This is a genomic window from Flavobacterium sp. WV_118_3, assembly GCF_039778605.1.
Lineage (GTDB): Bacteria > Bacteroidota > Bacteroidia > Flavobacteriales > Flavobacteriaceae > Flavobacterium.
In genome coordinates this window covers 1,542,510-1,597,466 of the sequence record NZ_CP156060.1, presented here as the reverse complement: position 1 = coordinate 1,597,466, position 54,957 = coordinate 1,542,510, and the positions used below count along the sequence as shown (strand labels likewise).

The 54,957-nt window shown below is 37.4% G+C and carries 66 protein-coding genes and 1 tRNA gene (1 of these 67 cut by a window edge); 16 read left to right on the top strand and 51 right to left on the bottom strand.

Features of this window, described 5'->3' with window-relative positions:
• Positions 1-45: 45 nt before the first annotated feature.
• From ABFU83_RS07445 to ABFU83_RS07435, 3 genes are read right to left on the bottom strand one after another with little or no spacing between them, the layout of a single operon-like run.
• On the bottom strand, positions 46-738 hold the full coding sequence (locus ABFU83_RS07445) for an aspartyl/asparaginyl beta-hydroxylase domain-containing protein (RefSeq protein WP_347069902.1): 693 nt from the start codon (positions 736-738) through the stop codon (positions 46-48).
• A gap of 3 nt (positions 739-741) precedes the next feature.
• On the bottom strand, positions 742-1,257 hold the full coding sequence (locus ABFU83_RS07440; protein ID WP_347069901.1) for a hypothetical protein: 516 nt from the start codon (positions 1,255-1,257) through the stop codon (positions 742-744).
• A gap of 32 nt (positions 1,258-1,289) precedes the next feature.
• The gene (locus tag ABFU83_RS07435) at positions 1,290-2,036 is read right to left on the bottom strand and encodes a diphthine--ammonia ligase (protein ID WP_347069900.1); all 747 of its coding nucleotides are present in this window, start codon (positions 2,034-2,036) and stop codon (positions 1,290-1,292) included.
• A gap of 90 nt (positions 2,037-2,126) precedes the next feature.
• Between ABFU83_RS07435 and ABFU83_RS07430 the strand changes: the two genes are divergently transcribed.
• Positions 2,127-4,196 (top strand): M1 family metallopeptidase, encoded by a 2,070-nt coding sequence (locus ABFU83_RS07430; protein ID WP_347069899.1) that lies wholly within the window; start codon positions 2,127-2,129, stop codon positions 4,194-4,196.
• Positions 4,197-4,348: 152 nt separating this feature from the next.
• Positions 4,349-6,103, top strand: a complete 1,755-nt coding sequence (locus tag ABFU83_RS07425) for a carboxypeptidase-like regulatory domain-containing protein (RefSeq protein WP_347069898.1) — start codon at positions 4,349-4,351, stop codon at positions 6,101-6,103.
• A gap of 81 nt (positions 6,104-6,184) precedes the next feature.
• Here the strand turns inward: ABFU83_RS07425 and ABFU83_RS07420 are convergent, their stop codons facing one another.
• Positions 6,185-6,700, bottom strand: coding sequence for a hypothetical protein (locus ABFU83_RS07420; protein WP_347069897.1), 516 nt, complete (start codon positions 6,698-6,700; stop codon positions 6,185-6,187).
• 155 nt (positions 6,701-6,855) lie between these two features.
• Here ABFU83_RS07420 and ABFU83_RS07415 point away from each other — a divergent pair, with 155 nt between their 5' ends.
• Positions 6,856-9,195: a UvrD-helicase domain-containing protein gene (locus tag ABFU83_RS07415; protein WP_347069896.1), complete on the top strand. Its 2,340-nt coding sequence runs from the start codon at positions 6,856-6,858 to the stop codon at positions 9,193-9,195.
• Positions 9,196-9,225: 30 nt separating this feature from the next.
• A complete protein-coding gene (locus ABFU83_RS07410) occupies positions 9,226-9,846 on the top strand; it encodes an L-threonylcarbamoyladenylate synthase (protein ID WP_347069895.1) in 621 nt (206 codons plus the stop codon).
• Positions 9,847-10,044: 198 nt separating this feature from the next.
• Here the strand turns inward: ABFU83_RS07410 and ABFU83_RS07405 are convergent, their stop codons facing one another.
• The 3 genes from ABFU83_RS07405 to ABFU83_RS07395 form a co-directional block, all read right to left on the bottom strand.
• A complete protein-coding gene (locus ABFU83_RS07405; protein ID WP_347069894.1) occupies positions 10,045-10,884 on the bottom strand; it encodes an OmpA family protein in 840 nt (279 codons plus the stop codon).
• 77 nt (positions 10,885-10,961) lie between these two features.
• Positions 10,962-11,957, bottom strand: a complete 996-nt coding sequence (locus tag ABFU83_RS07400; RefSeq protein WP_347069893.1) for a glycosyltransferase family 2 protein — start codon at positions 11,955-11,957, stop codon at positions 10,962-10,964.
• Positions 11,958-11,971: 14 nt separating this feature from the next.
• Positions 11,972-12,421: a type I restriction enzyme HsdR N-terminal domain-containing protein gene (locus ABFU83_RS07395; protein ID WP_347069892.1), complete on the bottom strand. Its 450-nt coding sequence runs from the start codon at positions 12,419-12,421 to the stop codon at positions 11,972-11,974.
• A gap of 55 nt (positions 12,422-12,476) precedes the next feature.
• Between ABFU83_RS07395 and holA the strand changes: the two genes are divergently transcribed.
• Together holA and ABFU83_RS07385 are read left to right on the top strand one after the other, a co-directional pair.
• Positions 12,477-13,481: a DNA polymerase III subunit delta gene (gene holA, locus ABFU83_RS07390; RefSeq protein WP_347069891.1), complete on the top strand. Its 1,005-nt coding sequence runs from the start codon at positions 12,477-12,479 to the stop codon at positions 13,479-13,481.
• 61 nt (positions 13,482-13,542) lie between these two features.
• Positions 13,543-13,725 carry a CAL67264 family membrane protein gene (locus ABFU83_RS07385; RefSeq protein ID WP_136401298.1) on the top strand — a complete coding sequence of 61 codons (183 nt, stop codon included), beginning with the start codon at positions 13,543-13,545 and terminating at the stop codon, positions 13,723-13,725.
• A 177-nt stretch (positions 13,726-13,902) separates the two neighbouring features.
• Here ABFU83_RS07385 and ABFU83_RS07380 read toward each other — a convergent pair whose 3' ends face one another.
• From ABFU83_RS07380 to ABFU83_RS07225, 32 genes are all read right to left on the bottom strand, one after another.
• Positions 13,903-14,322, bottom strand: coding sequence for a hypothetical protein (locus ABFU83_RS07380; RefSeq protein WP_347069890.1), 420 nt, complete (start codon positions 14,320-14,322; stop codon positions 13,903-13,905).
• Between the two features lie 23 nt (positions 14,323-14,345).
• A complete protein-coding gene (locus ABFU83_RS07375; protein WP_347069889.1) occupies positions 14,346-15,059 on the bottom strand; it encodes a hypothetical protein in 714 nt (237 codons plus the stop codon).
• A 107-nt stretch (positions 15,060-15,166) separates the two neighbouring features.
• Positions 15,167-15,574, bottom strand: a complete 408-nt coding sequence (locus tag ABFU83_RS07370; protein WP_347069888.1) for a hypothetical protein — start codon at positions 15,572-15,574, stop codon at positions 15,167-15,169.
• Positions 15,575-15,584: 10 nt separating this feature from the next.
• Positions 15,585-16,331, bottom strand: coding sequence for a hypothetical protein (locus tag ABFU83_RS07365; protein ID WP_347069887.1), 747 nt, complete (start codon positions 16,329-16,331; stop codon positions 15,585-15,587).
• Between the two features lie 65 nt (positions 16,332-16,396).
• Complete coding sequence (locus ABFU83_RS07360; RefSeq protein WP_347069886.1) at positions 16,397-16,906, bottom strand: hypothetical protein; 510 nt, start codon at positions 16,904-16,906, stop codon at positions 16,397-16,399.
• 1 nt (position 16,907) lies between these two features.
• On the bottom strand, positions 16,908-17,672 hold the full coding sequence (locus ABFU83_RS07355; RefSeq protein ID WP_347069885.1) for a hypothetical protein: 765 nt from the start codon (positions 17,670-17,672) through the stop codon (positions 16,908-16,910).
• 78 nt (positions 17,673-17,750) lie between these two features.
• The gene (locus ABFU83_RS07350; RefSeq protein WP_347069884.1) at positions 17,751-18,185 is read right to left on the bottom strand and encodes a hypothetical protein; all 435 of its coding nucleotides are present in this window, start codon (positions 18,183-18,185) and stop codon (positions 17,751-17,753) included.
• A 25-nt stretch (positions 18,186-18,210) separates the two neighbouring features.
• Positions 18,211-18,930, bottom strand: a complete 720-nt coding sequence (locus tag ABFU83_RS07345) for a hypothetical protein (RefSeq protein ID WP_347069883.1) — start codon at positions 18,928-18,930, stop codon at positions 18,211-18,213.
• 107 nt (positions 18,931-19,037) lie between these two features.
• The gene (locus tag ABFU83_RS07340) at positions 19,038-19,445 is read right to left on the bottom strand and encodes a hypothetical protein (protein WP_347069882.1); all 408 of its coding nucleotides are present in this window, start codon (positions 19,443-19,445) and stop codon (positions 19,038-19,040) included.
• Entirely contained in the window at positions 19,423-19,839 is a 417-nt protein-coding gene (locus tag ABFU83_RS07335) for a hypothetical protein (RefSeq protein ID WP_347069881.1), read from the bottom strand. The genes ABFU83_RS07340 and ABFU83_RS07335 overlap by 23 nt, the downstream gene beginning before the upstream one ends.
• A gap of 8 nt (positions 19,840-19,847) precedes the next feature.
• Positions 19,848-20,258: a hypothetical protein gene (locus tag ABFU83_RS07330; RefSeq protein WP_347069880.1), complete on the bottom strand. Its 411-nt coding sequence runs from the start codon at positions 20,256-20,258 to the stop codon at positions 19,848-19,850.
• Positions 20,259-20,268: 10 nt separating this feature from the next.
• Positions 20,269-21,018: a hypothetical protein gene (locus tag ABFU83_RS07325; RefSeq protein WP_347069879.1), complete on the bottom strand. Its 750-nt coding sequence runs from the start codon at positions 21,016-21,018 to the stop codon at positions 20,269-20,271.
• Positions 21,019-21,125: 107 nt separating this feature from the next.
• Entirely contained in the window at positions 21,126-21,539 is a 414-nt protein-coding gene (locus ABFU83_RS07320; RefSeq protein ID WP_347069875.1) for a hypothetical protein, read from the bottom strand.
• A complete protein-coding gene (locus ABFU83_RS07315; protein WP_347069874.1) occupies positions 21,517-21,933 on the bottom strand; it encodes a hypothetical protein in 417 nt (138 codons plus the stop codon). The genes ABFU83_RS07320 and ABFU83_RS07315 overlap by 23 nt, the downstream gene beginning before the upstream one ends.
• Before the next feature lie 10 nt (positions 21,934-21,943).
• The gene (locus tag ABFU83_RS07310; protein ID WP_347069873.1) at positions 21,944-22,357 is read right to left on the bottom strand and encodes a hypothetical protein; all 414 of its coding nucleotides are present in this window, start codon (positions 22,355-22,357) and stop codon (positions 21,944-21,946) included.
• A gap of 64 nt (positions 22,358-22,421) precedes the next feature.
• Entirely contained in the window at positions 22,422-22,835 is a 414-nt protein-coding gene (locus tag ABFU83_RS07305) for a hypothetical protein (RefSeq protein WP_347069878.1), read from the bottom strand.
• Between the two features lie 130 nt (positions 22,836-22,965).
• Positions 22,966-23,385: a hypothetical protein gene (locus ABFU83_RS07300; protein ID WP_347069877.1), complete on the bottom strand. Its 420-nt coding sequence runs from the start codon at positions 23,383-23,385 to the stop codon at positions 22,966-22,968.
• 2 nt (positions 23,386-23,387) lie between these two features.
• Positions 23,388-24,110 carry a hypothetical protein gene (locus ABFU83_RS07295; RefSeq protein WP_347069876.1) on the bottom strand — a complete coding sequence of 241 codons (723 nt, stop codon included), beginning with the start codon at positions 24,108-24,110 and terminating at the stop codon, positions 23,388-23,390.
• A 106-nt stretch (positions 24,111-24,216) separates the two neighbouring features.
• On the bottom strand, positions 24,217-24,630 hold the full coding sequence (locus ABFU83_RS07290; protein WP_347069875.1) for a hypothetical protein: 414 nt from the start codon (positions 24,628-24,630) through the stop codon (positions 24,217-24,219).
• Positions 24,608-25,024 carry a hypothetical protein gene (locus ABFU83_RS07285; RefSeq protein WP_347069874.1) on the bottom strand — a complete coding sequence of 139 codons (417 nt, stop codon included), beginning with the start codon at positions 25,022-25,024 and terminating at the stop codon, positions 24,608-24,610. Before ABFU83_RS07285 ends, ABFU83_RS07290 begins: the two co-directional genes overlap by 23 nt.
• A 10-nt stretch (positions 25,025-25,034) precedes the next feature.
• Entirely contained in the window at positions 25,035-25,448 is a 414-nt protein-coding gene (locus ABFU83_RS07280; RefSeq protein WP_347069873.1) for a hypothetical protein, read from the bottom strand.
• Between the two features lie 64 nt (positions 25,449-25,512).
• Positions 25,513-25,932 carry a hypothetical protein gene (locus ABFU83_RS07275; protein ID WP_347069872.1) on the bottom strand — a complete coding sequence of 140 codons (420 nt, stop codon included), beginning with the start codon at positions 25,930-25,932 and terminating at the stop codon, positions 25,513-25,515.
• Positions 25,933-25,940: 8 nt separating this feature from the next.
• Positions 25,941-26,348 carry a hypothetical protein gene (locus ABFU83_RS07270; RefSeq protein WP_136401304.1) on the bottom strand — a complete coding sequence of 136 codons (408 nt, stop codon included), beginning with the start codon at positions 26,346-26,348 and terminating at the stop codon, positions 25,941-25,943.
• A gap of 13 nt (positions 26,349-26,361) precedes the next feature.
• Positions 26,362-27,111, bottom strand: a complete 750-nt coding sequence (locus ABFU83_RS07265) for a hypothetical protein (protein WP_347069871.1) — start codon at positions 27,109-27,111, stop codon at positions 26,362-26,364.
• Between the two features lie 79 nt (positions 27,112-27,190).
• Positions 27,191-27,607 carry a hypothetical protein gene (locus tag ABFU83_RS07260; protein ID WP_347069870.1) on the bottom strand — a complete coding sequence of 139 codons (417 nt, stop codon included), beginning with the start codon at positions 27,605-27,607 and terminating at the stop codon, positions 27,191-27,193.
• Between the two features lie 2 nt (positions 27,608-27,609).
• Positions 27,610-28,335 (bottom strand): hypothetical protein, encoded by a 726-nt coding sequence (locus ABFU83_RS07255; protein WP_347069869.1) that lies wholly within the window; start codon positions 28,333-28,335, stop codon positions 27,610-27,612.
• Between the two features lie 79 nt (positions 28,336-28,414).
• The gene (locus ABFU83_RS07250) at positions 28,415-28,831 is read right to left on the bottom strand and encodes a hypothetical protein (RefSeq protein WP_136401306.1); all 417 of its coding nucleotides are present in this window, start codon (positions 28,829-28,831) and stop codon (positions 28,415-28,417) included.
• 8 nt (positions 28,832-28,839) lie between these two features.
• Positions 28,840-29,250: a hypothetical protein gene (locus tag ABFU83_RS07245; protein WP_136401307.1), complete on the bottom strand. Its 411-nt coding sequence runs from the start codon at positions 29,248-29,250 to the stop codon at positions 28,840-28,842.
• Positions 29,251-29,260: 10 nt separating this feature from the next.
• Entirely contained in the window at positions 29,261-30,010 is a 750-nt protein-coding gene (locus ABFU83_RS07240) for a hypothetical protein (protein ID WP_347069868.1), read from the bottom strand.
• A 208-nt stretch (positions 30,011-30,218) separates the two neighbouring features.
• Positions 30,219-30,599, bottom strand: a complete 381-nt coding sequence (locus ABFU83_RS07235) for a VOC family protein (protein ID WP_347069867.1) — start codon at positions 30,597-30,599, stop codon at positions 30,219-30,221.
• 49 nt (positions 30,600-30,648) lie between these two features.
• Complete coding sequence (locus tag ABFU83_RS07230; protein WP_347069866.1) at positions 30,649-31,815, bottom strand: hypothetical protein; 1,167 nt, start codon at positions 31,813-31,815, stop codon at positions 30,649-30,651.
• A 7-nt stretch (positions 31,816-31,822) separates the two neighbouring features.
• Entirely contained in the window at positions 31,823-32,503 is a 681-nt protein-coding gene (locus ABFU83_RS07225) for a GNAT family N-acetyltransferase (RefSeq protein WP_347069865.1), read from the bottom strand.
• 257 nt (positions 32,504-32,760) lie between these two features.
• On the opposite strand from ABFU83_RS07225, the gene ABFU83_RS07220 reads away from it, so the two are divergent.
• On the top strand, positions 32,761-33,417 hold the full coding sequence (locus tag ABFU83_RS07220) for a DUF2278 family protein (protein ID WP_347069864.1): 657 nt from the start codon (positions 32,761-32,763) through the stop codon (positions 33,415-33,417).
• 34 nt (positions 33,418-33,451) lie between these two features.
• Here the strand turns inward: ABFU83_RS07220 and ABFU83_RS07215 are convergent, their stop codons facing one another.
• The gene (locus ABFU83_RS07215) at positions 33,452-34,900 is read right to left on the bottom strand and encodes a PLP-dependent aminotransferase family protein (RefSeq protein WP_347069863.1); all 1,449 of its coding nucleotides are present in this window, start codon (positions 34,898-34,900) and stop codon (positions 33,452-33,454) included.
• A 90-nt stretch (positions 34,901-34,990) separates the two neighbouring features.
• Between ABFU83_RS07215 and ABFU83_RS07210 the strand changes: the two genes are divergently transcribed.
• The 3 genes from ABFU83_RS07210 (at position 34,991) to ABFU83_RS07200 (ending at position 36,318) form a co-directional block, all read left to right on the top strand.
• Positions 34,991-35,437 carry a GNAT family N-acetyltransferase gene (locus ABFU83_RS07210; RefSeq protein ID WP_347069862.1) on the top strand — a complete coding sequence of 149 codons (447 nt, stop codon included), beginning with the start codon at positions 34,991-34,993 and terminating at the stop codon, positions 35,435-35,437.
• 49 nt (positions 35,438-35,486) lie between these two features.
• Positions 35,487-35,557, top strand: a tRNA-Cys gene (locus tag ABFU83_RS07205).
• 29 nt (positions 35,558-35,586) lie between these two features.
• Positions 35,587-36,318: a YggS family pyridoxal phosphate-dependent enzyme gene (locus tag ABFU83_RS07200; protein ID WP_347069861.1), complete on the top strand. Its 732-nt coding sequence runs from the start codon at positions 35,587-35,589 to the stop codon at positions 36,316-36,318.
• A gap of 51 nt (positions 36,319-36,369) precedes the next feature.
• On the opposite strand, the gene ABFU83_RS07195 is transcribed toward ABFU83_RS07200, so the two are convergent.
• Positions 36,370-36,843 (bottom strand): cupin domain-containing protein, encoded by a 474-nt coding sequence (locus tag ABFU83_RS07195; RefSeq protein WP_347069860.1) that lies wholly within the window; start codon positions 36,841-36,843, stop codon positions 36,370-36,372.
• 87 nt (positions 36,844-36,930) lie between these two features.
• Here ABFU83_RS07195 and ABFU83_RS07190 point away from each other — a divergent pair, with 87 nt between their 5' ends.
• The 4 genes from ABFU83_RS07190 to ABFU83_RS07175 all read left to right on the top strand — a co-directional run bounded on the left by ABFU83_RS07190 (position 36,931) and on the right by ABFU83_RS07175 (position 39,285).
• Positions 36,931-37,305 (top strand): helix-turn-helix domain-containing protein, encoded by a 375-nt coding sequence (locus ABFU83_RS07190; RefSeq protein ID WP_136401319.1) that lies wholly within the window; start codon positions 36,931-36,933, stop codon positions 37,303-37,305.
• Positions 37,306-37,438: 133 nt separating this feature from the next.
• Complete coding sequence (locus ABFU83_RS07185; protein WP_347069859.1) at positions 37,439-37,936, top strand: GNAT family N-acetyltransferase; 498 nt, start codon at positions 37,439-37,441, stop codon at positions 37,934-37,936.
• Complete coding sequence (locus ABFU83_RS07180; RefSeq protein WP_347069858.1) at positions 37,933-38,433, top strand: MarR family transcriptional regulator; 501 nt, start codon at positions 37,933-37,935, stop codon at positions 38,431-38,433. The genes ABFU83_RS07185 and ABFU83_RS07180 overlap by 4 nt, the downstream gene beginning before the upstream one ends.
• Positions 38,434-38,532: 99 nt before the next feature.
• Complete coding sequence (locus ABFU83_RS07175; RefSeq protein WP_347069857.1) at positions 38,533-39,285, top strand: SDR family oxidoreductase; 753 nt, start codon at positions 38,533-38,535, stop codon at positions 39,283-39,285.
• Positions 39,286-39,338: 53 nt separating this feature from the next.
• On the opposite strand, the gene ABFU83_RS07170 is transcribed toward ABFU83_RS07175, so the two are convergent.
• The 4 genes from ABFU83_RS07170 to ABFU83_RS07155 form a co-directional block, all read right to left on the bottom strand.
• A complete protein-coding gene (locus ABFU83_RS07170; protein ID WP_347069856.1) occupies positions 39,339-40,448 on the bottom strand; it encodes a hypothetical protein in 1,110 nt (369 codons plus the stop codon).
• 211 nt (positions 40,449-40,659) lie between these two features.
• Positions 40,660-42,573, bottom strand: a complete 1,914-nt coding sequence (locus tag ABFU83_RS07165; RefSeq protein ID WP_347069855.1) for an ATP-binding protein — start codon at positions 42,571-42,573, stop codon at positions 40,660-40,662.
• The gene (locus ABFU83_RS07160) at positions 42,570-44,066 is read right to left on the bottom strand and encodes an SIR2 family protein (protein WP_347069854.1); all 1,497 of its coding nucleotides are present in this window, start codon (positions 44,064-44,066) and stop codon (positions 42,570-42,572) included. Before ABFU83_RS07160 ends, ABFU83_RS07165 begins: the two co-directional genes overlap by 4 nt.
• Position 44,067: 1 nt before the next feature.
• Complete coding sequence (locus ABFU83_RS07155) at positions 44,068-44,712, bottom strand: hypothetical protein (RefSeq protein WP_347069853.1); 645 nt, start codon at positions 44,710-44,712, stop codon at positions 44,068-44,070.
• 274 nt (positions 44,713-44,986) lie between these two features.
• Here ABFU83_RS07155 and ettA point away from each other — a divergent pair, with 274 nt between their 5' ends.
• Positions 44,987-46,681: an energy-dependent translational throttle protein EttA gene (gene ettA, locus ABFU83_RS07150; protein ID WP_347069852.1), complete on the top strand. Its 1,695-nt coding sequence runs from the start codon at positions 44,987-44,989 to the stop codon at positions 46,679-46,681.
• Positions 46,682-46,940: 259 nt separating this feature from the next.
• Positions 46,941-48,512 (top strand): T9SS type A sorting domain-containing protein, encoded by a 1,572-nt coding sequence (locus ABFU83_RS07145; protein ID WP_347069851.1) that lies wholly within the window; start codon positions 46,941-46,943, stop codon positions 48,510-48,512.
• A gap of 38 nt (positions 48,513-48,550) precedes the next feature.
• Here the strand turns inward: ABFU83_RS07145 and ABFU83_RS07140 are convergent, their stop codons facing one another.
• From ABFU83_RS07140 to ABFU83_RS07115, 6 genes are all read right to left on the bottom strand, one after another.
• Positions 48,551-49,213 carry a methyltransferase domain-containing protein gene (locus tag ABFU83_RS07140; RefSeq protein ID WP_347069850.1) on the bottom strand — a complete coding sequence of 221 codons (663 nt, stop codon included), beginning with the start codon at positions 49,211-49,213 and terminating at the stop codon, positions 48,551-48,553.
• Between the two features lie 217 nt (positions 49,214-49,430).
• On the bottom strand, positions 49,431-51,422 hold the full coding sequence (locus tag ABFU83_RS07135) for a heavy metal translocating P-type ATPase (RefSeq protein ID WP_347069849.1): 1,992 nt from the start codon (positions 51,420-51,422) through the stop codon (positions 49,431-49,433).
• Positions 51,423-51,461: 39 nt separating this feature from the next.
• On the bottom strand, positions 51,462-51,797 hold the full coding sequence (locus ABFU83_RS07130) for a cation transporter (protein WP_347069848.1): 336 nt from the start codon (positions 51,795-51,797) through the stop codon (positions 51,462-51,464).
• Positions 51,798-51,814: 17 nt separating this feature from the next.
• Complete coding sequence (locus ABFU83_RS07125; protein WP_347069847.1) at positions 51,815-52,417, bottom strand: isoprenylcysteine carboxylmethyltransferase family protein; 603 nt, start codon at positions 52,415-52,417, stop codon at positions 51,815-51,817.
• Between the two features lie 10 nt (positions 52,418-52,427).
• Entirely contained in the window at positions 52,428-53,696 is a 1,269-nt protein-coding gene (locus ABFU83_RS07120; protein WP_347069846.1) for an efflux RND transporter periplasmic adaptor subunit, read from the bottom strand.
• 4 nt (positions 53,697-53,700) lie between these two features.
• Positions 53,701-54,957 carry the 3' portion of a TolC family protein gene (locus tag ABFU83_RS07115; RefSeq protein WP_347069845.1) on the bottom strand. It continues 18 nt past the right edge of the window, so only the last 1,257 of its 1,275 coding nucleotides appear in the window; its start codon lies off the right edge, out of view; its stop codon occupies positions 53,701-53,703.

Below are 54,957 nucleotides of genomic sequence, written 5' to 3'. Positions count from 1 at the left end.
TTTGGTTAAGCCTACCTTCTTTGTATGTGTAAATTACAGATTTGATCAAGGCTTGTTGTTTTCCATGTTTTGAAGAACAGTAGCGGTGAGTACCGGATTCATACGATTCAGTTCTTCGATGATGCGTTGTTTTTCAACTTCGCTCATTTCGGGTAATGGTTTTCGGAATTGTTCCGGATCGGCTTCTTTATAGAAAAGTGCATCGGTCCATTCGTTCTGTAATCCGTCGATAACCAGGTGAATACGATCCTGCGTACCGTTATTGACAACCGAATGCGTAAAATTAGCATTGATATACCAACATTCACCTTCGTTCATGATCAAACGTTTATTGTCCAGTAAAAATACTACATCCGGATTGGTAATGATGGGAATATGTAGGCGGAAACAACCGTCTTCATAGCCCAGACAGTAATCGCGATGCGGTTTGATTTCGGTTCCGGCGGTAAGATTAAGCAAACGAACGGCTGTTTTTTCAAACGGGAAATCGTTGAGTATACTTTTAAAATAGGGACATTGTTCCAGGATGGCTGTGTCTTGTAGCTTGTTTCGGTTTAAGGCGAAAATAGAATCGGACTTACCGTCTTCCGACATCAGGGCGATTGAAGTCCATTTGCCGTTGTAATCCTTACGGTTATAATGATCCGTCCATTCCTGGGAAAGTACTTTTTGCACGTCGGCCTGTAAACGGTCGATATCAAATGCAATTGGGAATTTTATAGCGCGAACCAATTCCATAACTTAAGGTCTTAACCAGTGTAGCATAAAAGGGAAAGGCTTTTGGCCTTGTTGTTCGGCACGTGCCTCACTCAGACATAAGCCGGCCCATTCCAAAAAAGGCAATCCGATATAATTTCCTTTTTCGAAATTCGAAATCAACATTTCCGAACCGTTTTTATAACCGTTATTGTGAAAAACAAAATCAAGCGGTAAATTCAGGTGAACCGCAGCGGCATACGACCATAAAATCGCGCCGATTTCTTCACCGCCCGAAGGCCAGTCGGCACTTTGAGCATTCGTTCCGGCAAGCTTGCGTTCGTCTGGAGTGGTTACGGCAAGATGACCGGCTTCATGCAGTAAATCGCCTGGATATAATAGTTGATCAAAATCTACGAAAATACAGTTCGGCCCCAATGCTAAACCGGGCAGAAAAGTATCCGTTAGTGTTTTTTCAACAACCGGAATTCCGATTTCCCCGAGAAAGTTGAGAACTTTGGAGAGTGTTGTTGTTCGTTGGAGCGTAGGTGAGTTCTGCATATCCCAAAAATACAAAATACAGTCCGAATCTTTTAGGTGATTTTACCTGATTTGACAGCTGTCGGGATAAGGTCGCAATACCAGAATCCATACTCGGTTTCCCGTGGTGTGGTATAACAATCGTCATCGTTTTTCGGGGCTTCGTATTTACGGAGCACAATATCCCCTTTTGTAAAAGCAATCGGATTTTTAAAAAGTGGTCCGTCAAATGTAAACGTATGAAATTCGCCATTTTCACCACATGGATCTACATTTTCAGGGAGTTCCCGGATAAAATCGGCATCGATAATACGGCCGGCAAAACTTTTATCGAGTAATCGGGCATCGACACAGGTAACGATGGTTTTAAATCCCAGACCAATAAACTCGTGAATTAAAGCTTTGGTATCGCGCTTCCATAGCGGGAAAACGGCTTTTAGGTTCATTTCGGCCAGTTTCTTTTCCCGGTATTCCCGCAGGTCTTCCAGAAAAATATCACCAAAAGCAGCATGGGTAATCCCTTTAGCCTGTAAGTCGGTTAGGGTTTTCCGCATTACGTTTTCATAAATTTCCATTGAAGGCATTTCGGGAATTTCCATTTTGACCAAGGGCAAACCGATGCTTTCGGCTTGTTTTTCGAGCAAACTGCTTCGTACGCCGTGCATCGAAATGCGATCGTATTGTTGGCTTACACTTGTTAATAAACACGCGATTTCAAACTGATCCTTCTGTATTAATTCATATAACGCGAGAGCAGAGTCTTTTCCGCTACTCCAGTTAAATACCATTTTTGCCTTCAAAATAGAAAATTTAAGGTGTAAACTTACAAAAAAGCCGCTATAATGTTGTGCTAAACTTTGTAACTTTGAGCTTTTCATTATACTCTAAATATGAAGCGACTCACATTTCTCTGCTATTTTATATATACCTTTTCAAACGCACAACAAAGCGAAAAAGTTGATTTTATCACACTCGATGCAGCGGTTTCATTTACCACCGAAAGCCGTAAAATTGCAGGCGATGTGACCTATACTTTTCAGGTGAATAGTGCAACGGATACAATTAGCATCGATGCGCAACGGATGGATATTTCCGGCGTTACGATCAATAACAGAGCCGTAAAATTTAAAAATACCGGAAAAAAATTACAGTTGTTTCAGGGGTATAAAAAAGGGCGTAACACCCTGAAACTGCATTACGAAGCACAACCGCGGCAAACACTTTATTTTATCGGAAAAGACAAGGATTTCCAGATATGGACACAAGGACAGGGGAAATATACCAGCCATTGGCTACCCAGTTTTGATGATGTGAATGAAAAGGTGATTTTTTCGTTTTCCATTACCTATGATAGCACTTTTGAAGTCCTTTCCAACGGTGTTTTAAAACATAAAGTCACGAAAGGCAATCAGACCACCTGGCAGTATGTCATGGAAAAACCGATGAGTTCGTACCTGGCGATGCTGGCTATCGGAAAATTTGATAAAAAGACCGTAATGACCGCATCGGGGACACCTTTGGAATTATACCTTCGCAAAGCGGATGCGTCAAAATTTGAATCGACGTACCGCTATTCGAAAGAGATTTTTGACTTTTTAGAACGGGAAATAGGAGTAGCCTATCCCTGGAAGGTTTACCGACAAGTTCCGGTATTCGACTTTTTATATCTCGGAATGGAAAATACTACAGCAACCATCTTTTCGCAGGATTTTGTGGTCGATGCTATCGGATTTAACGATCGGACGTATACCAACGTAAATGCCCACGAACTGGCGCATCAATGGTTTGGCGATATGGTTACGGCGCAATCCGGAAAACACCATTGGCTACAGGAAGGATTTGCAACGTATTATGCTTTGCTGGCCGAAAAGCAGCTTTTTGGAGATGATCATTTTAATTGGGAACTGTACGAATCGGCCGAAAAACTCATTCGGGCTTCCAAAACCGATCCCAAACCGATCCTTCATGAAAAAGCAAGCTCGCTGACTTTCTATCAGAAAGGGGCCTGGGCTTTACATTATCTGCGTACACAAATAGGAGAAGATAAATTTCGTCTGGCGGTACAAAACTACCTGCGGAAATATGCGTTTAAAAATGTCGACACCGATGCGTTTCTGGCTGAGGTTCGAAATGTTGCCGATTATGATACGGCGGCTTTTAAAACCTTATGGCTCGAAAATCCGGCATTTCCAACCGAAGAAGCTTTGGCTATCATAAAGCAAAATCCGTTTATAAAAACCTATCTCGGTGTTGTCGAATTGCAGGACAAATTATTGGTCGACAAACAAAAGCCATTCGAAATACTTTTAAAATCGGATGTTTTCTATCCGGTTAAGGAAGAAATTATCTACCAATTGGAAAATACGCCATTCGAACAGAATAAACCTTTACTGGAATTAGCGATGCAATCGACCGATTTAAAAGTTCGACAGGCGATAAGTAAATCGTTGCGCAGTATTCCGGAATCGTTTAAACCGCAATACGAAACCTTATTGGAAGATCGCTCCTATATCACTCAGGAAATCGCGTTAAAGGCACTTTGGGCACAATTTCCCAACCAGCGTTTTCCGTTACTCGATCAAACACAAGACTGGCAGGGGTTTAATGATAAAAACCTGCGAATCAGTTGGCTGACATTGGCTTTGGCGACACCGGACTATCAGAATTCCGAAAAATTAAAATACTATGAAGAACTGTTGGACTACGCTTCCCCTCAGTATGCAAGTAATGTAAGGCAAAATGCTTTGGTGAATCTGTTGTATCTGAATAAAAATGACATGAATACCCTGCGTTATCTGGTAAATGGAACTTTACACCATCAATGGTTGTTTGTTAAGTTCTCAAAGGATTCGATTCGTGCCTTATTGAAAAATGAAAAACACCGGGAGTATTTTCAGGAACTTTTACCGGCTTTACCCGAAGACGAAAAAAAACAATTAGAGAATTTACTGAAAGAGTAGTTTTTTAGTGTTTATGTTTTATGTTATTCGTTTTTATGTTGATGAATGTGTTTTTATTGTATTAAATTATTGTAAAAATAATAACATTTGATACGCAACTAAAAGGTTTGTGTTGTATCTAAAAGAATACGAACAACACAAAACCAAAACAAATGAATAAAATCAAACTTTTTGTAGTACTCTTCACGTCTCTGTTGTTTCTGGCGGGATGTGAATCCGAAAGTACCGTAGAAGGAGGAGGAAATAATACCGGTGGTGGTACTATGTCGTCCAGTTTCGGAAATCAGGTTTCAAGAGATTTCATCGGACAGGTGGTGGATACGAACGGAAATCCCGTTTCGAATGCCACAATCAAAATAGGAACTACAACAGGACAAACAGATTCCAATGGCGTTTTTATCATTAAAAATGCGACGGTTTACGAACGATTTGCCTATATCACAGCTAAAAAAGCAGGTTATATCGACGGTTCCCGTACAATGGTACCGACAAACGGAGATAACAACGTTCGGATTATGTTGTTGCCGTTACAACCAACACAGGTGATCAATTCGGGAGTGAGTAGCGAAGTCACGTTATTATCCGGTACCAAAGTTGTTTTCGACGGTGCCTTTCAGGACGAAAACGGTGCAGCCTATAGCGGTAGTGTTGCAGTGGCGATGTATCATTTATTGCCATCCGATACTAAGTTAAGTAGTCTAATGCCGGGTGCTTTATTTGCTCAGGATGAAAATGGGAACCCTAAAGCACTGGAAACCTTAGGGATGCTTAATGTAGAATTACGCGGATCGGCCGGGCAAAAACTACAGATTGCTTCCGGGCATACGGCTCAGGTGGTGATGAAAATTGATAACAGTCAGTTGGGAAGCGCTCCAAGTGAAATCCCGTTATGGCATTTTGATAACGACAAAGGGTATTGGATTCGTGAAGGTAGTGCAACCCGTCAGGGAGATACATACGTAGGTAACGTATCTCATTTTTCATGGTGGAATTGCGATGCGCAGTTTCCGGTTGTGTCGATGTGTGTGAATCTGGAAGACGCCAATGGCAATGCGTTAGCCAACATTCAGGTAGGTATCATCCGAAGCGGAAATACCTATCCGGTTATGGGAACGACCAATGCCAACGGTCAGGTTTGTGGATTGGTACCGGCCAACGAAAATTTGACGTTGGTTGTTTTGGATAATTGCGGTAATACGATTTATAGCAATACCATAGGTCCGCTAACAGCAAATACAACTTTACCAACGATCACGGTAACCAATCCTTCGGTCACACCAACAACCGTAGAGGGAAATCTGGTAACCTGTAGTAATGCACCGGTAACCAATGGTTATGTAATTTTACATACCGGATATACGACACAGGTGGCAACTGTTACCAACGGAAGCTTTAGTTTTAATACGTTGGTTTGTGGCGGCCCGAATACAGCGTTTACTTTAGAAGGTGCCGATTATGATAATTTACAGGTAACGGGTGATGTGAACTATACATTTACCACACCAACAACCAATATTGGGAATCTGGTCGCTTGTAATTCCATAACAGAATTTATAACTTATCAGATTGATAACAACCCGGTGACCTACCATCTTACAGGTATTAATGCCGGATATACACCAAACGGGCTAAATATTAGTGCGCAGGGCGCTACCGGAGCCGGAATCTATTTCTGGGGTAATACCAATGTTCCGGGAACCTATACGACTTCCAGCTTTACGATTGAAGGTGGAGCTGTAGGCTATATTTCGTCACAATTGCCCAATACAATGGTATTTAATCTGAATGCTTTTGGAGCAGTAGGGCAGTATATTGACATGACCTTTAGCGGAACCTATCAGGATAATAATAATCCAAGTGTCACACATACGATTACAGGAGTCATCCATGTAATTCGCGATAATTAATTGTTTTGTTTGTTATTTAAATTAAAAAGACTTTTCATTGATTTGAAAAGTCTTTTTTTAGGTATGTGATTAAAGGAAGTCTTAGAATAAATCGCTTACTTCGTTTTTCAGATAGGAAAGCGCTACCGAACTAGGCGATTGTTTTTCCATCATATCACTCAAAATGATTTCACGGAGTTTATTGGCATTTTCAGCACCCATCGACGCTTTCCGAATCATCTGAATCGTCGTGTTTTTAGCCGTAAGGATAATGTTCCAGCTTTCTTCCGAAATATAAATCTGTTGGGTCAGGTTGTGTTCGAATTCCTGTTCGATATGTTGGATCAGTAAATTTTCATAATCGTTTTTATCCTGGGAATGCGGAGCGATACGGACCAGTAATTTCGCCGGACTAATACGCTCCAGAAACAATGTCATGCGTTCAAAAGCCTGTAAACGTATCGGAAGTGCGCTTTTTTGTGCTTCTTTATGCAATAGGAAACGACGGCGTCCTTCTTCGTTTTTAGTATGCAGATTAAAAAAGTAATAGGCTACACCACCGGTAATAATTGCCGGAACGGTATACGCTAATAATTCTACTATTTTGGTAGTATCCATGATTGAATCGGGATAATTGATTAATGAATTGAAAATCGGTTCAAAGTGTTACAAATAAACGAATAAAGAAATAAACAAACAAAATAAAAAACTCTGCTGATTTTAATTGTAATAAAGCATAATGAGTAGTATTTTTGAGGTTTGATATCATGACCATGCAAAATTATATTGACCAGTTAAATGAAGCCCAGCGGGCGCCTGTATTACAAAAAGACGGGCCAATGATAGTGATTGCCGGAGCCGGTTCCGGAAAAACAAGGGTACTGACCATTCGTATTGCTTATCTGATGCATCAGGGTGTGGATGCGTTTAATATCTTGTCGTTAACCTTTACCAATAAGGCCGCCAGGGAGATGAAAACCCGTATTGCAAGTATTGTGGGGAATAGCGAAGCCAAAAACCTGTGGATGGGAACCTTTCACTCGGTTTTTGCCAAAATATTGCGAAATGAAGCCGATAAACTGGGCTATCCGTCGAATTTTACGATTTATGATTCTCAGGATAGCGTACGATTAATCGGGCAGATTATCAAAGAAATGCAATTGGATAAGGATGTATACAAGCCCAAACAGGTTTTGGGACGTATTTCGTCGTATAAAAATAGTTTGATTACGGTAAAAGCCTATTTCAATAACCCGGAATTACAGGAAGCCGATGCGATGAGTAAAAAGCCGCGTCTGGGCGAAATTTATCAGAATTATGTAGAGCGCTGTTTTAAATCGGGCGCGATGGATTTTGATGATTTATTACTGAAAACCAATGAATTGCTAACCCGTTTCCCGGATGTTTTAATGAAATATCAGGATCGTTTTCGGTATATTCTGGTGGATGAGTATCAGGATACGAACCATTCCCAATATCTGATTGTTCGTGCGCTATCCGACCGTTTTCAGAATATCTGTGTAGTAGGAGATGATGCGCAGAGTATTTATGCCTTCCGTGGGGCGAATATCAACAATATCCTGAATTTCCAGAAAGATTACGAAGGCGTAAATACCTATCGTCTGGAACAAAATTACCGTTCAACGCGAAACATTGTAGAAGCGGCGAATACGATTATCGATAAAAACAAAACCAAACTGGATAAAGTCGTTTGGACGGCCAACGAATTCGGACCTAAAATCAAAGTACATCGTAGCCTTACCGATGGTGAAGAAGGTCGTTTTGTGGCCAGTACCATTTTCGAACAGAAAATGCAACACCAGATGAGCAACAATCAGTTTGCAATTCTATACCGTACCAATGCGCAATCGCGTGCAATGGAGGATGCGTTGCGTAAAAAAGACATTCCGTATCGTATTTATGGCGGACTATCGTTTTACCAACGGAAAGAAATCAAAGATGTATTGTCCTACCTTCGATTGGTAATTAATCCGAAAGATGAAGAGGCGTTGATACGTGTGATCAACTATCCGGCAAGGGGAATTGGTGGTACGACCGTAGAAAAGCTAACGATTGCAGCCAATCATTACAGACGTTCCATTTTTGAAATCATGGAACATATCGATAAGATTGATCTGAAATTAAATTCCACCACAAAAAACAAATTACAGGATTTTGTGACGATGATTAAAAGTTTTCAGGTGATCAATGAAACACAGGATGCATTGTATTTAACGGATCACGTATCCAAAAAAACCGGATTGATTCAGGAGTTGAAAAAAGACGCCACACCAGAAGGTATCGCTCGTATCGAGAATATCGAGGTGTTGATGGGCGGTATCAAAGACTTTATCGAAGGGCAGAAGGAAGTAGACGGAGCGCGTGGTGCTTTATCGGAGTTTATGGAAGATGTGGCTTTGGCGACGGATCTGGATAACGATACCGGCGATGACGATCGTGTGGCTTTAATGACCATTCACCTGGCAAAAGGACTGGAGTTTCCAACCGTATTTATTGTCGGAATGGAAGAAGATCTGTTTCCAAGTGCGATGAGTATGAATACGCGAAGCGAACTGGAAGAAGAGCGTCGTTTGTTCTATGTGGCCCTAACACGAGCCGAGCATCAGGCGTATCTGACGTATGCGCAATCGCGGTACCGTTGGGGTAAGCTTGTCGACAGTGAGCCGTCTCGTTTTATTGAGGAAATCGACGGACAATATCTGGAATACTTAACACCGGTGGAAACGAATTACCGTTATAAGCCGACTATTAATGCCGATATTTTTGGTGATGTGGACAAATCGAAATTGCGACTGAGTAAACCGGTTGCCGGCACACCGCCAAAATATATAACCGACAACGAAGAGCCTAAAATGGATCGCAATATCCGTAAATTAAAACCGGTTTCGGGTGGTATACCGGCTGCAGCTGGGCCAAGTCCGTACGACAATGGATTGAGTGTTGGGAATATTGTGATGCACGAACGCTTTGGAAAAGGACAAATCCTGAATCTGGAAGGAGCCGGAGCTGATAAAAAAGCCGAAATCAAGTTTGAAGTGGGCGGGATTAAAAAATTACTGTTGCGTTTTGCGAAACTACAGGTAATCGGATAAGAAGTTATATAACCCTTAAAATATAAAATCATGGCAGAATTCATTAAAATTTATCCTGAAAACCCGAATCCGGCAGCCATTGCAAAAGTGGTTAAATGCCTAAAAGAGGGCGGACTGGTTATTTATCCGACGGATACCGTTTATGGTTTGGGTTGCGATATCACCAATTCGAGAGCATTGGAAAAAATCGCAAAAATCAAAGGCGTAAAGCTCGAAAAAGCAAATTTTTCGTTTGTATGCTGTGATTTGAGTAATTTATCGGATTATGTACGACAAATCGATACGGCTACTTTTAAGATTCTGAAAAGAGCTTTGCCGGGACCGTATACATTTATTCTTCCGGGAAACAACAATCTTCCAAAAGAATTTAAAAAGAAAAATACGGTCGGGATTCGTGTACCGGATAATGCTATTGCACTGGAAATTGTAAGACAGCTTGGAAATCCGATTGTTTCCACTTCCATACATGACGATGATGAGGTAATTGAATATACAACCGATCCGGAATTGATTTTTGAAAAATGGCAAAACCTGGTCGATATGGTTATTGATGGCGGTTATGGTGACAACCATGCTTCGACGGTTATCGACCTTTCCGGATTCGAACCGGTAGTTGTTCGGGAAGGAAAAGGCGATCCGGATATTTTGTAGTACTTTATTGAATTATCGGAAAAACTTTGGTTATACGATAATATATCAATAACTTAGCGTAACAAATCGGCTAAAAATATAACAATATAAAAGAGGTGTCATTCTTAATTAAATATTTAATTGGTTATTAAAAAAAATTAGGAATACATAAAAAGCAGGTCTTTTGGACCTGCTTTTTCATTTTTAGTATATAACGGTTTAGTTTTTACCGGTCATATTTTTCATTTCTTTTTCGATCATATCGTAGAACTGATCAATTTTAGGTAAAACCACGATACGGGTTCTTCTGTTTTTAGCTCTGTTCTCCGGCGTATCATTGTCGGCCAACGGAACATAGAAACTTCTTCCTGCTGCGATTAATTGTTTTGGATTTACACCCAAATCATCCTGTAAAACACGAACGATTGAAGTCGCTCTTTTTGCAGAAAGATCCCAGTTATCAACCAATACAGCGTTTTTAATTGGCACATTATCCGTGTGACCTTCTACCATACATTCGAAATCCGGTTTACTGTTTACCACTTTAGCTACTTTAGCCAACACTTCTTTAGCACGGTCGCTCACAACATAACTTCCGCTTTTGAAAAGTAGTTTATCAGCAATGGAAATAAATACCACACCTTTTTCTACATTTACCTGAATATCCGGATCGTTGATACCAACCGAACTTTTTAAACTGGTAACCAAAGCAAGCGTTACACTGTCTTTTTTCGTTAGAGCATCTTGTAAACGGGTAATTTTAAGGTCTTTTTCCTTAAGACTTTCCAATGATTTTTCAAGATTTTCAGCACCTTTTGAAGAAAGGGTAGTTAAATTCCCCATATTATTGATTAAATCGGAGTTGTTCTTCTTCAAAAATTCCATCTGGCTTGCCATATGGTCTTTTTCAGTTAAACACGTATTCAGTTTAACTGTACAGGTGTTTAACAGGTCCTGAATTTTTTTGTTCTCTTCTTCTAGAGCTGCAATTTTTTTCTTCGATCCGCAGGATGTTAGTGTAATTGCAAGTACCGAAAGGGCGATAACGACTTTTTTCATACAATGTTGAATTTATAAGGAATAACGAATTTACTAAGATTTTACTGCTTGTTAAAGTTTAAAACGATAAACAAATGTTAAATCTTAGTATCAAAAAACCTGCCATTTTTAATGAAGTAGCGGTAAACAATGGAGTCAATACGAAAATAATTTTCTTTTTGAGGATTGCTTCTTTTTGTTAAAAACCTGGAAATGAAACGATAAAATGAGAAATGAGCACGAATAACAGCCCAGGTATGTTTGGGTTTTCCCTGAAAAAAAAAGCGAATACCGGCAATTCCATCCAGACAAAGTCGGATAAAAATTATGGTGAATAGTTGTTTTTTGGGTAAATTTTTAACCATCATCCACAGCGAATTGCGGAAATTAAGGAATGTTTTATGCGGACTTCCGGTGTTTAAGGTAGCACCACCAACATGGTATACGGTTGATAAACCACAATATTTAATACTATATCCTTTGTTAAAAGCACGCCAGCAAAGGTCAATTTCTTCCTGATGGGCAAAAAAGTCGGAATCGAAGCCATTGAGTTCATGGAAAACATCTTTCCGAATAAACATACAGGCACCCGAAGCCCAGAAAATAGTGTGAATATCGTTATACTGACCATGGTCAGTTTCGATGGTTTCGAAAATTCGTCCCCGGCAAAACGGAAAACCATATTTGTCGATATAACCACCGGCTGCACCGGCATATTCAAAATGAGTTTTGCGTTTGTAATCCAGTATTTTGGGTTGTACGATTGCCGTTTCCGGTTCGTTATCAAAAAGAGCAATAACCGGTTGTAACCAGTTTGGTGTTACCTCAATATCGGAATTAACCAATACATAAATGGGTTCCTGAACCGATTGTAAGGCTTCGTTATAACCACCTGCAAATCCGAAATTGGCACGGTTTATAATAATGGAAACTGTAGGGAAATGTTCTTTTACAAAGGCAACCGACCTGTCGGTCGAGGCATTATCGGCTACATATACCGTAGCTTCCGGGGAGTTTTCGACAACAGAAGGTAAAAACTGTTCCAACAATTTTACACCATTCCAGTTGAGTATGACAATCGCTATTTTTTTCAAAATTTCAGGGGGTATTATACGGATGGAAAATCCGGTAATGTTCTTAGGAACTGGTATTCCTTTTTTTCGTAATCCATACGGCAAAAATAATGATTTAAGCCATTGGTGACCATTAAATAATCGGCTTCCAAAACCATGTTATATCGGGCGATCTGATCGAAAACCTGTTGGGTAATCGCTACTTCGGGCGCTTTGCATTCAACCAGCAGGAAAATTTTTCCGTCGGGTTTAAAAACCACCGCATCGTAGCGTTTTGTCAGTCCGTTGATTTTGATGACTTTCTCCACATTGATATAGGATGTGGAGTATTTTTTGTCCTGTAATAAAAACTGAATTACATGTTGACGTACCCATTCTTCGGGTGTGAGTTGGATAAATTTTTTACGGATAGCATCAAAAATAGCCACTTTATTTTCACTATTTTTGAACCGAAAGGAATAAGGCGGAAAATTCAGATTTTGCATAGTGCAAATATAAATTGAAGTTTTTGATTTCCGGGTAATTGCTAAAGAAACTGTTTTGGAGGAAGTACTAAAGATTATAAAAGATATTAAAGCCGGCGACATTAAACCGATTTATTTTTTAATGGGAGAAGAACCTTATTATATTGATAAACTAACGGATTATATCGAGGATACTATTTTATCGGAAGAGGAAAAAGGCTTTAACCAGATGGTTTTATACGGTCGTGATGTTACGATAGACGATATTGTATCGAATGCAAAACGCTATCCGATGATGGCCGACAGACAAGTCGTGATTGTTAAAGAAGCGCAGGAATTGTCGCGAACGATTGACAAACTGGAAAGTTATGCCGAAAATCCACAGCCAACGACGGTTTTGGTGGTATGTTATAAATACAAAACGTTGGACAAACGTAAAAAAGTGACCAAAGTACTGGAAAAAGCCGGCGTAGTTTTCGAGAGTAAAAAGCTGTATGAAAACCAGGTCGGTGACTGGCTTAAACGGGTGTTATCCGGTAAAGGATATCAGATTGAGCCGAAAGCCGCTGCGATGTTGGTGGAATTTTTGGGAACCGATTTAAGCAAGATTGCCAACGAACTCGATAAACTCGCGATTATTTTACCAAAAGGAAGTACGATTAGTCCAAAAATAATTGAAGATAACATCGGATTTAGCAAAGATTATAACAACTTTGAGTTACGCAAGGCGATAGGTGAGAAGAACCAGTTAAAAGCCTATCAGATCGCGGATTATTTTGCTCAAAATCCAAAAGACAACCCATTGGTCGTGACAACCGGACTTATTTTCGGATTCTTTTCCCAATTGTTGCAATACCACGGATTAAAAGACAAAAGTCCGGCTAATGCTGCGAAGGTGCTAAAAGTGAATCCGTATTTTCTAAAAGATTACGATGTCGCCTTGCGAAACTATCCGATGAAAAAGGTAAGCCAGATTGTCGCCGTTTTACGCGATATAGACGTAAAAAGCAAAGGAGTAGGCGCCAATGCTTTACCGCAACAGGATTTGCTAAAAGAAATGCTGGTTAAGATATTCAATTAGATTAATATTTTTAAGGCTGTGATATTATTACGATATTTGCGATTCAAAAAAACTAAAGAATATGGGCATGAATAAAAATACCATTTTAGGGTGGGCCACTCTGATAATGGTTTTAATGGGATTATTATTAATCGGACTGGCAGTTTACCGATATGCCGACGTAGCCGGTTGGGGATTTGGAGCAGTAGGAATCGGATTTTTTGCCATTGCATGGGTATTTAATGCTTTAAAGGGAAGAGTATAAGACTCTTTTCGCACGATACAAACAAAACCCGAAACATACGTTTCGGGTTTTGTTTTTTACACTTATATCACACCAAACAGGTTTTCAAAACCTGTTTGGTGTAAAAAGGTAGCCAATCATTTGATTGATGTAAGGTAATCCGTTTTCCTATTTTTACAACACCAGACAGGTGTGATCTTATTGAGCAATTTTTTTATAAATGATTTCATTTGGAGGAAAAACAACATCACCGGACCATTTTTTATTTTCATAGTCATAATTTTCCCAACTAATATATTGTAAATATTCTCCCTTATTTACAAGTTTATTTTTTCGGATTATCCTTGTTTTATAGTTGTTTTCTTCATTAACACTGAGTACATTCGAGAGTAAATCAATTTCAATTAAAGTAATGGTGTCTTTTTTTATTTCGTATTTCCCGGAATACGGATAGTTCATCTCGCAATTATAATTTTCGTAAGTACCGTCTGCTTTAAATATGATGGAACTAATACAGTGTTCTAAGAATTTATATTCCCATTTGGTATTTACCAATGGATTTTGTTTTTCCTGTATGGCAAAGGAAAATATCGTAAGTAATAATAATAGATAATTCATGACGAATCGTATTAAGTAGATTTCTAATTAGGACTGGGACGTAAGTAGTAGGAGCCTTCAAACTCAGGCCCTGCAGTATTCATAAAGTCATTGTGTAAAGGACGTGATTCTGGACCACAACCGCTTGTCTGGCAACCAGCAGAATATGGATTTTTATTAGAATCATATAAAGACTCTTGATACTGATTCCCTGCATGAAAGAATATTTGTGTCATATGATCTTTTGGACTGCCCGGAGCAGTAGGGACAGATCCACCTCCATTAATAAGAATTGCTAAATCTTCTCGTCCTCGTGCGATATAACCTCCTCGTCCCTGAGCATTGGCTGGATACAAGCCCTCTGCTAATGTTCCATATTTATTTACATCAGATGGGACGGTATTGCCCATAATCTCCGCAGAAGAACCGTTCTTATTGCTTTCAAGATACAGTTCGAATTTGGCACTGTTTATGGGTTCGTTTAAGTTGGAATCTCGGTTATGTGTTCCCACCAGTACATTTGGGCCCAAATATGTTTCCCCGGTTTTGGTCGTGCCTTGTGAGGTTGCATTTTCGTCCCAATAAATAGTTCCGTTTTCGGCTTCCACCCAATGCTGTCCGTCTATAAATTCATTGGAAAGCTTTTTTTTAGAAAGCGAACCAACTTCCAATATTTTGCCGGAAGTTTCCTCATACGGATCGACTTCACAGGATACAAATAGTAAGGCAAAAAGAATTGCCAATAGTTGTATTCTCATAAAATAAGATTTAAAAATTAATAATTGATTTATGAGGGAATGTTGTTTGGGAAACTATTTCACACCAGACAGGTTTTAAAAACCTGTTTGGTGTTCCATAACGTTATTTATTCTTTTGTAAAAAAATAATCCTCTTTCCATTTTTGAGTATCGTTATCCCATAATCGGATATAGCCTAATTGATTTTTATTTTTAATAATCATCTTATATTTTTTTGAACCCATCCGATGATGCGAGTTTTCCGGAAATTCATGGTCAAAAACGCCATATTTTTGGTTGAAGTGAACCGTGTCTTTTTTTAAAAAGTACGTTCCTATGATGGTATCTCCTGTTTCTGCATTGTAAAATTTATAGTTTTCTATATCATTAAATACAAAGAAGCTTTTAACGTCATCATGACCAAAATTATAACTCCACTTAGTGTTCACTAGTTTTTCAATATGACTTTTAGAAACAGAACAAGCCGTACATACAAAGCAAAATAACAGTATTGTTCTTTTGACAAATTCTTTCATGATTTATGCATTAAGGTTTTCTTAAATAGTAATTTCCTTCAAATCCCTCAGCTTCTTTTATAAAATCGTTATAAACCGGTAAACTTCCTTTGCCTGATCCACCTGTCTGACAGCCGGCTGAAATAGGAAATACATTTCCATGTTCATCAGGATGTGTATATAATGATTCTCTTCCGTAATTCCCTTTATGAAATAATACCTGATCTATAACATGTTCCGAGCTAGGTTTTAACGATCTATCGTTATAATAATTTTTAGGATTATTAGGATTACCGTTTACAGTTGGTAAATTACGTCCACCATTAATTAATAAGGCGCCATCATTTTTATAAATAGTATATTTTGCCGGATATAACCCTTCTGCCAAAGTTCCATATTTCTGTACATCAGCCGGGACGGTATTGCCCATAATCTCAGCAGATGAGTCATTCTTGTTTTTTTCAAGATACAGTTCAAATTTGGCACTGTTAATCGGTTCGTTCAGGTTGGAATCCCGGTTATGAGTTCCCACCAGAACATTGACACCCAAATAGGTTTCTCCGGGTTTGGTTGTGTCCTGTGAAGTCGCGTTTTCATCCCAGTAAATGGTTCCGTCTGCGGCCTCCACCCAATGTTCTTCGTCCTTAAATGTATGGGGAGCCTTCATTTTAGAAAGCGAACCGACGTCCAATGTTTTGCCGGAAGTTTCCTCAAACGGATCGACCTCGCAGGATACGAATAGTAAGGCAAAAAGAATTGCCAATAGTTGTATTCTCATAAAATAAGATTTAAAAATTAATAATTGATTTATGAGGGAAACATATGATGGGGCTTTCAAAAGTTTTAATTACAAGTAGTATAAACATTGGAGCATTGGTCTTCTGGAGCCATCCATCCCCTGTAGCATTTATTTTTCAGAGTCATTTCGACATACAACCATTTTCCGGAGCATGACAGTATCGTTAAAGGTTCGGGAAAATATTCTTTAATGCTGTATAAAACATTACTTTGGCTATTAGAATCAGCATATAAATACAATATTCTATTATATGCAGCAGAATATATACCCACATTTTTATTTTTAATCCACCCCGATTTTTTTAAACTATCATTGATAGAAAAGGGGATTACCCTTAGATAACCTTTTTTATGTTTTGTAATTGAAAAATTATAATACACCTCATTGAAGGGATCGTTTTTAATAGTATAGAGTATTGTTTGTGTATTATTGTTATTGTAAAGCGGAATTTGTTTTTGATCAGGAATAAGAAACCCATTACATTGGCAATCCTGAATTTGACTCACACTATTTTGTGAAGCAAGTAGTACTAGTAAAAAAGAAAGTATTTTCATATTATTTTCGAATTACTTGAAGTGTTCCTTCTTTTACACCTTGTAGTTGCTGGTTGAACTGATCCCAGCCATTATTTATTGAGATACCTTCTGTATCATATATACTCGGTACAATCAATAAGCAGCCTTCACTAATACCATTTTTCCCATTGTTATACGTTCCTGCGAAACCGTTTTTATTTGAGGTATGGATAAAAATTCCGTTTTTAAATTCTCTGTTAGTAGATGCGTTCGGATTTGGATTGTAACCGTTTAAAGCAGGAATATTACCTCTGTTTTCTACAGCCCAATGTGATTGTAATTTACCTGATTTTCCACGATCATCATAGTTAAATTGGTATCTACCATCTGCAATAGCGCCAAATTTTTTGTTGTCGGATCCCATAGTAAAACCGTCGTAATTTTTAATATCATTTGTTCCGGATGGACCATAGACTTTTGCTTTTGCAAGTTTTGCATCTTCTCCGAAAAGATTATTTTCTGTACCTGGTTTTTCATTTACACTCCCGTTAAAAAGAATTACGGCTTCTCCCAAATAGGTTTCTCCGGGTTTGGTTGTGTCCTGTGAAGTCGCGTTTTCATCCCAGTAAATGGTTCCGTCTGCGGCCTCCACCCAATGTTCTTCGTCCTTACATGTATGGGGAGCCTTCATTTTAGAAAGCGAACCGACGTCCAATGTTTTGCCGGAAGTTTCCTCAAACGGATCGACCTCACAGGATACGAATAGCAGGGCAAAAAGGATAGGTAATACTAATTTTGTGCTCATAAAATTGTGATTTTAAATTAATAATCGTTTTATGAGGGAGATGATAGCTTTTTATTCAGTCATAAACCTTTCTTTGGATTATTTTAATCTGTTTATAATTAGCTGTATTTCAGAGTATAGATTGCTGTTTTTCGGGAGTATAGCTAGTTGTTGTTTAAAAAAAAGATGACTCGTTTTTTTATTTGATAAGAGAAGCTGTTTTTTTCTTCCGTTTGATATAAGGGTAACAATATAGGAACCAAAGGGGTATTCAGTTGCAGAGTTAAAAGTATCAGGATTTGTATGTTGCTGTTTTAAAATAGATTGTGCTATCGATTTTAGACTATAAGTATCTAAAACAAAACATTTTTGTAACTCATTTGTCATATTATCAGTATTGCATACAGTCTGAATATATATTTTCGCAAGTGACTTATCCATTATCCCAATAGGTTCATAAATAATAACTTGCGATATACAGGTCGGAGAAGTCAGGGAAATAACTAAGAATATGTAAATAGTATATTTTTTCATTTTTTATATTTTTAAGTTCTATAGCTTATGGTAAAGTTTTATTATAAGCTGCAATAGTTTTGTCTTGAAAACTTGAAGGAGAATTGATTTCTATTGGTAAAGGTACAGCTACTCCTTCTTTTGTTTCAAATCCATATCTTATAGTAACAGCAGGTTTATATTCATTTCCCTTGTTAATGACTGTTGAAAGTTCTCCTTCCCATTTAATTCCGTTTTGTGAACCGCTCCTTGTTGGTCTGTCATAAAATATTAAATTTTGCCCTTCTTTATTTTTATAATTAGGTAATTCTGTATCTGTCCAATAAAAGGGTTTAGAATCGTCTGCCGGCTGCGGATCGTTATAGGGAGAAGAAGCACCGCCTAATGGATCGTTGGTTCTAATAGTTTGAATCCACCGGACTTCTGAATCGCTTTTGGAGCGATTACTATACCCTGCTTTTATTTCTACACCGACACCATTTACAGTATGTGTTTTGTATTTGGATATTGATAATCCATTATAAGTAGCACCCAAATAGGTTTCTCCGGGTTTGGTTGTACCTTGTGAGGTCGCGTTTTCGTCCCAGTAAATGGTTCCATTTTCGGCCTCCACCCAATGTTCTTCGTCCTTACATGTATGGGGAGCCTTCATTTTAGAAAGCGAACCGACGTTCAGTGTTTTGCCGGAAGTTTCCTCATACGGATCGACTTCACAGGATACGAATAGTAAGGCCAAAAAGATAGGTAATACTAATTTTGTTCTCATAAAATAAGATTTAAAAATGAATAATCGTTTTATGAGGGAGTGTTGTTTGGGAAACTATTTCACATCTGACAGATTTTAGAAACCTGTCAGGTGTTCCATGACGTTATTTATTCTTTTGTAAAGAAATAATCTTCTTTCCATTTTTGAGTATCGTTATCCCATAGTTCCATAAAACCTAATTGATTCTTATTTCGAATAAGCATCTGGTATTTTTTTTCACCAGCTATATGCTGAGGGTTTTCCGGAAATTCATGATCACAATCACCATATTTTTGATCAATATATATTGTGTCTTTATTAAAAATATAAGTACCGAAAGTCGAGACTCCTGTCTCAGCTTCAAAAAAAATATAATTCTTTTTATCTTCAAATTTAAAGTAACTGATAACTCCATCATGTCCAAAATCATAACTCCACTTTGTATTTGCTAGTTCTTTATTAGAGTTTTTAGAAACAGCGCACGACAGACTTATAAAGCACAATAACCACCAATTATTTTTTAAAATTTTTTTCATGATCTACCTTTTTATAGAAAATTTCCGGGATAGAATCTTGTTTAGGTTTTACCCATTTTCCATCGACAAAATCTTCCAGATCAAAAAAACGTAGTTTGTTATTCTCGACACGACCTTTCATTCGATTTTTGACAACTTTGTTTGTTTCTCCAGGTAAATTAGACGCTAAATCTATTTCGACAAAATATATAATACCTCCTTTTAGTTCGTATGTACCGGAAAAAGGATAGTCTATTTCACAACTATAATTTTCATAAATGCCGTTTGCTCTAAAGAGAATATAATTCACACATCCTTCGGCGACTGTATATTCCCATTTGGTGTTAACCAATGGATTTTGTTGTTCCTGTGTCGTATAGGAAAACAGGGTGAATAATAGTAATAGATAATTCATGACGTTATTTATTCTTTTGTAAAAAAATAATCTTCTTTCCATTTTTGAGTATTGTTATTCCATAGTTCCATAAAACCTAATTGATTCTTATTTCTAATAAGCATTTTATATTCCATTTTCCCTTGTCGATGCCTTGAGTTTTCCGGAAAATCTTCATCAAAAATGCTACATTCCTGATTGAAGTTTATAGTGTCATTTTTATAGAAGTAAGTGCCAATTGTAGTATCTCCTGTTTCTGCATTATAAAAGCTATAGTTTTTTAGATTTTCAAATAAAACATAGTTTGATTCTCCATCATTATAACCAAAATCATAAGACCATTTTGTATTTGCCAATTTTTGATTAGGATGCTTATAAATCGCACATGACAGACATATAAAACAAAATAACCAACAACTATTTTTTAAGTTTTTTTTCATGATTTATTTTTTAAGTTTTTCTTAAATAGTAATTTCCTTCAAATCCCTCAGCTTCTTTTATAAAATCTCTATAGAGAGGTAAACTTCCTCTACCAGATCCACCCGTCTGACATCCAGCTGAAATAGGAAGTACATTTCCATGTTTATCTGGATATGTAGATAATGATTCTCTTTTGTAATTTCCTTTATGAAATAATACCTGATCTAAAACATGTTCCGAGCTTGGTTTTAAGGATCCATCGTCATAATAATTTTTGGGGTTATTGGGATTCCCGTTTACAGTTGGTAGATTACGTCCACCATTAATTAATAAGGCCCCATCATTTTTATAAATAGTATGTTTGGCCGGATATAACCCTTCGGCCAAAGTTCCATACTTTTTTACATCGGCAGGGACGGTATTTCCCATGATCTCTGCTGATGAGCCATTCTTATTTTTTTCAAGGTACAGTTGAAATCTGGCGCTGTTAATCGGTTCGTTCAGGTTGGAATCCCGGTTATGAGTTCCCACCAGAACATTGGCACCCAAATAAGTTTCTCCGGGTTTGGTTGTACCCTGTGAAGTCGCGTTTTCATCCCAGTAAATAGTTCCGTCTTCGGCCTCCACCCAATGTTCTTCGTCCTTACATGTATGGGGAGCCTTCATTTTAGAAAGCGAACCGATTTCCAATGTTTTGCCAGAAGTTTCCTCAAACGGATCGACTTCACAGGATACGAATAGTAAGGCAAAAAGGATAGGTAATACTAATTTTGTGCTCATAAAATAAGATTTAAAAATTAATAATCGTTTTATGAGGGAATGTTGTTTGGGAAACTATTTCACATCTGACAGATTTTAGAAACCTGTCAGGTGTTCCATGACGTTATTTATTCTTTTGTAAAGAAGTAATCTTCTTTCCATTTTTGAGCATCGTTATCCCATAGTTCCATAAAACCTAATTGATTCTTATTTCTAATAAGCATTTTATATTCCATTTTCCCTTGTCGATGCCTTGAGTTTTCCGGAAAATCTTCATCAAAAATGCTACATTCCTGATAAAAGTGTATGGTGTCATTTTTATAGAAATAGGTGCCAATTGTGATATCACCATTTTCGCCATTATAAAAGCTATAATTCTTAGTATCTTTAAATAAAACGTAGCTTACTAATTCATCATCTTTATAACCAAAATCATACGACCATTTTGTGTTTATCAACTCTTGATTAGGATGCTTATAAATCGTACATGACAGACTTATAAAACACAATAACAACCAACTATTTTTTAATTTTTTTTTCATGGTTTACCTTTTTATAGAAAATTTCCGGAATAGGATTTAGTTTAGGTTTTACCCATTTTTCATCGATAAAATCTTCCCTGTCAAAAAATTTTAACTGATCATTTTGGATGATGCCCTTCATTCGGCTTTTAATGTCTTTTTTTGTATTTTCAGGTAAATCGGATATAAAATCGATTTCGATAAGATAAATAGTATCTTTTTTAAATTCATATTTCCCAGAAAAAGGATACGTTATTTCACAATTATAGTCTTCATAATCATTGTTTTCTTTAAAATAAACATAGTTTATGCAGTCCTCATTGACTTTATATTCCCACCGGGTGTTAACCAATGGATTTTGTTGCTTCCGTGTCGTATAGGAAAACAACGTGAGTAGTAGTAGTAGATAACTCATAAGGTTCGTATTAATTAGGATTTGGGCGTAAGTAATAGGAACCCTCAAATTCAGGCCCTGCTGTATTCATAAAATCATTATGTAAAGGGCGCGATTCAGGGCCACAACCGCTTGTCTGGCAACCCGTAGAAATTGCTCCAATACTTCTGTCGGATTTAGTGTAGATTAAACTAGGTTTTGAATAATTCCCAGCATGAAAAAATATCCCGGTCATAGAAGTTTTCGGACTGCCCGGAGCAGTTGGAACGGATCGCCCTTCGTTAATCATGATTGCTAAATCTTCGTCCTTACATGTATGGGGAGCCTTCATTTTAGAAAGCGAACCGACGTCCAATGTTTTGCCGCAAGTTTCCTCCAGCGGATCGACCTCACAGGATATGAATAGTAAGGCAAAAAGGATAGGTAATACTAATTTTGTGCTCATAAAATAAGATTTAAAAATTAATAATCGTTTTATGAGGGAGTGTTGTTTGGGAAAAACACCGTCTTTATTTGGCAACTTTTATATAAAATATTTTTTCAGGAAAAATAATATCGCCGGACCATTTGTTATTTTCAGGATCATAATTTTCCCAACTGACATATTGTAAAAAACTTCCTTTATAGATCAATTTATTTTTACAGATAATTCCTGTTTTATAGTTATTTTCTTCATTAATACTTGGGACATCCGAGAGTAAATCAATTTCAATTAAATAAATAGTATCCCGTTTTATTTTGTATATCCCTGAATAAGGGTAGTCTCTTTCACAATTATAATTTTCGTAAGTTCCGTCAGCTCTAAATAAAATATTGCTAATACAGTCTTCAGCGAATTTATATTCCCATCGGGTGTTTACCAATGGATTTTGCTTTTCCTGTGTGGCAAAGGAAAATAGCGTAAGTAATAATAGATAATTCATAACGAATCGTATTAAGTAGATTTCTAATTAGGATTGGGACGTAAGTAGTAAGAACCTTCAAAATCAGGTTCTGATCCATTTACATCTGACAGATTTTAAAAGTCTATCAGATGTAAATGAAATAAGTGGTTTATGGTGTTACTTTTATATAAAAGATTTCATTTGGAGGAAAAATAATATCACCAGACCATTTGTTATTTTCATGGTCATAATTTTCCCAACTGACATATTGTAAAAAACTTCCTTTATAGATCAATTTATTTTTACAGATAATTCCTGTTTTATAGTTATTTTCTTCATTAATACTTGGGACATCCGAGAGTAAATCAATTTCAATTAAATAAATAGTATCCCGTTTTATTTTGTATATCCCTGAATAAGGGTAGTCTCTTTCACAATTATAATTTTCGTAAGTTCCGTCAGCTCTAAATAAAATATTGCTAATACAGTCTTCAGCGAATTTATATTCCCATTTGTTGGTTATCAATAGATTACGCTTTTCCTGTATTTTACAGGAAAATAACAAGAATAATAAAACTAAATATTTCATGACTATTCGGATTTTAAAATTTGTGGACGTAAGTAATATGAACCATTAAAATGGGTTCCTGCTACATTCATAAATGCATTGTGTAGAGGGCGGGAATTTGGTCCACAACCACTTGTCTGGCAACCTGAAGAGTATGGCTTGTCATTAGAATCATATAAAGATTCCCGATGGCCATTTCCTGAATGAAAGAATATTTGAGTCATAGAACCCTTTGGACTGCCTGGAGCAGTCGGAACAGATCTCCCTTCGTTAATAATCATTGCTAAATCCACTTTGCCGCGATTTATATAACCTCTTCGTCCTTGAGTTCTGGCCGGATATAACCCTTCGGCTAAAGTCCCATACTTCTTTACATCAGCCGGGACGGTATTTCCCATAATGGTTGCTGATGTCCCGTTTTTATTTTTTTCAAGATACAGTTCAAATCTGGCGCTGTTAATCGGTTCGTTGAGGTTGGAATCCCGGTTATGAGTTCCCACCAGAACATTGGCACCCAAATAGGTTTCTCCGGGTTTGGTTGTGTCCTGTGAGGTTGCATTTTCGTCCCAGTAAATGGTTCCGTCTTCGGCCTCCACCCAATGTTCTTCGTCCTTACATGTATGGGGAGCCTTCATTTTAGAAAGCGAACCAACGTCCAATGTTTTGCCGGAAGTTTCCTCAAACGGATCGACCTCACAGGATACGAATAGCAGGGCAAAAAGAATTGCCAATAGTTGTGTTCTCATAAAAAGGATTTAAAAATTAATAATTGATTTATGAGGGAATGTTGTTTGGGAAACTATTTCACATCTGACAGATTTTAGAAACCTGTCAGGTGTTCCATGACGTTATTTATTCTTTTGTAAAGAAGTAATCTTCTTTCCATTTTTGAGCATCGTTATCCCATAGTTCCATAAAACCTAATTGATTCTTATTTCTAATAAGCATTTTATATTCCATTTTCCCTTGTCGATGCCTTGAGTTTTCCGGAAAATCTTCATCAAAAATGCTACATTCCTGATAAAAGTGTATGGTGTCATTTTTATAGAAATAGGTGCCAATTGTGATATCACCATTTTCGCCATTATAAAAGCTATAATTCTTAGTATCTTTAAATAAAACGTAGCTTACTAATTCATCATCTTTATAACCAAAATCATACGACCATTTTGTGTTTATCAACTCTTGATTAGGATGCTTATAAATCGTACATGACAGACTTATAAAACACAATAACAACCAACTATTTTTTAATTTTTTTTTCATGGTTTACCTTTTTATAGAAAATTTCCGGAATAGGATTTAGTTTAGGTTTTACCCATTTTTCATCGATAAAATCTTCCCTGTCAAAAAATTTTAACTGATCATTTTGGATGATGCCCTTCATTCGGCTTTTAATGTCTTTTTTTGTATTTTCAGGTAAATCGGATATAAAATCGATTTCGATAAGATAAATAGTATCTTTTTTAAATTCATATTTCCCAGAAAAAGGATACGTTATTTCACAATTATAGTCTTCATAATCATTGTTTTCTTTAAAATAAACATAGTTTATGCAGTCCTCATTGACTTTATATTCCCACCGGGTGTTAACCAATGGATTTTGTTGCTTCCGTGTCGTATAGGAAAACAACGTGAGTAGTAGTAGTAGATAACTCATAAGGTTCGTATTAATTAGGATTTGGGCGTAAGTAATAGGAACCCTCAAATTCAGGCCCTGCTGTATTCATAAAATCATTATGTAAAGGGCGCGATTCAGGGCCACAACCGCTTGTCTGGCAACCCGTAGAAATTGCTCCAATACTTCTGTCGGATTTAGTGTAGATTAAACTAGGTTTTGAATAATTCCCAGCATGAAAAAATATCCCGGTCATAGAAGTTTTCGGACTGCCCGGAGCAGTTGGAACGGATCGCCCTTCGTTAATCATGATTGCTAAATCTTCGTCCTTACATGTATGGGGAGCCTTCATTTTAGAAAGCGAACCGACGTCCAATGTTTTGCCGCAAGTTTCCTCCAGCGGATCGACCTCACAGGATATGAATAGTAAGGCAAAAAGGATAGGTAATACTAATTTTGTGCTCATAAAATAAGATTTAAAAATTAATAATCGTTTTATGAGGGAGTGTTGTTTGGGAAAAACACCGTCTTTATTGGGCAACTTTTATATAAAATATTTTATTGGAAGGAAAAACAATATCTCCTGACCATTTTTTATTTTCAGGATCATAATTTTCACAACTGACATATTGTAAAAAACTTCCTTTATAGATCAATTTATTTTTACAGATAATTCCTGTTTTATAGTTATTTTCTTCATTGACATCAGGCACTTCTGATTCAAAACCTATTTCAAATAAAGTTATGGTGTCTTTTATAATTTCGCATTTCCCGGAATAGGTAAGGTACCTTTCATAGCTATAATCTTCATAAGTGCCGTCTGCTTTAAACGTAAGGTAACTAATGCAATTTTCTGCAAATTTATATTCCCATTTGGTGTTAACCAATGGATTTTGTTGTTCCTGTATCGTATAGGAAAACAGGCTGAATAATAGTAATAGATAATTCATAACGTTATTTATTCTTTTGTGAAAAAGTAATTCTCGATCCAATTTTTGTTATTATTATCCCATAACTTCATGAATCCTAATTGATTCTTATTTCGAATAAGCATCAGGTATTTTTTTTCACCAGCTTTATGCTGAGGGTTTTCCGGAAATTCATGATCACAATCACCATATTTTTGATGAATATATATTGTGTCCTTATTAAAAATATAAGTACCGAAAGTCGAGACTCCTGTCTCAGCTTCAAAAAAAATATAATTCTTTTTATCTTCAAATTTAAAGTAACTGATAACTCCATCATGCCCAAAATCATAACTCCACTTTGTATTTGCTAGTTCTTTATTAGAGTTTTTAGAAACAGCGCACGACAGACTTATAAAGCACAATAACCACCAATTATTTTTTAAAATTTCTTTCATAATTTTTCTTCTATTATGGTTTTCTTAAATAATAGTTACCTTCAAATCCTTCAGCTTCTTTTATAAAATCTCTATAAACCGGTAAACTACCGTTACCTGATCCACCTGTCTGGCAGCCGGTTGAGATAGGAGCCCTGTAACCGTGTTCATCTGGAAGCTTATACAATGATTCCCTTCCATAATTCCCTTTATGAAATAGTATATGATCTAAAACATGTTCCGAGTTTGGTTTTAGTGATCCATCGTTATAATAATTTTTAGGGTTATTAGGATTACCGTTTACGGTAGGTAAATCACGGCCACCATTAATTAATAAGGCTCCATCTTTATTATAAATCCGATAAGTTGCCGGATATAACCCTTCGGCTAAAGTCCCATACTTCTTTACATCAGCCGGGACGGTATTTCCCATAATTTCAGCGGAAGAACCTTCCTTGTTTTTTTCAAGATACAGTTCAAATTTGGCGCTGTTAATCGGTTCGTTTAGGTTGGAATCTCGGTTATGAGTTCCCACCAGGACATTTGGACCCAAATAGGTTTCTCCGGGTTTGGTTGTGTCCTGTGAGGTTGCATTTTCGTCCCAATAAATGGTTCCGTTTGCGGCTTCCACCCAATGCTGTCCGTCCTTAAGTGTATTGGAAAGCTTTCTTTTAGAAAGCGAACCAACGTCCAATGTTTTGCCTGAAGTTTCCTCAAACGGATCGACTTCACAGGATACAAATAGTAAGGCAAAAAAGATAGGTAATACTAATTTCGTGCTCATAAAATTCTGATTTTAAATTAATAATCGTTTTATGAGGGAGTGTTATTTATTGCATCTGACAGATGTTAATAATGCAGCTTTATTTGGCAACTTTTATATAAAATATTTTTTCAGGAAAAATAATATCGCCGGACCATTTGTTATTTTCATGGTCATAATTTTCCCAACTGACATATTGTAAAAAACTTCCTTTATAGATCAATTTATTTTTACAGATAATTCCTGTTTTATAGTTATTTTCTTCATTAATACTTGGGACATCCGAGAGTAAATCAATTTCAATTAAATAAATAGTATCCCGTTTTATTTTGTATATCCCTGAATAAGGGTAGTCTCTTTCACAATTATAATTTTCGTAAGTTCCGTCAGCTCTAAATAAAATATTGCTAATACAGTCTTCAGCGAATTTATATTCCCATTTGTTGGTTATCAATAGATTACGCTTTTCCTGTATTTTACAGGAAAATAACAAGAATAATAAAACTAAATATTTCATGACTATTCGGATTTTAAAATTTGTGGACGTAAGTAATATGAACCATTAAAATGGGTTCCTGCTACATTCATAAATGCATTGTGTAGAGGGCGGGAATTTGGTCCACAACCACTTGTCTGGCAACCTGAAGAGTATGGCTTGTCATTAGAATCATATAAAGATTCCCGATGGCCATTTCCTGAATGAAAGAATATTTGAGTCATAGAACCCTTTGGACTGCCTGGAGCAGTCGGAACAGATCTCCCTTCGTTAATAATCATTGCTAAATCCACTTTGCCGCGATTTATATAACCTCTTCGTCCTTGAGTTCTGGCCGGATATAACCCTTCGGCTAAAGTCCCATACTTCTTTACATCAGCCGGGACGGTATTTCCCATAATGGTTGCTGATGTCCCGTTTTTATTTTTTTCAAGATACAGTTCAAATCTGGCGCTGTTAATCGGTTCGTTGAGGTTGGAATCCCGGTTATGAGTTCCCACCAGAACATTGGCACCCAAATAGGTTTCTCCGGGTTTGGTTGTGTCCTGTGAGGTTGCATTTTCGTCCCAGTAAATGGTTCCGTCTTCGGCCTCCACCCAATGTTCTTCGTCCTTACATGTATGGGGAGCCTTCATTTTAGAAAGCGAACCAACGTCCAATGTTTTGCCGGAAGTTTCCTCAAACGGATCGACTTCACAGGATACAAATAGTAAGGCAAAAAAGATAGGTAATACTAATTTCGTGCTCATAAAATTCTGATTTTAAATTAATAATCGTTTTATGAGGGAGTGTTATTTATTGCATCTGACAGATGTTAATAATGCAGCTTTATTTGGCAACTTTTATATAAAATATTTTTTCAGGAAAAATAATATCGCCGGACCATTTGTTATTTTCATGGTCATAATTTTCCCAACTGACATATTGTAAAAAACTTCCTTTATATATCAATTTATTTCTTCGTATGATCCCTGTTTTATAGTTGTTTTCTTCATTAACACTGGGTACATCCGATAGCAAGTCAATTTCTAATAAAGTTATGGTGTCTTTTTTTATTTCGTATTTACCAGAATAGTGATAGCCCCATTCACAGTTATAATTTTCGTAGGTACCGTCTGCTTTAAACGTAAGGTAACTAATGCAATTTTCGGCGACTTTATTTTCCCATTTGGTGTTTACCAATGGATTTTGTTGTTCCTGTGTCGTATAGGAAAACAGGGTGAGTAATAGTAATAGATAATTCATAACGTTATTTATTCTTTTGTGAAGAAGTAATCTTCTTTCCATTTTTTAGCATTGTTATCCCATAGTTCCATAAAACCTAATTGATTCTTATTTCTAATAAGCATTTTATATTCCATTTTTCCTTGTCGATGCCTTGAGTTTTCTGGAAAATCTTCATCAAAAATGCTACATTCCTGATTGAAGTTTATAGTGTCATTTTTATAGAAGTAAGTACCAATTGTAGTATCTCCAGTTTCTGCGTTATAATAGCTATAGTTTTTTAGATCTTCAAATAAAACATAGTTTGATATTCCATCATTATTACCAAAATCATAACTCCATTTAGTGTTTGCCAATCCTTGATTAGGATGCTTATAAATCGCACATGACAGACATATAAAACAAAATAACCAACAACTATTTTTTAAATTTTTTTTCATGATTTATTTTTTAAGGTTCTCTTAAATAGTAATTCCCTTCAAATCCCTCAGCTTCCTTTATAAAATCTCTATAGAGAGGTAAACTACCGTCACCTGATCCACCTGTCTGACAGCCAGCTGAAATGGGAAATACATTTCCGTGTTTATCTGGATATGTAGATAATGATTCTCGTTTAAAATTTCCTTTATGAAATAGTACCTGATCTATAACATGTTCAGAGGTTGGTTTTAAGGATCCATCGTTATAATAATTTTTTGGATTATTGGGATTCCCGTTTACGGTTGGTAAATTACGTCCACCATTAATTAATAAGGCTCCATCATTTTTATAAGTAGTATATCTGGCCGGATATAACCCTTCGGCCAAAGTCCCATATTTCTGTACATCGGCAGGGACGGTATTTCCCATAATCTCAGCTGATGAGCCATTCTTGTTTTTTTCAAGATACAGTTCAAATTTGGCGCTGTTAATCGGTTCATTCAGGTTGGAATCCCGGTTATGAGTTCCCACCAGAACATTGGCACCCAAATAAGTTTCTCCGGGTTTGGTTGTACCTTGTGAAGTTGCATTTTCATCCCAGTAAATGGTTCCGTCTGCGGCCTCCACCCAATGTTCTTCGTCCTTACATGTATGGGGAGCCTTCATTTTAGAAAGCGAACCGACGTCCAATGTTTTGCCGGAAGTTTCCTCATACGGATCGACTTCACAGGATACGAATAGTAAGGCCAAAAAGATAGGTAATACTAATTTTGTGCTCATAAAATTGTGATTTTAAATTAATAATCGTTTTATGAGGGAGTGTTGTTTGGAAAAATATGCCCCTGTTATCAGTAAGAGAAAAAGTATTCCGAGGAATAAAAAAAAAAGTAGTGTTTGTTAATCGGCTATTTTTCGATAACGAATATTATAAAGTTAAAGCTAATATTCGAAGTAAAAAGGACAGATTTGGGGCAATTGCAGACAAAGGCTAATCGGCAGGCTGGTGTAAAGCAATCCGGTTGCCTTCCGAATCCTTAAATTCGGCCACATAGCCCAATTCACCATTAGACGTTTTAGGATACAATGCTGCTCCGCCATTAGCAATTGCTTTTTCCAGTGTCTTTTCGATCGCATCGGAATGAAAATAAAGCACCACACCATCCAACGTTGGGATATAAATTTCTCCTTTTGCCAGCGCTCCGGAAATACCGGGTAACACATCCGAGAGCGGAAAAAGCGCCATTTCATTATGATCGATACTTGTTTTTTCAAAAGTAAAACCGAAAACAGCGGTATAAAACCGTATCGCCCGATCCAGATCGGTAACGGGAATTTCAAAATAAACGACGGGGTTTGATTGTATAGCCATTGGGATGATTGGTGGGAATACGTTTTTATAATTGTAACATTAATTATATTTACTTTAAAGTAACCGTATACCGTTCGGTGATTGTATAGTTTTTGTCTTTAAGGATGATCTCATAAGTCCCCGGTTCCAGATATAGTGGCGGAATTTCTTTTCCGGTAATTTCGACAATATCGGCCGGGATGCCTTTCTGATCGTATTCTTTAGCACGATAGGCGGTAACCAATGCTGGTGTGTTTTTGATCTTTTTTTTCGGAACGGTATACGCAACCCGACCGTCTTGAAGCCAACCCGGACGGTTGTTCTGATAATTTGTTTCAGGATGTAGTACGACAATATCGGTTTGTTTCGGATTGGATAAGCCGTTAAAGATAGCTCCGGATTCCAGTCGCAATACCACCGACTCTTTTTGGGAGATACGATTTATAAAAGGATGATTAAGTGCCGGATTTCCTTTTTCGGGATAAAGCGTCTGATTAATCGTCAACGGATCGATTCCCATATATTCCTTTAGCCGACCAGCCATGGCTTTTTCCCAGGGTTTATAGTCGTTTTCAAAAACATGATCATGGCCGCAGTGAATTAATACTTTTCCTTTGGGATGACTGTCGAGGAATCGTTTGATGTTTTGTGCCTGTTCGATTTCGCGTTCTTTTCCGTTTTTGCCATCGGATGCCTCGTACCCAAATACCGTAAAACCGATTTGTAAGGCTTCGGATAGCAGGTTTCCGAATTCCGGTTCCCGGGTATAAAAACCACTGTCCAGTACCGGAAATTTCCGTTTGTTGATCAGGGTATCGTGTAACGCTTCCAATCCGAGGTAACGGTAACCGTTATCATACAATCCTTTTAGCAACGACTGCGTAAATGTCCGGTGTCGGGCATTGGTATGCGCCTCATTAATCACAATAAGTGATTCGCTTTTAGAACGGTTAAGGATATAATTACGGGCATTTAACGGTTTGGATTTTGCAAACAGCAAACTATCAGAAGTTGTCATTGGAGCCGGTTTTCGAAAGCCGTTTTTATCCCATATTTCCAGGGCTGTTTTATAATACCCGCTGATCGAAAAAGAGGTGGCACTCATCTGGTATTTCCAGGCAGTAGTGTCTTTTTCCAGACTTCGATACAGATCGATAGAAAATTTATACGAATCGTTTTCCGATTGTGCCTGAGCGACAATGGTGAATAAGGAGAATGCTATTAATTTGAATTTCATATTGGATTTATTGAGAAGTAAGATTCCAGAAACTGATTTTACGGCGTGTTGTAAACCCCAGTTTTTCATAAACGTTAATCGCTCTTGTATTGGATGAAGCAACATGCAGATATGGCGTTTTATTTTCCTGAAAAATACGTTGTGCCGCATGTGCTACCAGATGGGAAGCATATCCTTTTCCGGTATGCTCCGGATGCGTAATGACAGCGCTTATTTCGGTATACTGATCCATTTTCATGCGTTCGCCGGTAACGGCTATTAAAATGCCATCTTTAAAAATACCATAATAGTTTCCCATTTCTGGCGTTCTGGTTTTAAAATAACCGGGTTGTACCAAATTTACGAGTTGTAGCAGTGCGTCTTTATGAGTCGTATCCAAAGTAATGATTTCATCCTCTGAAACTACAGCAATTGGCTGCAACAATACCATCTGATCACAAACCAATTCATTTACCAGTTGTATCGTATCGCCATAAGATGGTCTTTCGCCCACAATAAAAAAGTTGTCGGTTAACCGGGCATAGTGGGCGATACCTTTTTCGGTTGATAATGGGGGTATAAAACCACCAAACGGACAAAAATCAGGATGATAGAATTGGATCCCATCCAATTCGAGGGCGAATGATCGGTGTGTTTCGGTTAACGAAAAGTAAACCGGATTGTCTAATTTATAAGCTGTTTCGGGCATATGGCGGATATTATTTCAAAAAAGCGGAACTACTCAAATTAACTCAAATAAAAAATAGCGTACAACAAAAAAAGTGAAATTAACAGAACGGAAGCGTGTAACCGTTGTCCGGATTCACCGGATGGGGAAAACTTTAAACGTACTTCAATTGCCCGTTATTGTCCGGTAATTGTAAACTCTCACAGCGATTAGGTTTGTTACATTTATCATAATTGTTAAATCGGGAGGAACTACACTTTATAAATTAAAAGTAAATCATGGAAACAAAAAGGTTGTATACTTTGGTAAAAGGTCGTTTTTTTAAAGAAATCAATCCGGAAAATGTGTTAAGGATTCATCGTGCTTTTCCGCATTATAATTTTGAAATTAAAATTGAAGATTCCATTTATGAAGTAAATATCAATGTCTACAATCGGGTTAAAGGCCATCCGGAGTTACGGGTATTGGCCACATCGGATCCGGATAGTGACTTGATCAACATAAAACCATTGGAAAAAGCGTTGGCATTGCCGGATGGTGTATATAACAATCCCGATAAAGAACTTGTGTTGGATTATCTGCGAGGGAATTATTTTGATTTGAATCGTTTTCAGGTTCCTTTTAAACCCGCAGGTGAACAGGAAGAGGACTATTTGCTACAATTATTGAAGCAACATGTTGAATTGGCGCAGAAGAACGATTATTCCTTTTGTATTTGGGGAAAAAGCTATACCGATAATCAAGGCTCCATAATACGGAATGGAATTCACGACATTCATATGAATCAGGGATCTGAGATGGCGTACCAAAATAGTATCTGGCAGGATGGTGCTTTGGTTATTACTGATGCCAAAGAAATCAAGTTTGCCTGTTTTCTCGGGTTTATAACGCAATGTTTAATAACAGATGATAAAGGAGATTGCAGTAAGGATTAGTATTACACCACACCTGACAGGTTTCTAAAACCTGTCAGGTGTTATGCAATATTGATTTTAAATATAAAACGGCTTCTGTTAATTCGGTTTCGTTTAACGAAGCAAATCCAAAACGGAAAGCATTTTGTTCGGAATCCATTCTGGCGATATGGAAATAATCGGATGTTTTTAAACGCGATAACGAATAGCCTTTGCGTAACCGGATCCAGATAGCCATACCACCGGATGGTAAGGTGTAGGAAATATAGGGACTTAAGTGTTCTCGTAATAAGGCATCCAGGAAATCCCTGCGTTGATGGTAGCACTTTTTCGCTTTTTTAAGATGCCGTTTGAGTTCTCCGTCCTGTATTAATGTTGCCAAAGCATTCTGCATATAACCATCGCCACCCACGTCGATTAACTTTCGGAGTGCGGTACATTGGACAATAAAATTTTGCGGAGCGATCATAAACCCCATACGGAGCGACGGATCCAGTATTTTCGAAAACGAACCAATATAAATCACATTTCCGTTATGTCCGCTGCTTGCCAGGGGGAGGTAAGGGGATGAGGTATAATGGTAGTCGTAATCGTAATCGTCTTCAATGATCGTAAAAAAATACTGTTTGGATAATTCCAGTAATTTCATGCGTCTTTCTACGCTAAGAGTAACCGTTGTCGGATAATGATGGTGCGGAACCACATATACGGCATTAATTTTTTTCTTCCGACAAATCAACTCGATGGCATCGGTGTCGATTCCATTGGCATCAACATTCACTTTTAGAAGTTGTGCTCCGGTTTGCTGAAAAACCTGATCGGCTACAGGATAATTGGGCTGGCCTACAATGATACGTGCATCGGAATCTAATAATAATTGAGCGGCCAGATAAATACTCATTTGCGCTCCATGGGTGATCAATATGTTATCGGCAGTACAATTCAATCCGCGGGTTTCTGATAAATAAGTAACCAATGTTTCCCGGAGTTTTACGGTTCCCTGTGCTGTACCCGTATTGGCTGTTTTGATGGCATATTTTCGGGAGGTATTCGAACGATAGGTTTTCAACAAAGCGGCAATTGGCGATAAGCGTACATCGGGATACCCGTCGTCAATAGTGATATCAGGGATTTTAGTGGCCGTATCGTATTCTGTATTTTCGATGATCTGACGAAACGGAAGTTCCAGAGTATTGTAATATCCGGTCTGAGAAGTGGTTTTCTCCCAGGATTGCGGCTTGAGTAGCGGAATTCGTTCCGAAACGCTAACCTGTTTTCGTGGAACAACACTAATCCAATCCTGCGCCTGTAGCTCGTCGTATGCGGCGATAACCGTTTTGCGGTGTACGTGCAAGGTTTTTGCCAGCTCCCGACTACCCGGAAGTAACATGCCTGCCTTTAAAGAACCCTTTCGTATGGCGGTACTAATACTCATGGCAATTTGCCGGTAGACAGGAGTTTTGCTTGTTTTATCAAGGGTGATAATATGTTCGAATGGAATCATCTGGACTACTATATATGTTAAAACTGGATTACAAAGGTAGTCCTATTTAAAACTACTTTTGTCCTGTTAAATCAAAATAATTATAGGACTATGAATTACAAAATTAAAAAAGCAAGCCTGGAAGATCTGGATGAAGCAGCTGCTTTATTTGACCTTTACCGTGTTTTTTACCGACAGGAATCGGATGTCGAAAAAGGAAAAGCATTTTTAAAGGAACGTTTTTTAAACAGTGAATCGGATATTTTTCTGGCCGTTGTCAACGGAAAAGCCGTGGGGTTTGTACAGCTTTATAAGCTATTTCATTATACAAAATTGCAAAAACAATGGTTGTTAAGCGATTTGTACGTACATCCGGACTATAGAGGACAAGGTTTGTCTGTCGCTTTGATCGATCGCAGTAAGCAATGGTGTGCCGAAACCGGCGCCTGTGGATTGATGTTGGAAACCGAAAAAACGAATGACATCGGAAACAAATTATATCCGCGATGTGGTTTTGAATACGATGGACTACACAATTACTACCATTGGTGGCACTAATTTTTGGAACGGCAAATAGTAACTGTTTGTCGTTTTCTTAAAATTCAAAGGCCGGATAGCTGAGTGGTTAGGCGAAGGAATGCAATGCCTTATACAATGGTTCGAATCCACTTCCGGCCTCAATAGATAACAAGTAATGCATTAAGAATATGGAAGAAGATATCTTGATCAATTTGCAAGAAATTAGGGATCGGATAAAAAAAGTTGCGGTTAAAAGTGAGCGTGATCCGGCTGAAATCCGTTTGTTATTGGCAACGAAAACGGTACCGGCGAATCGGATTAAAGTAGCGTTGACGGCCGGCCAAACTTTAATAGGGGAGAATAAAGTACAGGAAATCAAAGAGAAATACCAGGATTTAAAAGCCATTCCGCATACGAATCATTTTATCGGACACTTACAAACCAATAAAATTAAGGACATTTTAAAATACGATATTTCCTGTATTCAGTCGTTGGATCGTTTGGATTTGGCGGCAAAATTGCACCAGCGTTTGTTGTTTGAAAAGAAAACAATGGAAGTACTCATTCAGGTCAATACTTCCAATGAAGAGAGCAAATTTGGAGTTTCTCCGGACAAAGCAATAGCCTTGGTACAAGAAGTAGCCCAATTCGAAACCCTAAAAATCAAAGGACTAATGACGATTGGATTGTTTAGTGCCGAAACCGAAAAAGTACGACACTGTTTCCGCCTACTTAAACATCTACAGGAACAAATTATAGCGTTGCAACTTCCTAATGTGGAAATGAAAGAACTTTCGATGGGAATGAGTGGCGATCTGGAAACGGCAATCGAAGAAGGCGCGACCATCGTTAGAGTAGGCACGGCCATCTTTGGACAACGAAGTTATCCCGATAGTTATTATTGGAACGAAAACACCTAGTTTTTTTACACCTGACAGGTTTCTAAAACCTGTCAGGTGTTGAGGTGTTGTTTAAACGGTTTTCGCATCAATCAGAATTGCCAATTGGATACAAGGCTGATCCGAACGATTGCTCCACGCATGATTTGTTCCTTTCTGAATTACGATATCGCCGGGTTTTAATACCGTTTCGCCTTCTTCCATGATCAAATACAATTCCCCGGAAAGGATAATAATATAATCCAGAGTATCGGTTTGATGCATCAGTGGATGTGGTTCTCCCGGTTGAACGGTAAGTCCCAGATCGCTATCGGGTGGTATCGTTACATATCGGAAATAGGTTCCGTTTTTCGGTGTTTGTGGGAATGCGGTATTTGGAATAAGGACTTCGTTATCCAGACTAACGGGCATTTGCTGCGTATTCCAAATATCGGAAATAATAAGTCCTTTAAAATGTTCAACGGCATTTTGTATCGTATTGTCTTCAATAATGGTGGATTTGCCGTCTTTTATTCCGGTCACCACGCGTCGGGGTATGTCTTGCATAAGATGTATTTTTTGGTAAAAGTAAAAGGGAAATACTATAAATTTGTTAAGGGTTAACTTTACGTAACTAGTTACCCGGAAGGAACTATGACACAAATAAAAGATCAGGGCATATTGCGCGAAACCAGTTGTAGCGAAGAACTTTTTGCGATTCGGGACAGCCTGGAAATCCTTGGCGGAAAATGGAAATTATTAATTTTGATTTACCTGAAAAACCGACAGGATCAATTGGTCCATTTTAAGATGATCGAACGTGGCATACAGGGAATCTCCGCAAAAATGCTCAGCAAAGAGTTAAAAGAACTCGAAATAAACGAACTCGTTACCCGAACCATTCAGGATACGCGTCCGATTACCGTGACGTACGCACTTACTGACTACGGAAAATCGGTTATTCCGGTTATTGAGGCCTTGGTACAATGGGGTTTTGATCATAGAATGATGATTAAAAAAACACGATAAATTTTAAACCTGCTTGTATCGTTAAACCGGACAAGTTATGAGTCCTGTCAGGTTTTATTGTATTTCGGAGTGTTAAAGTTTTTGTATTTATGTATTCAACTACGTAGTTTTGTAATGTAAATATAAAACAACTATGGAAATTCGCATTCAACCCATCGGAAATGAATACTCGACTGCGGCAATAGACCTGATTTTAAGTATTCAGCAAAAAGAGTTTAACGTCCCGATTACAATAGAGGATCAACCGGATTTGTTACAAATAGAAGCCTTTTATTATGAGGGTGGAGGTGCTTTTTGGGGCGCTTTTCACAACGATGAACTCGTAGGAACTATTGCTTTGATCAAATATGCCGATCAGGAAGGAGCGATTCGAAAAATGTTTGTCAAAAAAGAATTTCGCGGAAAAGAATACCGTATTGCCCAACAATTACTCGATATTTTAATAGCCTATTGTCACGAAAACGGAATACGACACGTATATCTGGGAACGATCACAATCTTAGAAGCCGCACTTCGTTTTTACGAAAAGAATAACTTTGTACGAATTGAAAAAAAGGACTTACCAGATACTTTTCCGTTAATGAGTGCCGATAATGTATTTTGCCATTTAAACCTGGACAAACAGCCATGAATATAATTGATGAATCCGGAATATTAGCCATTTCAACAAGGTTACAACGCCTTAGTGAACAACTTCGTAAAGACGGAGCGCAGGTCTATAAAGCCTACGGCATTGCATTCGAACCAAAATGGTTCCCTGTGATCTATACTTTGTACCATAAAGAGAAGCTGAGTGTCGTGGAAATCGCAAATGAGATAGGATATACCCATCCGTCTACGATTAGCTTACTAAAAGAACTTGAAAAACAAAAACTCATTCGTTCTGTAAAAGATAAGGAAGACGAACGCAAACGACGTATATTGTTAACATCCAAAGGTCTGGAACTAATCGAACAGATGAAACCCGTATGGGACGTTATTCGCATTGCTTTAAACGAAATTGCCGATAACCAGAATGCGTTGTTAGCAGCGATTACCGAAGCCGAAAATAAAATTGCGACCCAGAGTTTCCTGCAACGCGTTTTGCAATTAAAACAGGAACAGGAAAGTAAGACGATAGAAAAATAATATGTTTGAGCGGTACAGGTATTTTAATAAACCGCAAGATTCGGGTTTTATAAAAGAGGCGTATTGTCAATTTTTGCAGGGTAATTAAAAATAAAAACCATGCAGCGATTTCAAAACAAATTTGCCTTGATAACCGGAGGAACCAACGGAATGGGACTTGCCACAGCCCAACAATTTATAGCCGAAGGCGGACAGGTGATCATCACAGGGCGTAGTGCCGAAACGGTTAATAAAGCCATCACAGTATTAGGGTCAAACTGCCACGGTATAGTATCCAACGCAGGCAGTATGCAGGACCTGATGCAATTGCAACAACAAGTATACAATTATACTGATTCCCTTAATCTGATCTTTTTAAATGCAGGCTATGGTCGGTTTGCGACGATAGAACAGGCCGATGAGGTTCATTTTGACGAGTTGTTCAATATGTTGGTAAAGGGTCCTTTTTTTACCGTACAACAGCTTTTACCGTTATTACATCCGGGAAGTAGTATTGTTTTTAATACTTCTTTTGTGACGGAAGTAGGGATGGCTAATTTTTCGGTGTATTCCGCGGCAAAATCGGCAGTACAATCGTTTATTAAAACCTTTGCAGCCGAGTTAACGACTAAAGGTATTCGCGTAAACGGGATCAGTCCCGGTCATATCAAGACGAATATTTATAGCAATACAGGGCTTACAACCGAACAGATCGAAGGTGCTGTCAAGGCATTAATCCCAACGATTCCGTTCCAACGGCAGGGTGAACCTTCAGAAATTGCGAATGCGGTATTATTCCTCGCTTCAGAAGAAGCCTCCTATATTCACGGAACAGAATTAAAAGTAGATGCCGGTATTTCGGTAATCCGTTAAAAAAATGGTGACCATCCGGTCACCATTTTTTATATTGGAATCTGTAACTGTTGTTATTCCAAAAGTTTTTTAAGGGTTTCGGTCACTTTTTCCTGACCGTCTACAGCCGAATTGTAAATAAAACCATGCGTACCGCTATCCAGAACTTCCAGCGACCATTTGTCAAATTTATGTTCGTTATAGATTTTTAATACATCGTTGATCTTATAAGTGGCGTCATCTTTGGCATTGATACTGATGATCGGTCGGGTTGTGTCGAATTTGCTAAAATCCAATGTTTCAAATTCCAATTTCGGAATAGCCGAAAACGTATAGAATCCTTTAAATAGTTTCGGATGATGTTGGGCAAACCAAAAAGTGGCACGACCACCAACAGACATGCCGCCTAAGACCATATTTTTTTTATCGTATTTATATTTCGATTCAAAACCATTCAGAATTTGCATAATACCTAAGAAACTCTTTTCGTTGTTAAACCAGTTAAACGATTCCCGCGCGATAGGGTAAATTACAATCGCATTTAGGATTCGTGCCGTGGTAAAGATAGGTTCACTTTGCAACTCCGGATTTTCATAGAGTTCTTTAAAACTCATCGCTCCGGTGCCACCGTGAAGAAAAACAATCACCGGTAGTTTACTTTTTTGCTTCGGACTTTTCGGTACATACACCAGATATGGAAAATCGACCGTGTCGACTTTTTGAAAAAGCAAGGTGTACCCCGGTTTGATTTTGGCATTGTCGTACAGATTTTTTTTCCAGTCTTCGGCTACTTTTTGAATTTTTTCCTTGTTTGCGGTATTTCGGTTTTTCATTTCCGAAATGGTATTTTTCCATGCGTCTTTGGTATGTAGGTTCGCAAAATCCGGCATATTCTGAATAAATTCGATTTCATTGTCTTCCATTCCAAAACCCTTTGCAATTGCCTGTTGTAGCATTTTAATCGCCAGATCTTCCTCGTGGTTTAGATTGGCCGATAAAGCGGCATAGTAATACACAAAATAGTTGCTGATATCTTCCTGCGCAATCGCTTTTTGATACGTCTCGGAAGCCATTTTATAGTTTTTGGCGGTATAGGCATATTGCGCCTGACCGATTAGTTCGTTAAGATCCTGCGAAAAAGAAAGGAAAGGAAGAAGTAGGAATAGTATTTTTAGGGATTTCATAGTGTGTTTTGAAACTAATTATTCGAATTACAAATATATCCAAGTTCGGGAGATAAAATAAAATTGATCCTATAAAAAGAAGCTTATTAGTATGCTAATATTATGTCGAATACTCGATTATTCATGATTTGTTAAATCTATCCAAATAAAAAAGTGACACAGGAGTATCATTTTTTGTTTTATTTTTTTAAATCGAATTCTTCCGCAATAGTTATTCTTCTTTTTCCTTAAACCAATGTTTTACAATATCACTATCGTTACTATGAGGTGTTGGCTCAGCATCATTAACTTTAAATAATGTAGGTATTTGAACAGAATGACCAAATACTAGAGCGTGTTGTCTTGGTATTGATGGTAATCTAGTCATGATATTCGACGAGATATGTGGTGTCATTTGTCTTATATGTGACAAGTCATCTGGATTTTGAATTCTATGTACAATAAAATTACTACACTGAGACAAAACAGTTTTGGATAATTCGCTTGGTCTTTGAGACGACACCATTAAAAATATTCCATATTTTCTACCTTCTTTAGCGATTCTTTCAAATATCTTGTTTGCTTCTCCAAATGAAGTACTTTTCTTTTCAGAAATATATCTGTGTGCTTCTTCTAATATTAAGTTTACTGGGAAAGAATTTCGAGGTTCAATTTTTTTCAGTTTTTCAAAAACTAATCTTGAAATCACGCTAGAAATAACTTCTACAACTTCATCTTCTACCGCATTTAAATCAATTATTGATATTTGAGTTTTTTTTACGGTCTTATCTAGTCCCAAAATTTCATTGGTAAAATCCTCTATTTCTAGATCATTATCGTTTTTTGTTAAAAAATCATATTCGGAGCGCTCTCTTAAACTTTTATATCTTGTTAATAAAGTAGAGCAATAGTCTCTGATTTGTTTGTTCCCGTGATATTCTTCATATAAAATTGCTTCGTCTAAATGGTCTTCTAAATTTTTGAAATCAAATTTTTCAAAATTATATTTTGGAAATACAAATTGGTCAATGTTTATATACTTATTTACAGAAGTTTTAAATGCTTCTTCTTGTGCTGTACTACCGAAATTTCCATACCTTACATCATAATGTTGTAAACTGATGTCCGTAATACCAGATTTTGCAATTAAAGAAGAAATTCGTTGTCTTTTCGCTACTGGCGATTCCCAATTGTCATAGACATACATAATATTACTTCCATAAATATGATTTTTAGATATTGTATCCATACTCTGAGAAAAACCTAATGCGGATCTAAGTATAGGTAATTGTGATTTTTCACTTGCTTGCAATAGTAACGCCCATTCGTCGATATTTAAAAACCAATGCGGTAATTTAAAGTCAAAATATTCAATATTCTCTTTTAATTCAATATCACCAAAATCAAAATCTCCTTTTTTCTTAATGCCATTTATTGAAAAGTATTTAACTTCTATGTCTGGATTATCAATTTGACTAAATGCTTTTAAATATTCACCATTAACGTCAAAAAGCACGAATGAAGCACCAACAGCACTAAACTTTTCTTTTTTTAGTAGAGTTTGGAGCATAGAAGCTATTGTACAAGATTTTCCACTACCGGTATTCCCAAGCACAGATGAATGACCACCAAAAAAGCCATTGATGTCAATTTTTACTTTATAGTCAGGAAAAATAGTTGAAGTACCAATATCCAATAATTTAAGTCTAGTGTTGTTTGATACATCGTCTTTTATTAATTCATCATTTAGGTCGAAGATAGTATCAAGTTCTTCTTTTTTTATATACAGTACATCAGTGTAAAGTGTTGGAAAAACTGAAATTCCATATTTAAATTTGTTTTTTTGGATTGTACCAATTGGGTTAATATCCAAGTATTTTACAGAATTAGATTTGCTGAGAATTTGTTCTTTCTCACCTTTCCATCTTACGTCCGCATCTTTTTCTCGAACTCCAAAAATTTCTGCAACAATATAAAAATCTTGGTATGGGAGGATTACATAACCATTAATTTGTGCGTACTGATAAATGTTCTCAAAACCAGTTGTAGTAAAGTTTATGGATTGATTAAGTAATTCAACTGTGAATTTTTCAGAATTTATATTAATGAGCTTCCCTATAACTCTTTGTTTATCATCTCTTATCATTTTTGCTCCTCTGTTTTAGAATTAACTGAATTATGCAGTAATTCAATGATCTTTGAATTGCTCTCTTCAATCTTATTTTCCGTCCAATCCGGAAAGAGATTCTTTACGATTGTACTGAAGTAATGTAATGGTTTTTCAATATTGCCTATTACGGATAGATCATTTAAATTATCTGCTAAATTGTCGTCCATAATAGTTTCTTCGGATAACCTTTCTTTAATAATTTCATCAGGTGAAGTTTTTTCTTCAACTGGGACTATATTATTTGTAGGAACGGCTTCAACTTGTGCTAAATTTTCGTTAGGTGTTTCAACTTTAACTACCGGAGTAGGTTGTGTTATATTGTTACTTCCAATAATCCAAATGCGAGGATCATTAAGATTTATTAATTTATTAATTGCTTCTCTCTCAATTACTCCTTGCTGGGTTTGATATTTTGTATCACAGAATATGACTAATCTAAAAGTTGGAATTGTTAGTGCTTGATAAATGAGATTGTTAATATGCTCATCACTAAAACTATATCCCATTGTTATTAGAATACTTTGATTTTGAGTTATTCTTTTTTGAAACTCTCTAAACAAATCAGAGTAAGGAGAGCCAAGACTAGCATTTTGTTTTATGGGAGAGGGATAAATCATAAAATTGTGCTTTTTACTTTTGAGATATTCAAAATCAGTGTTCTGTAATTCTTCAATCTTAAAAAGCTTATTTGTTTCTTCAACTTCAACCCAATTTACAGAACCGTGTATTTTGAAAAGATATATGAAGCTATCTATCACACTCCATTTAAACGAACTGATATCCATTTGCTCTGCCAAAGCATAATTAAAAATAGAAGGATTAAAGTATCGTTTAATAAATCCTGAGAAACCATTAGTGTAAGTTATTCCTAATTCATCCATAGCTTTCTCGGAGTACAAATCATAGTTTGTAGTAAAGATGTTCGGTTTAGGTAAATTACTATCCCGTAAAGACAGTTTTCTGTAAAAGGATTGATATACATCTAAAATTTGATCATCTAATCCAGTATTTTCCTCATTAAGACATCTGTACAGAATATAATTTTTTGTTTGTTCAATGACTTCATCAACAGCAATAACCTCTTTAGAATTATGAATCTGATCTAGATAAAATCTCAAACTATAAAGAGTCCCCAAAAAAATTTCTAAATTATTCAAAAATGGCTCTTTTGTGTAATCTATATTATGTTTTGATAATAGATCAAGATGTTTTTTTTCAAAAACTAATTCTTGAAGTTTTTTACTTAAACTAGTTTTATTATTGATTCCTACATTAAAAAGAGTATCTGCTAATTCTTTCATTGTTGGGATACCGTTTTTGCCTAATGAGCATCCTGAACCAATAAGAAAGGAGAGGTTTCTAGATTCAAATGTTTTTGCCAGTTCCTTTTTGACATGGGTAATTTTTTCTTCAAAATTATTCGTGTTTTCTAAAATCTGTATTGCTCCCTTGTAAAAAAAATGTTCCATGTTAATTTGTTTTTATTTTCCTTCTATAAAATTTTATTTCTCTTTCTCCGAATCGGCCTCTACCTTTCCCAAAGTACATCTGGTATACTATATATATTACGATTGCATCAGGTAAGATTATATTCCAATCAAATATCATTTCATTTAAACGAAGAGAATAGTCTATATTATCATAAAAATTGCTTTTTAAGAGTAGATATAGCCAAATTAGCATGAAGAATTGACTAATTAATTCATTAATCTTTGAAACAGAAAATGTTTTTTGACTCGTATTTGTTTTGTATAACTTTCCTATTACATAGTCTTCGAGTATATCGACTACTTTTTCCCAATGTCTTTGCCATACTTTACTCCCTTTATTGATTAATAACCAACCTAAAGCTGTTATAAAGCCTAAACAAATAATGTAATGAGTATAATGGTTTTTGTCTTGGACTAAATCTTTATTTGATGCAACTGCAAACAGTCCAGCTAAAACTATTGTTTGAAATGCCCAAAAATATCCCGCTCTTTTCCAATAGAGTTCAATTTCAAAGTTTTTTGATTCCCAAGCTAAATTGAAAACTTTTTCTTTTTTGTGTTTTGGTAAATTTTTAAAGTCATTTAGACCTTTTAAAAATTTCTTTTTGCTTATTACTTTACTCATATGCTAGCGTGTTGTTAATTTGCTAATGTTTTTGTCTGAAATACCTCTTTTTAATTATGTTATATTTAATAATATGTGAATTGTAAATATATTTAATTTATTTTTCTTTTTTGGAGAATGTATTTTTATGTTAGTACTTTTGGATATGTTAATAAAAATTTGAAAACACTTAAAAATGTTACACATTCTAAAAAATGGAATTACTGTGCCTATTTTTATTCTATCGTATTTCACTTATATTTGCTATCTGAATAGACACTAAAAACATTTTGACATGTCAGACGATAAGAAAGTAATATTTTCGATGTCTCGCGTAAGTAAAACCTACTCGAGCACGAACAAACAGGTTTTAAAAGACATTTACCTGAGCTTTTTCTACGGTGCTAAAATTGGTATCCTGGGATTAAACGGTTCTGGTAAATCATCCTTATTAAAAATTATTGCCGGAGTAGATAAAAACTACCAGGGTGATGTAGTATTCGCACCAGGTTATACGGTAGGATATTTAGAGCAGGAACCACTATTGGACGAAACCAAAACCGTTATTGAAATCGTACGCGAAGGTGTAGCCGAAACGGTAGCGATTTTGGATGAGTTTAATAAAATCAACGATATGTTCGGTTTACCGGAAGTATACGAAGATGCCGACAAGATGCAGAAGTTAATGGACCGTCAGGCCGAACTTCAGGACAAAATCGATGCGGTAGGAGCGTGGGAATTGGATACCAAACTGGAAATCGCGATGGATGCCTTGCGTACACCGGAGCCGGATACCCCAATCAAAGTATTGTCCGGAGGTGAGCGTCGTCGTGTCGCTTTATGTCGTTTGTTATTACAACAACCGGATGTATTGTTATTGGATGAGCCAACCAACCACCTGGATGCGGAAAGCGTACTATGGTTGGAGCAACACTTACAACAATATGCCGGAACGGTAATTGCCGTAACCCACGACCGTTATTTCCTGGATAACGTAGCCGGATGGATTTTAGAACTGGACCGTGGTGAAGGTATTCCGTGGAAAGGAAACTATTCGTCTTGGTTGGATCAGAAATCAAAACGTATGGAGCAAGAGGAAAAAGTAGCTTCCAAACGTAGAAAAACATTAGAACGTGAGTTAGACTGGGTACGTCAGGGAGCCAAAGGGCGTCAGACCAAACAAAAAGCCCGTTTACAGAACTACGATAAATTATTAAACGAAGACCAAAAAGAACTGGATGAGAAATTAGAGATCTACATCCCGAATGGTCCGCGTTTGGGAACCAATGTAATCGAAGCGAAAAATGTTTCGAAAGCTTTTGGTGACAAACTATTATATGAAAACCTAAACTTTACCTTGCCACAAGCGGGAATCGTAGGAATTATTGGTCCGAATGGTGCCGGTAAATCAACGATCTTCCGAATGATCATGGGAGAAGAAGCACCGGATAACGGAGAGTTTGTTATTGGAGATACGGCCAAGATCGCTTATGTCGATCAGTCGCACTCAAATATCGATCCGAATAAATCCATCTGGGAAAACTTCTGCGACGGTCAGGAATTGGTAATGATGGGTGGCCGTCAGGTAAACTCAAGAGCGTATTTGTCCCGATTTAACTTTGGAGGAAGTGATCAAAACAAAAAAGTTGCAACACTTTCCGGAGGAGAGCGTAACCGTTTGCATTTGGCGATGACCTTAAAAGAAGAAGGAAACGTATTGCTACTGGATGAGCCAACGAACGACTTGGATATCAACACGCTTCGTGCGTTGGAAGAAGGTTTGGAAAATTTCGCCGGATGTGCGGTGGTTATTTCCCACGACCGTTGGTTCCTGGACAGGATTTGTACGCATATCCTGGCTTTCGAAGGCGATTCACAGGTATATTTCTTTGAAGGAAGTTTCTCCGATTACGAAGAAAACAAAAAGAAACGTCTTGGTGGCGATGTAACACCAACACGTATCAAATACAAAAAACTGATCCGAGGATAAGGAAATTAATATGTTATAAAAAACCGCTGCAAAGCGGTTTTTTTTATGCAAATAGTTATTTGTAACGAATATGATTTAAGATCGGTATAAAAAAAGTTATTGGTGTTTTTTTGTATTTTTTTAGGTGTCAAATTCAGTAATTATACGGTAAAAAATTGTCTGACAATATGATATTTGTAAGAAAATTTAATACTACTTTTGGCGCGATTTTTTATTTCTCTAAAATGAGATTAAATATAAAAACAAACATTTTAAACATATGAACAAACTATTACAATTAGGTTTTTTATTGACAGGTTTTTGTGCCTTTTCACAAAACGGAGGCCTGGATCCAACTTTTGGAACGGGAGGAAAAGTAATAACATCCATTAACAGCGGCGCAGATAAAGCACATGGAGTAGCATTACAACAAGATGGTAAAATTGTTGTTGCCGGTTATACGTATAGTAGTGTTTTCGGTGAAGATTTTGCCTGTGTTCGTTATAATGCCGACGGTAGTCTTGATACCACATTTGGAACCAATGGAAAAGTGTCGTTCGATTTACAAGGTGGTAGTGACGACAGAGCCTATTCAATGGACCTACAGATGGACGGAAAAATTGTAATTGCGGGATATTCGGATAATGGAAGTGACAGAGCCGGTGCCGTAATACGCTTAAATACAAATGGAACTCTTGATACGACCTTTGGTACAGGAGGGAAGGCATTTACAAATTTTACTATTTATAATACTGCGGCAAGAGCCGATGAATTTAGAGTTGTTAAAGTGCATCATGTAACCGGAAGCATAGTCGTTGGTGGTACTTCGGTTTTAAATACGAACGAATCCAGAGGAATTTTCGCACGCTATACGGCTTCCGGAATTTTAGATACGACATTTGGGAATAACGGACGATTAATTGATTTGCCATTTCCGGAAAGTAATTCGAATGGATTTACCTTTTGTATAGAAGATTTGGCGTTAAAATCGAACGGAAAAATTACAGCCGTGGGATGGAGTGATGTACCGGGTAACGGATCAATGCAATATTCCAGACAATATGTTTGCCGATTGAATAGCAACGGAACATTGGATACTACTTTTTCTTCCGATGGATTTGCATCCAATTCATTTACAACCAGTGACAATAAAACCAATGCGATGCTTTTAAAACCGGATGATAGTTTCCTTTTTAGCGGTAGTAGCCGATGGTCGTCAACCGATTATAAATATTATTATGGAACAGTAACTGCTAGTGGAACCGTAGCGTTACAAGGTTCTATTGATTTTTCGCCAGGCACTATCGATATGTGTTATGATATGGGAATGGATAGTAATGCTAAAATTATTTTAGCGGGTTCGGCAATTGATGCGACTACGACTACTGCGACGTCTAAATTTGCACTTACACGATTAAATACAGATTATTCGATTGACACAACATTTGGAACTTCTGGTAAGGTAACAACCGATTTTGGTACGAATACCTATAGTGAATCTTTGGCAATGGCAATCCAGTCAGACGATAAAATCATTTTGGTTGGATATACCGGGAATGATTTTGCTGTTGCAAGATATATCGGAAACGGAACATCGCTTTCGACAGACGGATTTAAACAAAACAAATCGATTGTGGTTTACCCAAACCCTGTAGTTGATCAATTAACGATTGATACGAAAAATAACGAATTAATTACAGGAACGGCATATCAGGTTTACGACAGTAACGGAAGAATCGTGATAAACGGAAAAATTACAAATGAAAGTACTACTGTAGCTGTTGATAATTTGGCAGCAGGTATCTATTTACTTAAAGTGAATCAGACTACTGTAAAGTTTGTTAAAAAATAAACAATTCTAAATTTACGATAGAAATTAAAAGAGGCTTTTTAAGCCTCTTTTTTTATACAAACCGTCACCAGATCGGTACTTTCGAGCGGCTGACCATTAACCGTCATTTTGGAATAGTTATGTTGGTGTTCCTGTATAATTTCAAAACCGGCTTTTTCCAGTTGCTCATTTAAAACAACTTCATCGTATAACGCAAAGCCTTCCTGAACAAAATCGACCTGATGTAAGACGCGTTTCGGACGATAACCGATATATAATTTTCCACCGGGTTTTAAAATACGGAAAAGTACGCTCAGGTAGTTTTCCAACGGTTCCCAAAAATAAACCGTATTTAGTGCTATAATATGATCAAATTTATTATCGGGATAGGTGCAGTTTATAATATCGCCATATTCCGGAATTACGGATCCTACAGCAACAAACGAAGCATTATTTTGCAAAGCTTCCTGATGCATTACTTCCGAATAGTCCATTCCGTATAGGGTGATGGCTTTTCCGGGCACGAAATAAGCGGGAAAATGCATGCCGTTTCCATAACCGATTTCTAATACGGTGTCGAGGTCGTTAAGGGTGAGTAACGTAAAAAGGTCGGTATACATCAGACGGTTGGAACGGTTCATATCGCGACCGATCGCAATTCCGGCTGCACCATCCGGTTTTCGCAATTGTTTACAGGTTTCAATAGGAGATAAGGGTTTCATATACATTCATTTAAAATGCGAAGGTATCGATCGGAATGTATAGAACTGTTGTAGTATTTTGAGAAAGAGTTATACTATTTTACGATTGTTGCTCAAAAAATAACACCTGATAGTTTTGAAAACCTGTCAGGTGTGCCTTTTGAAGAAGCCGGCGAAGAATTAGAGAGGCCTGATAGATTTATGATCATCACGATAATAACCTGTCAGGTTTTGGTTTTTAAAACTTCATTTTTTGAATCCGAACGGCATTCAGGATCGCTAATAAAGCGACACCAACATCGGCAAATACGGCTTCCCACATGGTTGCGAGTCCGCCGGCGCCAAGAATCAATATGATTGCTTTTACAATAAAGGCCATACCAATGTTTTGCCATACGATTTGTTTGGTTTTTTTACCAATCGCAATTGCGGTATAAATTTTAGATGGTTGATCATTCTGAATGACGATATCGGCGGTTTCAATAGTCGCATCGCTACCTAGTCCGCCCATTGCAATACCGGCATCGGCCAACGCAATTACAGGAGCATCGTTAACGCCATCGCCCACAAAGGCGAGTTTTAAATTCCGGTCTTTTAATTGTTGTACCTGACGTACTTTATCTTCCGGTAACAAATCGCCATAGGCCGTATCAATGCGCAATTCATTAGCTACTGCCGATACAACGGCTTGTTTATCACCCGATAGCATCACGGTTTGAATGCCCAGTTGGTGAAGATTAGCAATGGTCTGAGACGCATCTTCCTTGATCTCATCCGAAATCAGAAAATAACCGGCATATTGCCCGTCTATGGCAACGGTAATAATGGTATAAGGTGTATTTTCAATAGCCGTATCGTAGGAAATCTTAAATTTTTGAAGCAATTTGACATTTCCGGCCAGAATGGTTTTACCATTTATACGACCTTTTAGTCCGTGTCCTGCAATTTCTTCCACTTCGGTTACGGAAATACCTTTTTCTCCACCATTTGCATACGCAATAATTGCCGTACCTACCGGATGTGTAGAATGTGTTTCCAAAGCAGCGGTATAGTGTACCAGTTCTTGTTCTGTATAGCCCGAAGCAACTACCTCTTGTACCTTAAAAACACCTTTGGTTAATGTTCCGGTTTTGTCCATCACTACGGCCTGAATAGAAGCCATAGTGTCTAAAAACGTAGAGCCTTTAAACAATATTCCGTTTTTACTGGCGGCACCAATTCCGCCGAAATAGCCCAATGGAATAGAGATAACCAGGGCACACGGACAGGAAACTACCAGAAATACGAGTGCGCGGTAGAGCCAGTCGTTAAAATTATAATCGGAAACAAAAAGCATCGGTAACAGGTAAATTCCGATGGCCAGAAACACCACTATAGGGGTGTAGATATTCGCAAATTTACGGATAAACAATTCTGTTGGGGCTTTTTTGGCCGTTGCTTCCTGAACCATCTCCAGGATTTTGGACAATTTACTGTCGGTATACGCAGTTGTTACTTCAACCAAACCGGAAGTGTTGAGGTTGATCATTCCAGCAAGAACCGTGTCACCTTTACGTTTGGTATCGGGTTTACTTTCGCCGGTCAAAGCAGCGGTATTAAAAGTGGCCAAATCGGATAGCAAGATACCGTCCAAAGCTACTTTTTCGCCCGGTTTTAGCTGGATAATTTCACCAATGGTTATGGTTGCTGCTTTTTTCGTTATCGGATTACCATCGACTATAACCGTAGCGGTGTCCGGCCTTTGATCCAATAAGGCTTTAATATTCGATTTTGCACGGGTTACGGCTAGTGTCTGGAACAGTTCTCCGATTGCATAAAACAGCATTACGGCTACACCTTCGGGATATTCTCCGATATAGAAAGCCCCCAGTGTTGCGATCGACATCAGGAAGAATTCGGTAAAAAAGGCTCCGTTACGCATGTTTTGGATCGCTTCTTTTAGTACCGGCCAGCCTACGGGTAAATAGGCTAATACGTACCATCCTATACGAACCCAACCGGTGAATACTGCGATAGGGAAGTAGTTATCTATTCCAATTGCGATCATTAGCAATACGAACGACAGGATTGCCGGCAGAAACATTTTCCATCCGGCAGCCTCATCGTGATTGTGATCGTGTCCATGATCATGGTCGTGATCATGAGTTTGTTTTTTGGGGTTATTTTTTTTAGCAGCAACAGAACAGCAATCTGCTCCGTTTGTAGCGTGTTTGTGTGTTTCATTTTTCATAATACTTCCGGATTAGGAATAAAAATGATCATCCGTTTTTTATACTTTGCAGCAACCGTCTAAGGCTTCATAAGCTTTTGGATCGGCCTTCACATCGTCGGCATCATAACCCAGCTGACTAATAGCAGTTCGTATAGTAGGAAGATCTGTTTTTTTGGCGTTAAAAAATACGGTAATGGTCATTTCTTTTTCATTAAGCGCTACCATTTGTACTCCTTTCTGACGGATTAGTTTTTTTTCAAACAATTGTCCGCAGGTTTCACATTCTTTACAATGATCACAGGTGATAGTTGTTTTAATAACAGCTTTTTGTGCCTGTGCGTTTACTGTAAATGAAGTAAGCATCATAAAGGTAATTAAAAATAAAATTCTCATTTTGTTCGGATTAAGGGTTATAAAAAACGTTTTACTTTTTGCTTGTATTTTGGATAATCAACCGGATGTTGCTTTGCCAGAAAGGCTTCTTCCAGTCGTACCTGTACTTGAATAATAAAATAAGTCGCTAGTGCTGTAAAAAATGTCAAGGCATTGGGAACTATCATAAAAAGCCCTAAGATACTAATGATCATTCCTAAAAAGATAGGATTTCGGCTTATTCCGAAAATACCGTTGGTACGCAATTCGGTTTTATGCATTTCATCTATACCGATTCTCCATGAATTTTGCATCTGATATTGTGCGATCATCACCCATAACAAGGCGATATGAATCAGGAATAGCCCGATAATTTTTAGATATTCGTTTTCAAGATAGGGTACCGGAACAGAATAATGATACAGTTTGCCACCAAAGGAAAAGAGCACTACTGCGATAAACAGTAGTACAATTAAAAATTTCATAACAAAACCGATATAATCATGGGCGTTATCCCGATTCCCGAACGTTACCGGATTAATACCGGTTTGTTTATACGTTCGATAGGTAGGAATCACAAAAGTTACCAATAGATATAACAAAAGGTAAACGGGTAAGTATATTTTTAAAAAGTTTTCCATTTTTTTTGATTTAATGCGAATGACCGCCACCACCTTCTGTTTTTAATAGATGACTTTGGATATAATAAGCGCCTTTTAAAACAATTTTAGCATCAGGAGCGACTTTTGTTAATGGCGTAACCTGAATATAGCCCAATTGCGAAGTTCCGGTTTTTACTTCCACTCGGCGGAAATGAAAACGGTTTCCTTCGGCGTCATCATGCTTATGGCCATCGTCATGGGAATGTCCTTTTTCCGTATCGTGTTCCGGTTCTTCATGGCCTTTTTCCAGGACAAACATAAATTCACGACCATCTGCCTTTACAATAGCTTCCACTGGTAGGGCATTAACGGTATTTGTCCCGATATCGATTAACGCGTTGACATACATTCCCGGAATCAATGCGTTTTTCTCGTTATTGATGTCGGCATGTACTGCGACTGATTTGGTTTCATTTTCAAATGCCTTACCGATACTAAAAATCGTTCCCCTAATTACGGTATTGTCCTGATTGGTAAGTACTAATTGTACATTCTGACCCTGTTTTACTTTATGCAGATCTTTTTCGTAAACCAATAAGTCGACATGTAATTTAGAATTGTCCACAATGCTAAGAATCGGTTTACCGACTTCGACATTACTTCCTATTTTTACATTAATTTCGGTCGTATAACCCGAAATAGGGGCCAATATGGGAACCGTAGCCACAGCCGTATTACCCGATTGTATATTAAGAACGCTTAACTGTTGTTTTAAAGAATTAAAACGCGCCTTTTCGATCTGGTATTCCGCTTTTGTTTTCTGGAATACTTTTTTCGAATTGACTTCTTCCTCACTTAGTGTTTTTTGTCTTTCGAACTCCTGACTTAAAAATTCAAGATTGCTTTTCGATGTCAGATACGCTTCCTGCAATTTAGTGAATTCCGGGCTTTCTATGGTTGCCAGAACCTGACCTTTTCGTACAAATTGTCCTTCGATCACCGAAATCGTTTTAACAACACCCTGTAAATGAACCGAAACATCGGCCTGGTTTTGTGGTGGCAGTTTGGTATAACCGTTGGCGTTAATAACTTCGCTAAGGTTTTTTAGAGAATAGGTTCCCAATGTTACGCCGGCTGCTTTAAATTGGGCTTCATTCAATTCAACTTCTTTATCCGCTCCGGGTTTTTCCGCAGTTTCCGTTTGGGTATGATCATGACCGTCTTCACTGCTATGATCATGGCGTAAACTGAAATACAATACGGTTCCGATAATTAGAAGGCCGGCAATATTGAGGTATAGTATATGGAATTTTTTCATGGTATTATTGATGGATTAAATACTGGATATTAATCGCAGTTTGATTGTAATTGTGGATGGCATTGCTGTAATTCAGTCGGATGGTTAAGGCGGTTTCGATGCTTTGAACGTATTCTACATACGAAATATCACCGTTTTGATAGGCCTTTGTCGCATTGGTACTGATTTTTTTAGCATTTGGTAAAGCGGTACCCTGATAATAATCGACCAGAGACTGATAGGTTTTTAATTCTTCAAACTGTTGTTGGAACTGACTTTTTAACTGACTTTCGACATAAGCGGCATTTTTTTGCTGCATTTCGATATTGCTTTGAGCGGCTTTGGTTTTAGCAACGGTACTACCGGCAAAAATCGGAATAGCAATACCTACCGAAAACGTCTGAAAACGCAAGGCATTGTCATAGTCTACACTTTGTCCGTTTATTTCCTGAGTACCAGTAATGGATTGAATCGCATAGCCCGCGGTAATATCCGGGAAAAAAGCGGACTTTTCGACCTTTTTGGCTGCTTCGGCAATCTGAATTTGTTGCGCCGCCAATTGCAGGTTGCTGTTCTGTTTTAATCGCGAACTGTCGGCTACTGCCAATGTCACCATCGGAGCAAAAACAGTATCAGCAGGAGTGAAGTCGGAATCCCTGTTGATCAGGGTTTTGATTTTTGACTTTTCCACCCATAATTTGGCTTCGTTTTGTTTGATCAGTTGTTGTAATTCCTGTTGCTTGGCAATCGCAATGGTCTTTTCGAGTGAATTACTTTCACCTGTTTGGAATTTTAGGGAAGCCGATCGTACAAATTTTTCCATCAATAGGTTTTGTTGGTTCAGCAATTGGTTTTGTTTGGTATAAAACAACATGGTATTCCATGCCTGACGGATGTTAAACGTGATATCCTGTTGTGTGGCTTTGACTTTTAATTGTCCGGCGACATTGTTTTCGTTGAGCCATTTCTTTTTGGCACCATATTGAAACGGGTTAAAGCTTTGGGAAACGCCAAAATTTTTATCCTTAGCATTCGAATTAATCTGTCCAAACGTACCGGATAATTCGGTTTTCGGAATCTCAAAAGCCGAACGCGTCAACTGATTGTGCATCTTGCTTTCCAGTTCGGAAGCCTGAATGCCCAGGTTGTTTTTTATACCCGTTTCGACCACTTCTTTTAATGATAGATTTGTTTGTGCAGTAGTGTTTATAGGTTTGATAATTAATGCTAAAATAGCTATTATGTGAATAGTATGTTTAAATAAAATACTATCCGTTTTTAT

What these genes read in the sequence shown, in the direction of transcription:
- ABFU83_RS07325 (WP_347069879.1), bottom strand. Translation starts at nt 21,018, where the DNA reads ATGAGCACAAAATTAGTATTACCTATCCTTTTTGCCTTACTATTCGTA.
- ABFU83_RS07130 (WP_347069848.1), bottom strand. Translation starts at nt 51,797, where the DNA reads ATGAGAATTTTATTTTTAATTACCTTTATGATGCTTACTTCATTTACA.
- ABFU83_RS07120 (WP_347069846.1), bottom strand. Translation starts at nt 53,696, where the DNA reads ATGAAAAAATTCCATATACTATACCTCAATATTGCCGGCCTTCTAATT.
- ABFU83_RS07290 (WP_347069875.1), bottom strand. Translation starts at nt 24,630, where the DNA reads ATGAAAAAAAAATTAAAAAATAGTTGGTTGTTATTGTGTTTTATAAGT.
- ABFU83_RS07240 (WP_347069868.1), bottom strand. Translation starts at nt 30,010, where the DNA reads ATGAGCACAAAATTAGTATTACCTATCTTTTTGGCCTTACTATTCGTA.
- ABFU83_RS07235 (WP_347069867.1), bottom strand. Translation starts at nt 30,599, where the DNA reads ATGGCTATACAATCAAACCCCGTCGTTTATTTTGAAATTCCCGTTACC.
- ABFU83_RS07255 (WP_347069869.1), bottom strand. Translation starts at nt 28,335, where the DNA reads ATGAGCACGAAATTAGTATTACCTATCTTTTTTGCCTTACTATTTGTA.
- ABFU83_RS07310 (WP_347069873.1), bottom strand. Translation starts at nt 22,357, where the DNA reads ATGAGCACAAAATTAGTATTACCTATCCTTTTTGCCTTACTATTCATA.
- ABFU83_RS07380 (WP_347069890.1), bottom strand. Translation starts at nt 14,322, where the DNA reads ATGAATTATCTATTATTATTACTTACGATATTTTCCTTTGCCATACAG.
- ABFU83_RS07340 (WP_347069882.1), bottom strand. Translation starts at nt 19,445, where the DNA reads ATGAAAAAAATTTTAAAAAATAATTGGTGGTTATTGTGCTTTATAAGT.
- ABFU83_RS07395 (WP_347069892.1), bottom strand. Translation starts at nt 12,421, where the DNA reads ATGCAAAATCTGAATTTTCCGCCTTATTCCTTTCGGTTCAAAAATAGT.
- ABFU83_RS07280 (WP_347069873.1), bottom strand. Translation starts at nt 25,448, where the DNA reads ATGAGCACAAAATTAGTATTACCTATCCTTTTTGCCTTACTATTCATA.
- ABFU83_RS07190 (WP_136401319.1), top strand. Translation starts at nt 36,931, where the DNA reads ATGACACAAATAAAAGATCAGGGCATATTGCGCGAAACCAGTTGTAGC.
- ABFU83_RS07410 (WP_347069895.1), top strand. Translation starts at nt 9,226, where the DNA reads ATGGCAGAATTCATTAAAATTTATCCTGAAAACCCGAATCCGGCAGCC.
- ABFU83_RS07160 (WP_347069854.1), bottom strand. Translation starts at nt 44,066, where the DNA reads ATGGAACATTTTTTTTACAAGGGAGCAATACAGATTTTAGAAAACACG.
- ABFU83_RS07300 (WP_347069877.1), bottom strand. Translation starts at nt 23,385, where the DNA reads ATGAAATATTTAGTTTTATTATTCTTGTTATTTTCCTGTAAAATACAG.
- ABFU83_RS07250 (WP_136401306.1), bottom strand. Translation starts at nt 28,831, where the DNA reads ATGAATTATCTATTACTATTACTCACCCTGTTTTCCTATACGACACAG.
- ABFU83_RS07175 (WP_347069857.1), top strand. Translation starts at nt 38,533, where the DNA reads ATGCAGCGATTTCAAAACAAATTTGCCTTGATAACCGGAGGAACCAAC.
- ABFU83_RS07295 (WP_347069876.1), bottom strand. Translation starts at nt 24,110, where the DNA reads ATGAGAACACAACTATTGGCAATTCTTTTTGCCCTGCTATTCGTATCC.
- ABFU83_RS07355 (WP_347069885.1), bottom strand. Translation starts at nt 17,672, where the DNA reads ATGAGCACAAAATTAGTATTACCTATCCTTTTTGCCCTGCTATTCGTA.
- ABFU83_RS07215 (WP_347069863.1), bottom strand. Translation starts at nt 34,900, where the DNA reads ATGATTCCATTCGAACATATTATCACCCTTGATAAAACAAGCAAAACT.
- ABFU83_RS07140 (WP_347069850.1), bottom strand. Translation starts at nt 49,213, where the DNA reads ATGAAACCCTTATCTCCTATTGAAACCTGTAAACAATTGCGAAAACCG.
- ABFU83_RS07245 (WP_136401307.1), bottom strand. Translation starts at nt 29,250, where the DNA reads ATGAAAAAAAATTTAAAAAATAGTTGTTGGTTATTTTGTTTTATATGT.
- ABFU83_RS07305 (WP_347069878.1), bottom strand. Translation starts at nt 22,835, where the DNA reads ATGAATTATCTATTATTACTTACGCTATTTTCCTTTGCCACACAGGAA.
- ABFU83_RS07135 (WP_347069849.1), bottom strand. Translation starts at nt 51,422, where the DNA reads ATGAAAAATGAAACACACAAACACGCTACAAACGGAGCAGATTGCTGT.
- ABFU83_RS07420 (WP_347069897.1), bottom strand. Translation starts at nt 6,700, where the DNA reads ATGGATACTACCAAAATAGTAGAATTATTAGCGTATACCGTTCCGGCA.
- ABFU83_RS07365 (WP_347069887.1), bottom strand. Translation starts at nt 16,331, where the DNA reads ATGAGAATACAACTATTGGCAATTCTTTTTGCCTTACTATTCGTATCC.
- ABFU83_RS07370 (WP_347069888.1), bottom strand. Translation starts at nt 15,574, where the DNA reads ATGAAAGAATTTGTCAAAAGAACAATACTGTTATTTTGCTTTGTATGT.
- ABFU83_RS07440 (WP_347069901.1), bottom strand. Translation starts at nt 1,257, where the DNA reads ATGCAGAACTCACCTACGCTCCAACGAACAACAACACTCTCCAAAGTT.
- ABFU83_RS07315 (WP_347069874.1), bottom strand. Translation starts at nt 21,933, where the DNA reads ATGAGTTATCTACTACTACTACTCACGTTGTTTTCCTATACGACACGG.
- ABFU83_RS07265 (WP_347069871.1), bottom strand. Translation starts at nt 27,111, where the DNA reads ATGAGCACGAAATTAGTATTACCTATCTTTTTTGCCTTACTATTTGTA.
- ABFU83_RS07230 (WP_347069866.1), bottom strand. Translation starts at nt 31,815, where the DNA reads ATGAAATTCAAATTAATAGCATTCTCCTTATTCACCATTGTCGCTCAG.
- ABFU83_RS07155 (WP_347069853.1), bottom strand. Translation starts at nt 44,712, where the DNA reads ATGAGTAAAGTAATAAGCAAAAAGAAATTTTTAAAAGGTCTAAATGAC.
- ABFU83_RS07260 (WP_347069870.1), bottom strand. Translation starts at nt 27,607, where the DNA reads ATGAAATATTTAGTTTTATTATTCTTGTTATTTTCCTGTAAAATACAG.
- ABFU83_RS07335 (WP_347069881.1), bottom strand. Translation starts at nt 19,839, where the DNA reads ATGAATTATCTATTACTATTATTCACCCTGTTTTCCTATACGACACAG.
- ABFU83_RS07195 (WP_347069860.1), bottom strand. Translation starts at nt 36,843, where the DNA reads ATGCAAGACATACCCCGACGCGTGGTGACCGGAATAAAAGACGGCAAA.
- ABFU83_RS07330 (WP_347069880.1), bottom strand. Translation starts at nt 20,258, where the DNA reads ATGAAAAAAAACTTAAAAAATAGTTGTTGGTTATTTTGTTTTATATGT.
- ABFU83_RS07180 (WP_347069858.1), top strand. Translation starts at nt 37,933, where the DNA reads ATGAATATAATTGATGAATCCGGAATATTAGCCATTTCAACAAGGTTA.
- ABFU83_RS07220 (WP_347069864.1), top strand. Translation starts at nt 32,761, where the DNA reads ATGGAAACAAAAAGGTTGTATACTTTGGTAAAAGGTCGTTTTTTTAAA.
- ABFU83_RS07385 (WP_136401298.1), top strand. Translation starts at nt 13,543, where the DNA reads ATGGGCATGAATAAAAATACCATTTTAGGGTGGGCCACTCTGATAATG.
- ABFU83_RS07360 (WP_347069886.1), bottom strand. Translation starts at nt 16,906, where the DNA reads ATGAAAATACTTTCTTTTTTACTAGTACTACTTGCTTCACAAAATAGT.
- ABFU83_RS07170 (WP_347069856.1), bottom strand. Translation starts at nt 40,448, where the DNA reads ATGAAATCCCTAAAAATACTATTCCTACTTCTTCCTTTCCTTTCTTTT.
- ABFU83_RS07185 (WP_347069859.1), top strand. Translation starts at nt 37,439, where the DNA reads ATGGAAATTCGCATTCAACCCATCGGAAATGAATACTCGACTGCGGCA.
- ABFU83_RS07125 (WP_347069847.1), bottom strand. Translation starts at nt 52,417, where the DNA reads ATGGAAAACTTTTTAAAAATATACTTACCCGTTTACCTTTTGTTATAT.
- ABFU83_RS07225 (WP_347069865.1), bottom strand. Translation starts at nt 32,503, where the DNA reads ATGCCCGAAACAGCTTATAAATTAGACAATCCGGTTTACTTTTCGTTA.
- ABFU83_RS07165 (WP_347069855.1), bottom strand. Translation starts at nt 42,573, where the DNA reads ATGATAAGAGATGATAAACAAAGAGTTATAGGGAAGCTCATTAATATA.
- ABFU83_RS07445 (WP_347069902.1), bottom strand. Translation starts at nt 738, where the DNA reads ATGGAATTGGTTCGCGCTATAAAATTCCCAATTGCATTTGATATCGAC.
- ABFU83_RS07350 (WP_347069884.1), bottom strand. Translation starts at nt 18,185, where the DNA reads ATGAAAAAATATACTATTTACATATTCTTAGTTATTTCCCTGACTTCT.
- ABFU83_RS07425 (WP_347069898.1), top strand. Translation starts at nt 4,349, where the DNA reads ATGAATAAAATCAAACTTTTTGTAGTACTCTTCACGTCTCTGTTGTTT.
- ABFU83_RS07345 (WP_347069883.1), bottom strand. Translation starts at nt 18,930, where the DNA reads ATGAGAACAAAATTAGTATTACCTATCTTTTTGGCCTTACTATTCGTA.
- ettA (WP_347069852.1), top strand. Translation starts at nt 44,987, where the DNA reads ATGTCAGACGATAAGAAAGTAATATTTTCGATGTCTCGCGTAAGTAAA.
- ABFU83_RS07270 (WP_136401304.1), bottom strand. Translation starts at nt 26,348, where the DNA reads ATGAAAGAAATTTTAAAAAATAATTGGTGGTTATTGTGCTTTATAAGT.
- ABFU83_RS07210 (WP_347069862.1), top strand. Translation starts at nt 34,991, where the DNA reads ATGAATTACAAAATTAAAAAAGCAAGCCTGGAAGATCTGGATGAAGCA.
- ABFU83_RS07145 (WP_347069851.1), top strand. Translation starts at nt 46,941, where the DNA reads ATGAACAAACTATTACAATTAGGTTTTTTATTGACAGGTTTTTGTGCC.
- ABFU83_RS07275 (WP_347069872.1), bottom strand. Translation starts at nt 25,932, where the DNA reads ATGAATTATCTATTACTATTATTCAGCCTGTTTTCCTATACGATACAG.
- ABFU83_RS07200 (WP_347069861.1), top strand. Translation starts at nt 35,587, where the DNA reads ATGGAAGAAGATATCTTGATCAATTTGCAAGAAATTAGGGATCGGATA.
- ABFU83_RS07430 (WP_347069899.1), top strand. Translation starts at nt 2,127, where the DNA reads ATGAAGCGACTCACATTTCTCTGCTATTTTATATATACCTTTTCAAAC.
- ABFU83_RS07285 (WP_347069874.1), bottom strand. Translation starts at nt 25,024, where the DNA reads ATGAGTTATCTACTACTACTACTCACGTTGTTTTCCTATACGACACGG.
- ABFU83_RS07415 (WP_347069896.1), top strand. Translation starts at nt 6,856, where the DNA reads ATGCAAAATTATATTGACCAGTTAAATGAAGCCCAGCGGGCGCCTGTA.
- ABFU83_RS07405 (WP_347069894.1), bottom strand. Translation starts at nt 10,884, where the DNA reads ATGAAAAAAGTCGTTATCGCCCTTTCGGTACTTGCAATTACACTAACA.
- ABFU83_RS07375 (WP_347069889.1), bottom strand. Translation starts at nt 15,059, where the DNA reads ATGAGAATACAACTATTGGCAATTCTTTTTGCCTTACTATTTGTATCC.
- ABFU83_RS07320 (WP_347069875.1), bottom strand. Translation starts at nt 21,539, where the DNA reads ATGAAAAAAAAATTAAAAAATAGTTGGTTGTTATTGTGTTTTATAAGT.